Raw genomic sequence first — 47,756 nt, 5'->3', positions numbered from 1 at the left:
AAAGCCATAACAGGAATTGAGATGAAGCATAGTTACAAGCCCCCGGTTTCAACCGGGGGTAATTGACCGATGCTCCGTACACGACTTCGTGATTTTATCGTAACAAAAGACGACTGGATATTTGCAGTCGCAGATTACTGCCATGAAGACGGGATTCGCTCGATCCTGAGATATGTTCCTGACCCACAGGGCACAAGGGGAACCGGGAAAAAATATCGCAAAATGGATTTTGATGATGCATTCATATTCATGAGGAAAGCCCGCCCGGAATGGGTGAGCGATGTGCATATCGTGCCATGGGATTCGGTCAAAGAGATACTTGCACCTGATAAAAGACTGCCGCAGATAACAGAGAAGAACGAAAAAGTAAAGGCAATTGTAAAATCGCTTGAAAAACATGTGCCTCTTGAAAATATGGGTGTTACCGGGTCTCTTCTTCCCGGTCTTGAAATAGGATCATCGGACATTGATTTTATCGTTTATGGAAGCTCATGGTTCACTGCGCGTGATATTATCCGGCGGGAAAAACAAAAGAAAAACCCTATCACAGAAATCAGTGATGATATGTGGCAGGATATTTATAAGAAGCGCAGGCCTGATATCTCGTTTGATGAATTCCTGCTCCATGAGATCAGGAAAGGTAACAGGGGAATGGTGGGAGGAACGTATTTTGACCTGCTTTATGTTCGTGACTGGAAGGATATAGAGCCATGTTTACGCGGAACCGATGCTGGCAATAAGACCATTGAAGCGACAGTCACAAATGCTGACTTTGCATTCGACAGCCCTGCGATCTATAAAATTGACCATCCTGAAATTAGTTATGTGCTGTCATATACACATACCTATGCAGGGCAAGCGTTAGTGGGCGAGCGAATTGAAGCGCGCGGCATGGTTGAGATCGTGGGAAATGTGAAACGGCTTATCGTGGGGACAACGAGGGAACCTAAAGGGGAATGGATAAGGTCATTGACGCTGCTTGATGGAAAATGAAAATATTACGATAAAATAACTGCAAATATTACCTGAACTTCACCACAGGACATGACCATGTGCATTTCCCGCAACGGGTGCACTTCTCACTTATTCTTGCAGTCCCGTTGACGCTTACCGCCCGCACCGCACACTTGCCCACACATACGCCGCACCCGGTGCATAATACTGCCCGCCTTATTGATATTTGCGCAAGTTGTACTAATTCCCTGGCTTCATCCTCATTCCCGCCTCTTGCAACCACTGTCCCGCTTGCATATACATGGACATTATTCTCATTTTGCGAAACAAGTATCACGCCGTCAATTGAATTTGTTTCACCTATCAGGGTCATGAAACCTGATTCTTCAATAAGTGAAAGATTCAAAGGAGTCCCAAAACTTCCTTCTGCCGTGATGCCTCCTGCTTTGCATGGGCGGTATCCAGCAGTCAATGTGAATTGGGCGGGTTTCTTTTCATTTTTCGGTACAATGTTTATTCCCAGCTTTTGCGCGATCATACCTATTGATTTAGGGAGTGCCTGCCATCGCCAGAAGCCGTATTTTACCCATTCATCGGACAGTCCGTTACGGGAAGCATAACTTTTAAGGTATTTTTCAAGCTTTTCACTCAATTCAGGATGGATCTGGGACAATCTTGAAAAATCAGCCATGCTTGCCGAAGGGCAAAGCCAGCATCCGATCCTGTCAAATCCCTCTTCATACAACGGATTGTATTTTGCTTTTTTCCAGAAAAGGTACAGCCATACATGAAGCGCAGTCCAGTTCTGGATCGGGGTGGCACCGATCTGGTTTCCAACAGAGGGGTTTTTCCAGATATGCTCGCTGTTGGCCCTTATCTGGCTTTCATATTTTCGCTGACCGATAAATGTGAGGCAACCGTTCTCATAGTTTTGTTCTATGACCTGTGTGATCGCCCCGAGCTTGCAGACTTTGCAGCACCATCTTGCTTCCACAGTCGGAGGCCCGAAATTATCTATGGACTGCCAGAATGAATCACCTGATGAATGGATTTTCAATGGTAAAGAAAGCTCCTTTGCTGTTTGTTTGACATTTTCTACGGTTTCAGTGAACTCCAGACCCGTATCAGCAAACAGGATATCAAATTCCGTTGAGGTGTCACGCACAAGAAGCAGCGTGACAAGACTGTCTTTCCCGCCTGAATATGAAACAGTCACAGGTCTTTTCTGGGTTTCAACCACATTTTTTATAAAACTATGAGCTTTTTCTTCACGTGTTCGAAGAATATGGATATTTGCCTGCACTGCATCATCCCAGGTTTTTGCCTGTTCTGTGGGTTGCTGTTGTTCCAGAGCACGCGGTTTATCGTGCCATCGTGTTTTTACAGCCATGCCCTTTTCATGAGTGAGCATCCTTTGGGCGCTCATCCTTGCCCTGCCCGTAGCTATCACTTCATGTTCAGGCGTCAGGATAATTACCTCATCTTCCTCCACAATACCGGGATTGGCCTCGTTAACACCGGGCGCAAGCACAGATGCACCTTTCATAATAAAATTAACAGCGCCTTTATCGATAACTATGCATTTTGTCCCATTCACAAGACGCCTTGCTCCCTCAAGCCTTGGAATGAATACCCAGTCCATTTTTTCAAGTTCGAATCGGATAGAACCCATGATCGCGCCGTCAAAAATCACTTCATCCATCCTGTCTTCATAAGGGGCCTTGTTCAGGACTACAAGATGGCCTTCGGGGATGAGTTTGAGGCCGAATTGTTTCTCTGTTGTGCTGTTGATGAGATTTATATCGTATGGAAAAGCTGGCCTGATGTCACCCGGGGGTGTTACTTCAATTTTTTTTGTGGACAGGCCGCAAGCGCAGGTTTTTCCGAGTACCGGAAGATTGCAGGAAGGACACCAGTATAGCAGTAGTTCTCCAAGATAATGGGGCATGGTTCCTGACTTGGTGATGGTAGTATATATATGGTGACACAGGCAACAATTTTTATAAGTGGTCAACTATAAAATAAAAACTTTCACTGCTTTTCTCCCCGTATCGTTATCACTGTCTGTCTGATAGGCATGATCTTCCCTGACTTACCTACAGCTTCCTCAACAATTCGCTGGAGCCCGAAACAGCAGGGAACTTCCATATTAACAAGTGTAATACTTTTAATATTGTTTTTCTTGATAAGCTCTGTCAGCTTTTCTACATAATATTGTGCATCATCAAGCTTTGGACATCCGATTATTAACGATTTTCCTTTGAGGAAATCCGAATGAAAATTGGGATATGCGAAAGGTACGCAGTCAGCAGCTATGAGCAGGTCAGCGTCCTTAAAATACGATGCATCGGGTGAAACAAGCATAAGCTGCACAGGCCACTGTCTCAGTTCTGCATTTTGCCGTCCCCGGACTACAGGAGCCTTTTTCTCGCTTCTCAAATCCATTGCCATACTTCCCGGACAGCCGCATGGGATATTCTTTTCAGTTTTTTTCTCAAAGATTCCAGGTTCGGCCAGAAGGTGTTTTTTTACTGCTTCTTCATCAAATTCGGGTGCGTTCCTTTTTGTTATAGTGATCGCACCCTGCGGGCAGTGCCCCAGGCAAGCACCGAGACCATCGCAAAACCTGTCATCGACCAGTTTTGCTTTTCCATTGATCAGCTTTATTGCTCCTTCGGCACAATTGGGAATACACATACCACAGCCGTTACACTTTTCTTCATCTATAAATACAATATCTCTATTCATATATTATCATATAATAAACGATTTTATAACTTATAAGGATTTTGGTTATAAATAATAAGAATATAGAGGTATTTTATAGTAAATTATAGAAAACTATATAATATTCTATGTAAATATGAGAACTAATGAAAGAATTCCTTGACCTTGACAAAAGAGACCGGGAAATATTATCTCTTCTTGAAAAATATCCTGAAATGTCCCAGAGCGAAATGGCAGAAAAACTCAAGATATCCCAGCCCTCCGTTAGCGCAAGGATTCACAAATTAAAACAAAAGGGCGCTCTTTCACATATCGTAGGAATGAACCTGAAAGAAGTGAACCTGTATATGGCAAAGGTAGATGTAATAGCAAATAACACTTCGTCTGTTCTTGATATTTTTAAGGATTGCCCATATTTCTTAAACGGCCTTATCGTTTCAGGAAAACACAACTTATGTCTTTTCTTCGTTGGCGAGGATATCGCCACCCTGGAAGCGATAGTTGACGGCCACCTCAGGAGCAATCCTCTGGTCAGGGCTGCTGAGGTCAGTATCGTTATAGCAGCGATGAAAGACTTTGTAATGCCAATAAAAATGAATTTTGAGTTCAGCGATACACCTCCATGCGGTAACGGATGCAACTGCAAAGACTGTAATCATCATATATCGAACCGCTGCATGGGGTGCCCTGTGACAAATAGTTATAATGGAAAGATCTGGAAGTAAATGTTTTAGGAGGCGGGGCTGTTAACTTAGTTAACACCTTCCTCCTGCTTACCGGTAGTTTAATATATGATTGATTCAAGGTAGTTTAATATATGATTGATTCAAATTTTAATAAACACTGGTAGGTGAAACAATGGGTGGAAAAGATATTGGCATTTCTTCTGAAACATCTGAGGATATCAGGGAAGAAGGCCGGAATTTAGAGGATAATTTTGATAATATTCCTGAGAACAAAAGAGATGAGCTGCTGCTCAGGCTCTCTGAAAAGAATGAGGTTGCCGGGACTTTGGGGCGTATTCTCCTCATTAAATTCAACATGATTTCTAAAGATGTAAGAAATGATGTGTTGCTCAGGCTCTCGGAAAAAGAGGAAGCGGTTATTTTTGTGATTAATATTTTAGATGCATACTTCGACAAGTTGCCCGAAAATTTAAGAAATGAATTATTGCTAAAATTTTCTAAAAATGATAAGTTCGTATCCCGTATTGAACAGATTGTATCAACCTATTTCGATAAAATCCCTGAGGATATACAGAGTTTGATTTCAGAAAATATCCGAACTCTCTTTCCATTACAAGCTATGGCCAGAAAGCCCGCCTTAAAAAGAGCCAAACCGTCAGAGCGGGGAGTATATGTGGAACCACAATTAGACCTGCCAGAAGTGGAACCGCCAAAGTTAGAGCAGAAAAAACCCGGAGTACGTGCATCAGTAACCAGGCCAAGATTCAAGAAATCAATGGAAACAAAGTACGTAAAAGAGTGGGAATCCAAAAAGAGTGATCTTGGCATGGATCGGATAGATGTGCCTGTCGATAGAAAGATAGACATGCGCAAACCAATCAGCGAGGTTTCTCTCGTCGAACCTTCGCCGCGATACGCCGATTTTACCTTTATTTACGCTGAAGGAAGCAAACAGGGCCAGGAAGTACTGAAGGGGCACACGCTGCAAACAGGGCAGGAATATCAACTGAAAGTAGCGGTGCGGACCAAGATAAAAGGTATCCCTTTTAAAGGGGATAAAAGGGCTCCTATTCAGGAACCCGGACAGGAGCAAAATGTAACTCTCATGGTAACAGCAACAACGGAACACGAAGATTACATTACGATTAAAGATCCAACCCAGACACTGATTCTCCCGCCTCACGGTGACTCCATAGAGAATGCCATTTTCCATGTCACACCATTAAAGGAGTCTAACAGTAAGGACGACTTAACCCAGATCAGAATCCGCCTTTATTATGAATTCAATCTCATCGAGGTTGTTATGATATATGCCGAAGTCGTTGGCGGGTTTGATGATCCAATCCGGCCACGATTGGGGTTGGAAGAACCTTTTTGGCTTGAACAGGAAAGACGGGAGCTTGATTACCGGGACTTTGATAAGATCATGCCCAGGGATTTGCATATTGACATAAACAAAAAGGGAGAGAGCTTTTCATTCACCTTTGCCTTCTTCAAATCCCCGGATCAAAAAATGGTTTTAACAGCTACGGCTTACCTCCCGGCACCAGACCTGGAAGACCTCCTGTTAAACATCCGAAATATCTGGTACGACATTGCGATGAGTAATACTTTTACCTCGGGACTGAAAGGGGAAAAGGATGATTTCATTGCGAGCGTTCGCATGCTTGCCAGAGCAGGTCAAACGCTCTGGACAAAACTGTTCATGCTTGAAAAGGACACCTCAATATACAGGATAGGTGAGTGGTTAAAAAACCATACTGTCAGGCAGGGAGGGATCGTTCAAATTTCCCTTCATCAGAATGCTGCAAGCTTTGTGTTCCCATGGGCATTGCTCTATGACAGAGATATATCGCGTAAGGATTATGAACTCCCGGATCTTGAGGGATTCTGGGGACTCAGATATTGCATTGAACAGCAGTTGCCCAACAGAAATAAAGGGACAGATGAGCCTGTTAAGATTGCAGACAGGCTCAAGCTCGGGTTCATGTTGTGGGAAGCCTTCAGGAATGCAGACAAAGAAATATCGTTTTTGGAAAACTTAAAGGCAAGAAGCGCAGGTAGCCTTGAAGTCACTCCTCCCATCACAGACGCAGATGATTGTATAAAGCTATTGAGCAAATGCGATGCTCATATTCTCTACTTCTACACTCATGGCTATACCCGGCACCGCCGGGCTGACATCGGTGGCGGATTGAACCTTGATTTATTTATCAGGCGGTATGAGAGTCTGGATGAGAACTCACCCTTGCTTGAGACCTACAGACTATTGTATGAAAGCATAAAGAAAAAAAAATTCGAACCGGATAGTTCCTGGATCGAGCTATCCAATGGAAAGCTGTATCTTGAAGAGCTTTACAAGATTAAAGATCTCCATTTCCAGTCCCATCCTTTCGTTATATTGAACATGTGCGAATCCGCACAGGTAACTCCCTCTTTGTCGGACAGCTTTATTCATTTTTTCCTTACGAGCGGCGCTAGTGGCGTAATAGGGACGGAATGTCCTATGACTGTAGAATTTGCACATCCGTTTGCAGAAAAATTTCTGGGGGACTTTCTCGCCGGGGGACAGGCTGGCAGCGTTTTGCTGAACGCCCGGCGACATTTCATGGAACTCAATAACCCTCTCGGTCTGGCATATACGCTATTCGGCCCGGCGACCGTGCGCTTTGAGCCGCCAAGATTTTGACGTATGGAAAACTATAAATTGAGGGCAGTATTAGTTGTTTCTGGGGTAAATTATGGCAGATCTAACAAAACAAGCCGAGCCGGCAGTTCAGAAATTGTTGAAATCCGATGAGAAACAGCTATACGAAAAACTCGGGATGCGCGCAAAAGCCATAGCGCAGGACCCAACAAAGGGCAGTTCGTTCGAACCTCAGGTCACCTATGACAAGGCACAAATGGGGCTTAAGGAAGATGTGATGGAGTTCGGGCAGCGACTATTCAACCGCCTGGAATTGGAGGCATACAAGCTCATCTGTGACTCTGAGACAGAAGATACGAGAGACAGAAATGATCTGATAAAGGCTTTCAGTACCAACGATGAAGCGACTATAGCAGCAGCCCTATCTGCGCTTCTAGTGACAAATCTGGGATTGGCTCCTGCCATTGCCGCTGTGGTAGCTGTAATACTTGTCAAGCGATTTTTCCGCCCGGTATATGAAGAATTCTGCCAGACATGGAAAAAAAATCTTCCGGCAGTATGACATTGCCGGCGTTAGCAATATAATATATACGAAGCCAATTTGATGAAGGGATGGAGCCATTTATTATTGAATTATTTGGTATGTATTACTATCCATGTTTTCGATGACCATGCCCAGAATATAATGAAAATAACACACGTATACTCCTGAGAACTGCTATATATAGGCCCCGCCATTGTAAGGGATACACCATGGCTTCTACATACGATACATTTTTTATGCTCCCATAAAGGGTAGAATCCTGGACAACCTTTTGAAACCTGAAATTTAAGCGCCAAAAACCAATAAAAGCAAACTATATTGCTTATTGAATACATGTTTTATTTGGAGCCGTTGGTACGATTGCTACGAAAATCAGGATAACATTTGACAATCGTACTTGGGGTGAAGTGATACTATGGCAATAAACAGATTAACATGGAAAATAGGCGGAAAAGCAGGAGAAGGAATTATGGCTACAGGTATGATATTTTCACAATCATGCTCTCGCGGCGGTCTTCATGTGTATGATATCAGTGAATATCCTTCACTTATAAAGGGCGGACATAATAACTTGCAGGTGAGAGTCGAAGACCGGGAGATATTTTCCCAGGTAAAAGGAGTAAATATACTAATTGCCCTGAATAAAGAAACGATATTATTGCATAAAGGTGAGCTTGTAAACGGTGCGGGAATTATTTATGATAGCTCTGAAGTCATAGAACCGAAGGAAATAAATGATAATATCAGGCTTTATCCGATCCCGTTTAATAATATAATCAAGGAGATTGGGGTACAGGGGATAATGAAAAATAATGTTGCCCTGGGGGCATCTATAGCACTTATAGATTATGATTTTGGAATTGTTGGGGAAGTTATAAAGGATAACTTCAAAAGAAAAGGTGATAAGATAATCGATGAAAATACGAGAGCAGCAAAAGCGGGTTATGATTATATCAAGAATAATTTCAAGAACGATTTTGAATACAAGCTTGAAAAGACAGGAAAACCGGGGCGTATGGTCCTTACGGGCAATGATGCAATATGCATGGGCGCTATAAATGCAGGATGCAAGTTCTACGCTGCATATCCTATGACTCCTGCATCTTCTATTTTGCATTTCATGGCAGCCCAGGAGCGAAGGTTCAATATCGTTGTCAAGCACACAGAAGATGAGATATCTGCAATTAACATGGCAATAGGTGCTGGCTTTACGGGTGTAAGGGCAATGACCGGTACATCAGGCGGAGGTTTCTGTCTCATGACCGAAGGATACGGGCTTGCAGGAATGCTTGAAGTTCCAGTAGTAATAATCCTCTCAATGCGCCCTGGACCAAGCACTGGATTGCCCACATGGTCCGAGCAGGGCGATCTGAAATTCGCGCTGAATGCTTCTCAGGGTGATTTCCCGCGCCCCGTACTTGTTCCCGGGGATATCGAGGAAAGTTTCTATTTGACGCAAGTTGCATTCAACATAGCAGAAAAGTACCAGACCCCTGTAATTGTTTTAAGCGATAAGAACCTTGCAGAGAACCATAAGTCAACAGATAAGTTTGATCCAAAAAAAGTAACTATTGACCGCGGAAGTTATGCCGACCCGGCTGATCTGGCCGCATCTTTGGATACCACTTTTTTTAAGAGATATAAATATACGGAAAATGGTATCTCCCCGAGAACAATTCCCGGTATGAAAAAGGGAATATACACAGCTTCAAGTGATGAACATGACGAAGAAGGAAGCATCAGCGAAGACATTGATGTCAGGATAAAAATGATGCAAAAAAGAGCACGAAAAATGGATACTCTTGCAAAAGAACTAAAACAACCCGAATTGGTCGGATCACAGGATACAGACGCAAATGCAGATGCGGACATCACGATAATTGCAGCAGGTTCCACAAAAGGCCCGATAAAAGAGGCTATGATCCTGCTTGAAAAGGAAGGCATCAAAGTGAATTTTCTCCAGATAGTATATTTAAATCCGTTCCCGTCTGAAAAAGTTGCAGAGGTTTTAGGATCGGCAAAAAAGACAGCGGTAGTGGAAAACAATTTCTCAGGACAACTTGCTGATATTATCAAAGAGAAAACGGGTAAAGATGTGGATAAAAGGGTCCTGAAATATGACGGGCGGCCTTTTTATCCTGAAGAAATATTTACTGCAATAAAAGAGGTGGTAACACATGGTTAAAATGACTGACCTGAACGTTATTGACAGGCCCAACTGGTGTCCGGGATGCGGTAATTTTGGGATATTAATTGCGCTAAAAGGGGCTATTGTTGAACTCAACATAGAGCCGGAAAACGTAGCAATGATCTCTGGTATAGGCTGCTCGGGAAAAGTACCTCACTGGATACGAACATACGGTCTTCACGGGATACATGGAAGGGCATTGCCTGTGGCGACAGCAGTGAAGCTTTCAAACAATGGATTGACAGTGTTCACAGTGGGAGGAGACGGCGATGGATACGGGATTGGCATGTGTCATTTTATCCATACAATGCGAAGGAATATCGATATGACATATATCGTCCACAATAATATGATATATGGCCTTACCACAGGGCAGACCTCACCAACAAGTGAAAAGGGAGTGAGAACGAAATCTACACCTTCAGGCGTAATTGAAGTACCTGTTAACCCGATAGCTCTTGCTATTTCCGCCGGGGCGACTTTTGTTGCGCGAAGTTTTGGGGGCGATGTCAAACATCTCCAGAAAACCATCGTTGCTGCTGTCAAGCACAGGGGTCTGTCTTTCGTGGATGTATTCCAGCCCTGTGTGAGCTTCAACAATGTCAATACTTACGACTGGTACAAGCAGCGGGTCTATGATCTCCAGGCTGCCGGACATGATACGACAGATAAAATCAAGGCTTTTACGAAGTCACAGGAATGGGGCGAGCATATACCCATCGGGATATTTTATGAAGTTTTGTCTCCAACATACGAGGATGAGCTGCCGCAGATAAAGGATACACCGCTTGTGAAGCAGCTTATCGATAATATCGATATAAGCGGGCTTATGGATGATTTTACGTAAAGGTTTAAATCGTAAAATCGTTACTCAATAAAAAATAATCCGATCTATTTCACAAGCGGCGCCCCGAATGTGAAATCCTCAAGTTCAACCACTTTTTTCCATAACTCTTTGCAATCACAATCAAGATTCTTAAAAACCGCAGTATCCTGCGTCACCGAGAAAATCCTTATTGCTTCAGCCACATCATCATCGCATTTCCCGCAATTATGGGGGCCGCGCATTGAACCGGCGCCCACCGGGTCTGACATTATGACAGTTCCAGGAGCCAATTCCTTTCCCACCTTGAGCGCTTCAACAGCGCTCCATAACCACGGCGGCCTGTAATCACCGCGCTCGAACATTTCATCCACAAGTGTTCCTTTCTGGACATTGCACAGGTTCATGGATATTGTCCGGGCAAAGGGCGCCGCGTCATTAATGGAATTGATCATGTCATTCATGGCAATCCCTTCTGAAAGAAAGGGTGGTTTTTGCATAAGATACGCTTTTACGGTTACGTTATTCCTTCTTGCAACCTCGCTTGCCCCTGTAAAATCAGAAAATGAAAAACCTTTATTGATGCAGTCCTTTCTGATCATGTCATTACTGGTTTCAAGACCAATTGCCACTTCAAACCTCTTGCCAAGAGCTTCTCTTACTTCGGATAATTTCTCATCAGTCACGTATTCCGGTCTTGTCTCTGCGATCACTTTTTTTACCCGGTCATTTTCTCTTAACCGTGAAAGCATCTCGATACGCGTTGAGGGTCCGATCTCGCTATCGTCAAGAAAACTGCCAGAAGTGAATATCTTCAGGATGAATTCTTCGTCCTTGCAGCGCGCCATTGCATGCTCGAATTGCTTCATAAGATCTTCATGCGAGGGGGGCAAGCGCGCGCTGTCATAAACATACCCGCACATGGTGCAGTTGTTCCAGCGGCAGCCTGAAGTCTGGAAAATAATGGTTAATGCGGTTACAGGCTTTCCATCAAGCAGGTCTTTCCCTGTCCAGACAGCGGTAGGCCTGTCAGGGGGATTGAATTTGATCTTTTGCTTTGTGCGGATATTTCGTATAACTGTTGTAAGTGACATAATTTTATGGTTTTAACATCTCTGCTGGTGTTTTTACTGGAATATCAGTGCGACCTTTAAAGTGTTTAACATTCCACGTCACAAATTTAGAGCAATAATTCTCTTCTGCGACGCTAAGTATCAAGGCATCAGAAAAACTCATTTTCAGGGATATTTTTTCAAATACATTATGGAATAACTGCTCTATAAAGGCATCTGGAGATTCGTATGAAGTTTCAGGAAAGAGGATCTTTATATCGTAAACTTCAGAAAATCCTTTAAGCAATTTTTTCAATTCAGCTATATTCAGATTAAAAGATGCTATACCAAGAAGTTCAAATAAATTGAAAATTGAAGTGCATTTATCCGCTAAATCGTTGTTTAGAAACTCATTTGTGATTATATATCTTTCATCGTTTGGAAATAACCTTTCAATTACAAAGATATCCGTATCGATGAATATCATCGACTTCTCCTGAGTTCTTCCATGACGCTATCGGCATCCGTTCCAAAGCGCTCTTTCCAGTCCTTTCCGCGTCTTATTTTTTCCCAGATAGCATCGAATTCTTTTTTTGAATAATCACGCTTTATTTGTCTTCCATGCATTTCATCCCTGATGAATATCGCTATATCACTTTTTGGCTTTCCAAAACCCACAAAATGACGTACAGCATCGATAATTGCCTCGCTTTTGTTTTTATAAAATCCCTGCTTTACCAGTTCGTCTATACTTTTAAGTAGTACGGCTGGCATTCTTATTTGTACAGCATTTGTTGTCATACACATTTAGATACATCTAGATATACATAAACTTTGACTGATGATTCCAGGGATATTCGGCCCAGGCAAGAAGTGTTTGGTCATTATTGAATTTTACTCAAATTCAATCGTCGCAGGAGGCTTCGGTGTCAGGTCATAAAGAACCCTTGAAACATTGGGTATCTCGCTTGTAATTCTGGACTCGATCTTTCGAAGGACACTCCAGGGCAATTCCATAGACTCTGCCGTCATCCCGTCCCTTGAACTTACAGCGCGCACTGCGATTATCCATCCATGGACCCTCACATCTCCTTTAACGCCGGTCCCTTTTTCAATAAGCGCCGCAAATGTCTGCCAGGGTGCGAATTGCTCCACAAGTTCTTCTTCAACTATTGCATTTGCTTCCCTTACCACATCCAGCTTTTCCTCGGTTACTTCTCCTATTATCCTGACCGAAAGGCCAGGTCCGGGGAATGGCATCCTGTCTGAGATCTCTTTCGGAAGGCCAAGCGCTCTTGCAACCTCCCTCACTTCATCTTTGTATAGGTCTGCTATTGGTTCGACAATACCTTCAAAATCGATAACAGATGGCAGGCCGCCAACATTATGGTGACTCTTTATCCCGCCTTCGGACTCTATCCTGTCAGGATAAATTGTTCCCTGGATAAGATATCGTGCTCCGAGTTTCCTGGCATCCTTTTCAAATTCCCTGATAAACGCCTCACCCACTGCTTTTCTTTTTTTCTCAGGATCGGTTTGCCCTTTTAGCGCTGTTAGGAAATTTACTTTTGCATCCACGACCTTAAGGTTCATATCTGAAAATATTGTTTTGATTCTTTCAGTTTCACCCTTTCGCATAAGGCCCGTGTCAATATAAATGGGTGTTAGCATATCTCCTATTGCCCTGTGAGCCAGTACGGCACAGACAGAGCTGTCAACTCCCCCGGAAAGAGCGATTATTGCCCGGCCTTTAATATCTTTTCTAATTTTTTCAATGCTATCATGGATGAATTTATCGACTTTGACCATTAGTCTCTAGATTATTATTACTGCTTTAAATGGTTTTACTCTTTTTCTTAATTAGAAATATCACAAAGATTTACCATCTCAGGACATATCGATCAGGCGTATTCAACTGCTTCTACGTAATTCCACATCTTCTTATTTTGTGTATCATTAATTTCAATTAACTCGAAAAATACAGGCGTATTAACAAGTCTGAAATTATTTCCTTCAATATACAGTTCCTCTATTTGTTTTTGCGTAAAACCTGTTCTTAACAGTTTTACTCTTTCCTCAAGTGTCTCTAACATTTTTTTATCCTTCCACATACGTTTTTAGAATATTTATCTTATGTAAATATACATGATGATTATGATAATATAAATGCTTTGGTAACAAAGTTGATAACTAATTAGATCAAATATATTAAAGCATATAATTATAGTCATGTAAAATGATGATGAAACCGTTATGCCCTTATATCCAATTGTCCGCCTGGACAACGTATCGTTCATCAGGAATGGAATAGCGATCCTGCAAAATATATCATTGCGTATAGAGCCGGGACAGCACTGGGTGATAATCGGACAAAACGGTTCGGGTAAAACAAGCCTTATAAGTATAATCAATGGTTATCATCAGCCATCGGAAGGAAAAGCCCGGGTTCTGGGTAAAAAATTTGGTTCTGCTGATCTGCGTGAACTCCGCTTAAAGATAGGAGAATGCAGTTCCGAGATACGGGATATGATCCATAACTGGGAAACGGTAAGAGATATTGTACTTTCAGGTAGATTTGCAAGTATTGGCCTGTATGAAAAACCGGATTCAAAAGATCAGGAACATGCGGCTTATTTACTTGATTCACTGGGAATGTCTGATATGGCAGGCCGCAAATATAATACACTTTCGGACGGCGAGAAGCAAAAAACCCTTCTTGCAAGGGCACTGATGCCTGAACCGGAATTACTTGTCCTTGATGAGCCCTGTGCAGGACTTGACCTTAAGGCAAGGGAAGAGTTACTGGATGCCGTACAGGAAATGTGCACGACAGAAGGAGGACCGACTCTAATTTACATCACACATCATATAGAGGAGATCATTCCCTCAATTACCCATGCGCTGACTTTGCGAAATGGCAGGATGATAGCAAAAGGTAAAAGAGAAAATGTCCTTACAAATGCAGTCCTCAGTGAGACTTTTGAAGTGCCGATCGAATTGCATGACAGATCAGGTCGTTTGTGGCCGATGATAATGAAAATGAAAAGTTAAACATTCAGCCTTGCCGCTTTTATCAATTCTCTCGTAATCTCAGGCAGCCTCTCACCAAGCTTCTTGTGTTTTCTGGGTTTGCAGTTCTCAAGAGCATACGCAAAGATTATGGGGACACCCACAGTCGCATCAAGATAGGGGATCACATTTCCTTCTCCAGCCTTCGGTATTTTACCCCATGATTTGCCTTCATTTATGGTGGCTCCTGAAAGCCCGCCTGTGTCCGGGCGGTCAACAGTTACCTGGATGACATAATTCTCGCCAGGACATTCCATCCCGATGATCTGGGAGATCATTGGGCCTGTCTGCTGCAGGAAATTCTTTGGAACGCCGCCTCCCACTTCAAGGACCCCGCGGGGAATATTATGTATCATGCTGTCATGCACGATAGCAGCACTTTCAAGGACATCCATTGTGGGGCTCGGATCTACGAAATCCTTTGGATCCAGGTCAAATGAACCGGATTTTTCATTTGCAAGGATAGGTAAGTAGCTGGTTCCCATGCCTATAGATGAATCAGCGAAACCGGGAACGAAAACAGGAACTTTATTTTTTGAAGCAGACGCGATAAATGATCTCTCCGGGTTCTTTGCAGTCTCCAATACGCCTTCGCCAAGTGTTTTATAATAATATGCGGTTGAAAATTTTTCAGGGAACTTATTATCTTCAACAGCTTTACTTGTAAGCGTCTGGATGATCTTATCCTGGGCAATAAGAGTTCTTTGCATATCAATATAAACATCATAGATGCGCACAACATCATGCTCGGCAAGATCATTATCGTCAGCGCATTGATCTCCCTGGTGCACAGGAAGTTTATATGCAAAATGAAGATCATGATATGTGTTTGCGCCTGTTGTGACGATCCAGTCCACAAACCCCTTCTCAATCATTTTAATAATACCCCCGCCCATTCCAACCGGGGTCATTGCACCCGCAAGTGTTAAGCACACAGTTGAGTTCTCATCCAGCATGGACTTGAAAAGGTGGCACGCTTCTGCCAATCGCTTTGAATTATATCCCATGCCGTCGAATACGTCATCAACAAGCTGCGTTATCGTCATTTTTTCATCAAGAGCGATTGGCGAGATGGTTTTTCCTTCCCAGTAATTATGTTTATTCTGATCCATTTTCAGTCATTCCCTGTCGCGGCTATATATTAGCATTCCCTGTCGTGCTATATATTAGTATTAATTCAAATACATTGGTAGATATTTAAGAATTACTAATATTGCGATAGAATTATTTTGACATTGTCACATTTGAAATAATTTCAAATAAAATGAATTATTCAAGACGGCTGGGGCAAAAGTTGGGTAAAATCATATAAGCTTAGCAACCATGAAGAAAACTCGGTGGTATCGTGATGAATAAGCGGGTTGGGGTGTGGTGGGTATTTGATAAAAAGAAATTATCTTTAAGAAATTACCTTGATAGTCATCTGATAAACCCAAGTTATTTTATTAATCCATTGACATATCTTTATTATCAGAAACCGTCATTCTGGTTCCCATGCATGGCTGGACGGGAAAAAACGTAATAATCGATTTAACCGACGGGAAGATTATAGAAAATAACAGCGATTTGAATGAATTACGTTCTTATATCGGCGGAAGAGGTCTTGGTGTAAAGCTATATTATGACCTGGTGACAGCGGATATTGATCCGCTATCGCCTGAAAATATCCTTATTTTCACGACAGGCCCGCTCACAGGGACCCGGGCGCCTCTGTCGGGCAGGCATGTCATGGTTTCAAAATCACCTCTTACAGGCACTATATTTGATTCAAGCAGCGGCGGGTTTTTTGGTAAGGAATTGAAATTCGCCAGTGTCGATGCCCTCATTATAAAAGGCGCGGCTGATGAGCCGGTTTATATTTCCATACAGGACGATGACATCCGGATAAACAATGCAAATGATCTCTGGGGAAAAAATGTCCGGCAATGCACTGACCAGCTTTCAGGAAAAGGACACGTGGCATGCATAGGGCGCGCAGGTGAGAGGCTTGTTCCCATTGCAAATGTTATGAATGATTATTTCCACGCATGCGGGCGGGGCGGACTTGGTGCGGTCATGGGTTCAAAAAAACTGAAGGCGATCGTTGTAAAAGGAACACGAAAAACCGTAATTGCAGATGAGGAAAGATTTGAAAAAGGGTGCAAAGAGGCTTCAAATCTAATAAAAAAAGGATCCAGCGGTCTTTCGACTTATGGAACATCAGCACTCCTAAACCTTATGAATTACCAGAAAATCCTGCCAGCAGGGAATTTCAGGAAAAACGAATTCAACAATGCTTCCATGGTATCAGGTGAATTCATCAAAGAAAATTATGATATTAAAGGCCATGCCTGTTATAATTGCACCATTGCCTGCAAGCACATAATAAAAAGCGGGGCATTCGAAGGTTATGAGGTGCCTGAATATGAAACTTTATGGTCATTCGGGCCTGATAACAATAATTCGGATATAGGATCGATAATCAAGGTAAATCGCATGTGCAACGATTACGGGATCGATACCATATCAGCAGGCTCGACAATTGCTGCTTATGCTGAGATAATGGGTGAGGATGTAAAAGAATTCACTGAATTAGTGAAAAAAATAGGTGATAATGCCGGGGTGGGAAAGGAGCTTGGGAACGGTTCAAAAGCTCTCTCAAATTCCAGGGGAAAAGATGTTTCCATGCAATGCAAGGGCCTTGAGCTTCCGGGTTATGACCCGCGGGGTCTTATGGGCATGGCTCTTGCGTATGCAACTTCAAATCGCGGCGGATGTCACATGAGGGCTTATATGGCAGGACCGGAGGTTCTTGGCAAACCAAAAAAGGTTGATCGCTTAACATTTTCCGGAAAAGCACAGCTTGTGAAAATAGAGCAGGATGAAACTGCCTCTATTGATTCGCTTGTGCTGTGTAAATTCGCATCATTTTCAGTTCCGAAAGAGATATTCGCAGAACTATTAAGTGCAGCTACTGGTGTGGATTATTCAATTGAGGAGTACCTGAAATGCGGCGAAAGGGTATGGAATCTTGAAAGACTGTTCAATAATAAAGCTGGTTTTTCAAGAAAGGATGATACTTTGCCTGAAAGGTTTTTCGAGAATGGTGGGATCGATAGGAATGAGTTTGACAAAAGTCTTGATGAATATTGCCTGCAAAGGGGCTGGGATGAGTCCGGGGCGCCGACTGAAAGGAAGTTGAGGGAATTGGGGATAATATAAGTTAAGTTAATGCTCAATTGTCCCATCCCTGAAGTGTATAATCCTGTCTGTCATCCCGCCGATCTCAGGACTGTGCGTTACCATTACGATCGTCTGGCCTTGCTCCTGGTTCAATTTCCTGAAAAGTTCGATGATCTCTATAGAAGACGCTGTATCCAGGTTACCTGTGGGTTCATCAGCAAGGAGAATTTTCGGGTCATTGGCAAGACTTCTTGCAATTGTGACGCGCTGCTGCTGCCCGCCTGATAATTCAGATGGGAGGTGGTTCAATCTATCACCAAGACCCACAAGGTTGAGCAGCTCCTTTGCCCGTTCCTTATAATTTGACCGCTTATTCAGCATCATAGGGAACATTACATTTTCCATGACCGTAAGCTCATTAAAGAGATTGAAGAACTGAAAAACGAAACCCATATATTTCAGTCTGTACTCTGCCCTCATATTGCTATTCATATTTGTCACATCCTTACCCTCCAGGTATATTTCACCGGAAGTCGGGGTGTCAAGCATGCCAGTCAAATTGAGAAAAGTTGACTTGCCGCAGCCTGACGGGCCCATAATGGCAACAAATTCACCCTGTTCTATAGAAGTATCCACGCCATTAAGCGCTTTAACCTCGACATTGCCAAGCATATAGCTCTTTTTAAGATTACTAGTTTTAATTATTTCCATTTTATTCGCCCCATATTGCTTTTATGATGTTCGTTCTGCTTGCCATAAGTGCAGGAATTGCTGCTGCAAGGATTATAATAAGCATTGTTACAAGCGAGGCATCATAGATGAGAGATAAATGAAATCTTGGACCTAAAGAACCAAGTGTCGGGTCAGGAAAAGGATGTGCTTCCAGATATTTAGTACCTGCATATCCCAGTGCATCTCCGATCAGGATACCTATTATTCCGAGAAACACTGCCTGGAGAATATATACAAACAATACCTGCGAGTCCTTCATTCCAATTGCTTTCAATATACCTATCTGCCTTCTTCTATGTAATATATTTATATAAAGTACTATACCTACGGATACTGCTCCTGTAAATAATCCAATTGCATTCATAAAATTACTGATATCCCTGAATGTTTTAAATGAACTCAGTACGGATTCGATCTCTTGTTCCCATTCTTTGATTTTTTGGATGCCAAGTTCCCCGGATATTTTGTTTTTATATTGCCCTGAAAGAGTTCCATCCTGCAATTTGACAAGAATAATAGATGCTTTATTAAACAGGTTGAGCTGTTCTGATGCATCTTCAAAATTTATTATTATCGTGTTTGTATCCATTGCCAGGCCTGTATGTAGTATCCCTCTGATTTTGAAGACTCTGATTTTTCCGTTTTCGAATACTATGGTCGCTTCATCACCGATTTTTACCTTTAAATCATCTGCCAGCCGGTATGATATCAAAATTCCGTCCCGGTCATTAGCTGCAAGTGTTTTACCCGAATCAATCTTACTTAACAGGATCGTAACTTCGTTTTCTTTCGAGGGATCTAAGGCTAAAATTTTTATAGTTTTGAATTTTTCCTTATAATGTAAAGTTCCACCTGCCGTGATTCTTGGAGAATAAGCAACCACTCCATCCAGGCCATCAAGTTTTTTTTCCTTTATGCCCAGCCCTTCTATATATTTATCCTGCTCATTTGGATAGATATTAATATGTCCGGAAGAAGTGTCCATGGTTTTTTCTAAGAAACCATCAGTCAAGCCATCCATAAAACCATTTATGATAATAATATTTGCAGTAGAAATGGCAATTGCCATTATTACAAAAACGAACATTTTCCAATTTTTCTTTGCATCTTTTCGTGCATAGAAGAATACTGAGGACATCTTATGTACCCCATATGGCTTTAATAATTTCCACCCTGCTTGCTTTAATAGCTGGATATACTCCTGCCAGTATCGTTACTCCAAAAGAAAAAATTGTTGCAATATAGAACAGTTGAGGTTCGAACCTTGCACTTATCCAGGTCTGCGATATCGCATCTAAGAAAGGGTTTGCTTCAAAGTACTTGATCGCAAGATATCCGACAGAATCCCCGATAAAAACACCTATTACTCCAAAAATTGCAGCTTCCATTAAAAATACTGTGAAGATGAAGGCATTACTCGTTCCTATGGCTTTCATTATACCGATTTGTCTTTTTTTATGAATTATATTTATATATATTACAATTCCAACCGAAATCGCTGCGGCGATTAAACCCACTCCTGATATTATACTTGAAATACTCCGCCATGAATTAGCGAAATTTGACACGAATTCTGTCTCTTCTTCCCATGTTCTTATATTATTCACATCCAGATTCTGCATAATCATCGGCTTGTATATTTCTGACATGCTCTTATCTGAAAGCTTAACCAGGATAATAGAAGCCATATTATCAATAGCAAGCTGCCTGTAGGCTTCATCCATGGGCATAATAACGGTGGAGCTATCGAAATCCAGGTTACCGGTGCGAATAATTCCTTTAACATTATATACCTTAATTATTCCATTTTCAAATGCCAGCGTGGCTTCATCTCCGACATCCAATTTTAAATCCTCAGCAAGGCGGGAGGAGACGAGGATGGCATTCTTATCATTAGGATTTACAGCAGCACCCCTGACAAGTTTTTCAAGAAGTTTTGTTGTCTTTCGTTCCTTATCGGGATCCAGAGCCAGTATTGTACTGGATACTGACAGCTCCTTATTAGATAGAACACCGGTTGCCGAAATCCTTGGAGAATATGCTTCCACTTCCTTTAATGTAGCCAGTCTCTGTTCCTTTATCCCTATACCTTCTATAAATCTTTCATTATTATCAGGGTAAATATTTAAATGACCTACTGAAGATTCAACAGTGTTATCGACTAAATCTTCGATCATTCCATCAATAAGTCCATTGATAACAATGATATTCGCAGTCGCTAAAATAATCGATAAGGTAATAATTATGAAGATCTTTATGTTTTTGAAAATGTCTTTTCTTGAATAGAAAAAAGCAGAGCGCAGATCAACAGACACTCTTAGTTCCTCCTATTATTTATTAAAACAAGAGCGGCTATTGCAAGAATTGGCAAAATTATTGTAAAGCCCGGAACACTGTAATCACTGCTGCCTGATGAACCTGATTGATTTATCGTCTCAAGGGCTCTGGGAACCGCCTTATTGTCAACATTAAAGATCTTATCGTAGTTAACAGTAAGATCTCTTGCACTTAATATTACTGAAACCATATAAGTGCCCTCATCCAGATTATTAGTCCACAGGATGTTTACGGTTTTTTCCTTATCGTTTGACATAATAGGGGGAGCATCGATTTCCCTGGTTTCCACAATCGTGCTGCCTTTTTTTAGAGAAAAAACGATTTTAGCATCCAGAGGAACCATGGACTTGCTTTTAATAGTAGCACTTGCACCTATGCTGTCCCCATAAACTTCGGTTATTTCAGCATCATTCGAGGCTATAAAGTTCGAGCGTGCTGTCAGGTAATATTCAGGAACTCCTTCGCGGTACAGGTACACTTTTGCCAGCCCATCATAATTTTTGCCATCTTCCAGTGCCACATTTCCATGATGTTCGAGTACAATAACTCCTTCTACCCCGGAAGATAATGAAATCTGTTCAACCTTCTTAGAATAAACCTGTTTTCCGTCTTCAATCAAAATATATTCTATATCAGCAAGAAAAGGCTGATAGCTGGTTTCCATACGCCTCTCATACGTCCGTAAAATTAGCTTGAAACCATTGGAATTTACACCGAAGCCGTCTACATAGACTTTTGAAAAAATAGATGTCGAGTTGTCTTCAGTAGAAAATTTCACTTTTTCTACGGAACCTTCTGAGGCATTTGCTACTGACATAATTATCACAGAAATAGCAAGAATCATCATTATATATTTAACCATAAAACTCCACTGTTTTCGTACTCGATTGGATTGTTTCCCTGAATTGATTTTCCCCATATCTTCACTCATCATTTAGCCACACTGAATATTTGTTTTCTTATGTCGTCCTCATTAAATTTACCCAATGAGATAATTTTCCCGTCCATGACAACAACAGGAAATGAATCCATTATTACAGACAAACCGTTTTGTTCCACTTTTTGCCATACATCCGGTCGCTGTTCCTGCACTAATTTCATCAGAATATCCTGTACTGTCATCGGATCAACATCATTGAACGCAATACCGGCATCTTTGCATATCTTTTTTAATATCCTGGAGTAATTCCTGTTAGCAAGCCCTCTGGTCAGTGCACAGCAGCCCGGTATCTGAAATAGTATAATTGTATGTTCCACAATATCACCCATACAGAATTTTTCCAATTTTTCTCATATTTTCTATTCCCGTAATATCGGTTTCAAAGAGAGGCACTTCTTTTTTGTATAAATCTTTAAATCTTTTACCTATGATATCCAGGTATCTGTCCTGCGTTGATCTTCGTTTTTCTAAAAACCAATTTCCTTTTAGCACCTCGGTGGGGATTATTTCGTTTATTATTAAAGCCGGAACATTTATTTTTAACTGGCTCAAATTCTCGATCGCTCTTGCAGTTTCTTCAATGGGGAGGTTTTCAGCCAGCAATACTAATGTAAATAAAGTTGTTTTTGTATCTGCCAGTATTTTTATTGCATTTTCATATCTTTTTTGTTCTATGTTTAAATTATCCAGTGTATCTCCCCCCACTTTGATATTCAATAATTTGCCCAGCACCAATCTATTTTGAAGCTGCCTGGAAATATAATTCGCCCAATCAAAAGGCATTGACAGCTCCCTTAGTGTATGACCTGTTGGAGCGGTATCAAATACTATAATATCATGTTCGTCTGAATTCAGATAGCTTACAAATTGATCAAAAGCTGCCATCTCTTCTGCGCAGGGTGTGCTCATTACTTCCTTTCCAAACATGCCTGTGAGCTCGTCTACCATGTGATTCAACCTTGCCTGGAAAACACCGGATGCTTTCTTGGGATTTATATTGAGTCCACAGAGATTCTTGACCTCTTTTATCCTTGTTACTTCAGTTTCCCCGATCTGTTGTTCAAAGATCGCCGATAGACTCACTGTAGGGTCTGTAGCCACGACCAACGTATCGTAACCCTGATCCGCCAGCCAGACCGCGGTCGATGATGCCATTGTTGTCTTTCCTACGCCGCCTTTTCCACCAAAGAAAAGGAACTTCTTGTTATTGATCAAATCTTGCATTGTCATGATACTGCTATCAAGCAGCAAAGAAAGATAGGTTTTTACCCATACATGTAGGAGTATATATAAGACCGGTTGACAAACTAAGATTATGAGAAAAATGACCGTGAGTGTGTCCGGGAGTATATTCCAATGCTGTGTTCCTTTAACCAGCATGATCGATCGCCTTGAAGTTCTTTCGATCTTCAACTTTACGCCTACCACTCACACAGAGGTCTGTAATATTACGCTCAAAGATGGAATGAGTATAGAAAGTATAAAGAGCGATTATATCACCGATTTGATCATAATAGGGAATGAAGACAAAAAATATACATGCCTGACAAAAGGAAATTTCTCTGATGAGATCTCCAGGTTTTTAGGACAATTTGATCTTAAACTGGAATATCCGATTATTTTTGATGGGACTATATGTCAATTTGGGATTATAGGCTCATCTGAAGAATTGAATAATATACTTAAAATCGCCAAAGAATTTGGGTGGGGATTTGAAATATTATCGGTACAAAAATATGATCCGCTGGACTTAAATGCCTTCAGCAAACTTACTAAGAAGCAAAAAGAAATATTGCTGCACGCATACGATAACGGTTACTTTGATCATCCCAGGAAAATTAATGCGGACCAGCTTGCCAGAAAGATTGGAATTCATAAGACAACTCTTCTTGAACACCTGCATAAGGCTGAGAATCAGGTTATCCGGAATTTAATTGGAAAAAAAAGTTAAACAAATATAAGATATTTCAGTTATTCAATAATGTTCTCATCGTTTTTTGCCATTTTCTATTATGCAGTTCATTATATTTGCTTAATGCTTCTAACGAGAAAGCTGTAGTAAACTCTTCTGAACCATAATAAAATGTTAATGACTGGACGCCAATCTCCGGCCAGCTCCCATCACTTCTCTGGGTATCCAATATATGTGTTATAGCCCTATCTAATGCTTTACCTTTATATCCTGAATTCATTAGTGAAATAGCAGCCATACTTGTGTTTATTTCATCCCCCCAGCTTCCATCCGGTTTTTGAGTACTCAAAAGATAGTTTTTTATTACTGGCATTGAAGGTTTTAAGTCCTCTGCCTGCCCATCCGCATATGCCCTTGAGAACGTATAAAGCTGGATATATGGAATGTGGTAATACATTGTGGCTTCGGTGAAGGAATTATTTTGTATATAACTATTCAGATAGTCGCTTACTTCTGGCGCCTGCTCACCTGCAAGAGAGAGAGCATACAGCATATTTGCATTAACTACAGGATCTACATCATTGTTTTTATATAACAAATAAAAAGGGTCTGATTCATTCATCCATTTCTCTTCGTTCATCCATGTATAAAATAAACCTTCTTGATTTTTGTAGTTAAGTGCATACTCTAAGCCGCTTTCTTCAACAGGTATTCCGGTTTCTTTTAAGGAGGCAAAAACTACTGATGCATCATCCAGATCAGGCGGCATACTGGAATATTTTCCATAGAATCTCCAGACACCCGGTTCTTCTTTATTAGCCAGTATATATACTACCGTTTTATTTCTCATTTCATTGACTTCTGGATCGGATTCTACAAAGCTGAGCGAATGAAGAACAATTGCCGAGCTAAAAACCTGTGGTAAATATATTTTGTCAGCCATATCAGGGCTCAATGAAACGTATGTTGGAAACTCGCCTGATGGTAATTGACCTTCTTTTAAAAAGGATACAGCTTTCTCTATTGCTGTATCCACGTCTCCAGATAAACAATAGTTGCCGCTGTGCCATTTCTCTGCCTTCTCTGCCATCTTGTCGTGCAGCAATTGCATGCCCGATGACGCCTGCGAAGCAGGGGTTTCTGGCATCCCGGCAGCCATAGATGCAGAAAATCCCAGTAGAAGGATCAACATTGCCCAGCAGTTTACTGATTTTCTAAATACTGTTCGTTTATTATTTGTTATTTTCTCTTTTGGCATTTTAACCACCTGCAATTTTTTTTTCAGTTCGAATATACTCATAAATCACGACAGCGATTAGAGAACCTATGACCGGGGCTATCAAATATATCCATTGATTATCGAATATTCCACCAATTATCGCTGGTCCTAAAGATCTGGCCGGATTCATTGACGCACCGGAGATTGCACCCCCGAAAAGTGCATCAAGGGCTACGACTCCACCTATTGCAATACCTGATATTTCAGGTTTAACCCTAGAATCCGTAGCGACTGATATTATCACCAGCATCAGGAAAAAGGTCATTACAACTTCTAAAATAAACGACTGCATCCATGAACCTCTGGGCAGGGTAGCGCCAAGGTTCCCGATATTACCGAATATCATAAAAAGTAAAGCGCTTGCAAGAATTGCACCTCCAATTTGAGCAGCAATATAAGGAAGAACATGTTTTTTTTCAAATTTCCCGACTGAAGCAAACCCAATAGTCACAGCAGGATTAAAATGGGCTTTCGATATATGTCCCAGGGAATATATCATAACAGCTACTACTAATCCAAAAGACATGGCTATGCCAATTTGCCCGATTTTCCCGGTTAATGAATCGTCAATTATAGCTCCTGTTCCGGCAAACACAAGAGCAAATGTTCCGATAAATTCTGCCGCGATTTTCCTGAACATGGTCATCCCAGAATCCGATGATGTGGTTCGGGTTGCGGTGGACTGAAACTTTCTATTTTCAGTGTATTAAGTTCCGTATCATATTTTGAGGAAACTATTTCCAGCGAATCTAAAATAGATTGTTTCAGCTCTTTGTGACCTATTGCAACGCGAGCATTTATTGCCATTTCTCCTGATCCTGTTTTATCTGGAATTAAACCCGTGAAGCACACATCCTGACCAAATGAAACAAAGCTGGCTTTTGTAAAATTTTTCTTGTTTGAGAAATATATCTTAACATGACCTATATCCCCATTTTTTTGTTTTATATCTGTCGCTGCAGTTATCAGAATATCCCTGATGAATTCCTTGACTTTGAAATCCTGCTTGCTATCTACTTTCCATACCCCGTTTAACCATCCCATTTCTGCCTCAGCGCTGCCGTAAACTTTGTAGTCAACATGCGGATAATAATAACTTTTATACTCGTCATTCAATATTTTCCCGGCCAGCGCATCCATCCCTGTTCCGTTCGCAGCTGAGATTAACATTATTTCCGCTCTGCTGTTGAGTTTCTTTAATACTTCTTTTATCTGATCTATTTGATCAGGGGACACAAGATCTATTTTGTTGACTGCCAGAACCTCAGCTTCCTGTATCTGATGCGAGAATAGATATCCTGTGGATGTGTCGGGCGATACCAGATCCATCTCAGAAGACATATTTAGTATGCGCCGGGCATCCACAAGTACGATATGCGGCGCTATTTTAAAAGTATTTTTATAAAATTTTCTTATCGGCATATGCAGCGTTGCCGGGATATCCGTGCAGCTCCCGACTGGTTCTGCAAGAATTATGTCAGGATTGGTTTTTTTGAGAATATCCTCAGATGATGCCATAAAATCAGGGAACTTACAGCAGAAACATCCACCAAGAACTTCACCAACCTCAAAGCCGTAATCCTTGACTATTTTGGTATCCACCAGTTCTTCTCCCTGGTCATTCGTGATTATTGCTACACGCTTGCCGTAATCGGTTACCAGTTTTTTACCTATTTCTATTATAGTGCTGGTCTTACCTGCACCAAGGAAACCACCTACTATTCCAAGTTTTACTATTTTTTCCATTTTTATCTCTCCTTTTTATTTTTCTTATTTATTTTTATGTTTTATATTCTTAAAAGAGCGGGTGGCTCGGCAGCTTCCCCCGCTTTCTTAAATATTGCCGTTCGTACCATATTTTTCTTTTCAGTTTCTAAATATGATTGTAAATCTGCGATATTTGATGAAATCCTCGGTACCTGTAAAGCAGGAGATAACTGATAGTTATCTCTTTTTTTAATACCTGAAGCCGGCAGTACAACAACCGTGCTGTCAGCCGGGCTTATTTTGCCAGCCTCGCAAAGCCTGACCAGTCCGGCAACCGCCAATCCTCCGCTATAATCCGGTAATATTCCTTCTTTCTTTGCGATCAATTCCGCATATTCTATTCCTTCTTTATCCTCAACTGCAATACCATACCCACCGTATTTAATTGCCCTGAGGGCATAAAGACCATCGGCCGGATCACCAACCCGAAGATTTTCGCACAGGGTCACAGGATTCCTTAATGGGGTTGGTATTTCTTTTTTATGGATCAAAGCATCCACAATTGGAGCACAACCGCTGGATTGAACTATAAAAAATTCAGGTAAGTCTTCTATCAGTCCTGATTCGTACAGTTCCTTAAAACCTAAATACATATTATAAGTGAGAGAGCCGGAGCCTTCCGGTATCACAATGTTATCTGGTGATATCCATCCAAGTTGCTCTGCTATCTCATAGCTCAAAGTCTTATAACCGGAATTGAAATAACTGCGCAAATCCAGGTCAACAATCGGCAAACTTAATTCTGGTATTTCAGCGATCCTTGTTACCAGCGTACATGTAGCCGGATCATTCCCATGGCATTGGCAGTCTATATCTCCTTCTTGTTTATAAACTTTCAATACTTGCGCTCCATACGATAATAAAGGAGATATTATTTCAGGATGTGTATTATCCGGAACAAAGATATAAGATTTTAGTCCGGTTCTTGCTGCATGCGCTGCTACGGAATCCGCAATATAATGTGTCGAAGCGCATCCTATTGCAGTACTATTAAATTCAATCGCTTTATTTATGGAGATACTTACGGAACGGTCTTCATAAGATTGCGTTGGATTAGTACCTTCGAATTTTAAATGAAGATTTTTTATGCCTGTGACCTCTCCAAGTGTATTACTTCTGAGCAAAGGAGTCCATCCATCGTTTAGATCCATAGCTCTTTTATCATTGACCGGCAGGAACTCCAGATACCGCCACATGCTTGGATAACGGCTCTCTATCTTGCTTTTGATGCTCCTATCAATGTCTTCTATGCATGTATCAACAGGGCCATAACACTCACTACAGGATGTTATCATAGCCTCAGGATACAAAGTTCCACAATCCCTGCATTTTAATATTCCCATTTTTTAACCTCCCTGGAATGAAACCAAAAATAATATTTTGTCTCCATCCATTAACCTGGTCTTGTATTCTCTGATAAGTCGAATATCCATTCCATTCACATAACATCTGACATGCCTGTTGAGGACTGAATCTTCTGAAGACAATAGCCTCTTTTTTAAGTTATCATACTTATTACAAACTTCAACAATCAGTTCACCGATATTTTTTGCATCCGTGCTAATTTTAATTTCCTTATGACCTGTCTCAGAGGAAATTATTCCAAAAAATCTAACATATATTTCTCTAATTTTCATCACCTCTCTCTTGAAAGAAGAATCATGGTATAGATAGCATAATATGTATATTCAATATCCGGAGAGCCCATATTGCCAAATCCACCCCAGGGAGTCTTGAAATTGAGAATACTATCTGTAACTTTGTTTGCAGAAATTGTATTTAAAGATTCCAGCAGTGTGAGAGAATTAACCGCACAAAAAAATGACGCCAGGTCAGTTACTTTAGATCTTAAATGATTTTTGAAACCTGCGTTTGACTGGCAATTTAATACAAAATCTTTAACTTGTTTTTCATCAATACGATTTAAATAATCCAGTAAATATAATGTAAACAATGCCGATGCCGTCTCAACAAGATTTGGTTGCAAAGATTTATACGATGCTTTAAAACCTCCTTCCGGTGTTTTCAGGTTGATCAAAAATTCAGAGGTTTTATTGAGAAATTCTTTATCCAGTAAATCAGACTTATCTAGCAGGTTCAAAGAGAAAATCCCATAAAATGTCGAGTATGCAGTGGGTTGGCTTGATTTTCCATCTTTCAGGAAACCTCCCTCTGCGGATTGTAAAGACAGGATAAATTCACTGATTTTTTCTCTATCAAGTTCATCGAAGTTACCAGTTGCTATGGATGTTCCGATTCCGCAGAAAGTATGAATCATATCAGGATATGCGTCCTTTCTATATCCAAAACCACCATTTTTATTATAACATGAAAATAAAAAATCTTTAAGGCCACTATGATCTAACATTTTTTCTTTTTCAATCATTTTGAATGTTTCAATTGCAAAGAATGAATAATATAGGTCCGAAGTAGTTTCGCCCAACCTTCCTACAAATCCACCATCTTTTTGCTGGAGTTTGCTAAATAAGTTTCCTGTGCCATCCAATTCCTCCTGAAGCTCCGGTGATAGTTCTTTAACCGTAGCTATGCATAAGCTATTCATGATATCACCTTATTCAGTCTGATCCGCTTGATTACGGTATCTATCTCAATATCCGTATTTTTACATCCTCCTTTTAGCAGAGGTAAACCTCCGCTTGGTATTTTCAAAGAATCTACAATTGGAATGGCTTTCATCAACGAATCCAGGCATGCAACAGCGAAAAATGCATTGGCTTTTCGTTCTTTGAGCATTCTTAACACTACGGTTGCTCCCTCTGAGATATAGATGGTATAACCCAACTCCCTGGCAACCTTAATAATAGGATTAATCTTACAATTCTCACTTCCGCAATCCTCGCAGATAAGCTGTAAACCGGTTTCCAGTGGTTCATAGTGATTCCGGCATTTTTCAGAGTCGCGAAGGCAATGAGGTACTATTAAAACTCTTTTATTATAAGGAATTTTACTGAAGTCTTCACTCAAAATCTGGGTCTTTAACTCCGCTATAGTGAAATCAAGATACTTTGAAGGCAGGCCCAGGTGGTTTAGTATTTTTGCTCCGGTTGCATCTATGCAATCAATGCTCTCTTTATTGGTGTAAATAAGTTCACGTATTTTTTGCCTGTCATCCAGATCAGGTATGTTTGATACTTTCCTGGCTCTGCCAGGATATTCAAAATCCTTTACTGTAAATACTGCTGCTTCTGAAGAACCCTCTCCTTCTCCACCAGAAACCCATTTTTCCGTAGATTTTGCAAAGATTATAGCTTCTTCCGGGCAATCTCTTGCACATGCAGGACAGTTATCTTTGCAATTATATGGGTTTGCAACTTTTACTCCACCCTGATCCTCCTGGATATCAAAAACACCAAAAATGCAGAAGTCAAAGCAGCTGCCGCATCCAGTACATCTGTCATAATCAATTACTGGAAACCATTCATGAATTTCTTCGGTATTTTCCCCATTTTTTGAAGGCAATATATTTTTCATCTCAGTAATAACTTCACTCAGACCCAGATCCCTCATGTTAACATGGACCAGCTCTCCCTCACATGACTTAAAAAGCCATTTTTGCGATCTCTGGTAACAAGCGAGTGTTACAATCTTGTCATTTTTTAGTAAAGAATTCAAAAAAGGTAAGCCAAGTGTTGGGCTGCATAGATAAGGATGCTCACTTATGTATTTGACATCATGATTCTCCCTTATATATGTACTGAGCTTACCAAAGTCTGCCTGATTGAAAAACCCTCTTCCCCGACACTGACACATTACAATTCCTACCATAACTATCTATCCTTCCTACCTCGATATCATTTTCATTACGCCAAGCAGGCCCAGTTTGCGAATCAAGAGCCCTTTTTTCGACATCAGAGGATTATAAATCTGGCCGTACTCAACGCTGGAAAACATACTTTCCATTATTTTTTTTATCTCACCATTTTCCTCGGTCAATTCCAGCATGGCATCCATGATGCGGTCGTGAAATTGCGGTTTGTGACCAAACATCATTTTTGCCATTTTGGCAGAATATTTCAGGTCATTATCTATCAATTCAGAATAACAAAGTTCTGTATAGCGCCCCAGGCTTTTCTCGGAATATTCCCCTTCACTAATGATAGATGCTGCTAACTCTGCTGACTTCAATGCATAGTAAATACCTTCTCCTGTCAGGGAATTAATCAGGCCACCTGCTTCTCCTACGAGCACAAAATGATCCCCATGAAACCTATCCAGATAATTCTCTGCAATCCGGTGTCCAAACAAAGATCTACCATTTATCTTCATTTCTTCTGATCCTTTTAATTTTTGAGATATTATTGGATGATTTTGAATTATTTTAATGAATTTTTCTTTAATTCCTTTCGCTTTTGTTGTTTGTTCCATATAACCAATATTAACCCCTTCTTTTCTTGGAAAAATCCAGAAATAGCCATTGGTAGTAATATTCCCATCCCAGAAAATCTCAGGTTCATTAAATCTCTCTTCAACCAGACCTGGTGGCAGTTTTAACTCCTGAGAAATAGATGTATAATATTTTGGTGGAGCAACATTAATAAACTTATGAAGATAAGAAGAAGCTCCCCAGGCACCGACAAGAAGATTAGATTCAAATTCCTTTCCTCCCTCTAACTTTACTGTCACTTTGCCATTTATTTTAATAGAATCTACTTTGCTCTTTTCTAAGATCTCAACACCTTTTGCTTCTGCCCTGTCAATTAACCACGAATCAAATTTATTCCGATATACTACTATACCTTTTTTCCCAATTGATTCAGAACACGAAACTGAAAAGCTCTTGTTCTTTGTATAAAGTGTTTCTTTTGTAACCTTTCTCTCAGTAACTTCGTCGGGTGGCTCTCCGACCAATTTCAGGCATCGTGTGCACATTCCACCTCCGCAGGGTTTATACCTGTCCCTGCTCTGCTTATCGATAAGCAGAACATTAAGACCCTGTTCTGCCAATTTCAAAGCTGTAAAACTTCCCGCAGGACCAGCCCCTACCACAATTGTATCATATTTCATTTTTTTATCACCTCTAATATTTTTGCTCAACCATATAATCTGCAAAACCGATAAGTATCTTTTTCGCTTCAGAATCCGGCAGTATTTTCAATGCGGATTTACCAGCATCTATAAAACTGGAAGCCACGTTCAGGGCATGATCAATTGAGCCTGTTTCCTTCAATATTTTGATATCATCATATATCTGGAAACCAACACCTGCGAGACAGCCAAAGTCCCATAATGCCTGCGCTTCTTCCCTGCTTGCATTTGATAATACAGCACCTATTTTTAATCCAGCCGCAAAAAGAACAGCGGTTTTTTTCTCCGCCATCTGTAAATATTCACTCTCTGTCACATCATTTCTTTTTTGAAAATCGATATCCATCCATTGCCCCTCACACAGATCCATATAGGTCCTGGATAGTATTTGCATACTTTCGATGATCTGTGATGGTCCGCTTTTTGCATATGAAAGAATTTCAAAAGCTTTTGAATACAGGGCATCCCCTGCGAGAATCCCATCAGATGCACCCCAAATTTTATTAACAGTGAGATATCCCTTCCGCATGTCGGCATTGTCCATGATGTCATTATGGATCAGACAGACATTATGAATCAATTCTATAGCCAGAGCAGCAGGGATTACATCTTCAGGTTCCCCCCCTACGGCTTCTGCTGCCACTAACAATGTTGAGGGACAGAACCTTTTTCTATCGGCATCCATAAGATGGTGCATAGCAAGATACATTTCATCCGGAGGAGTTATGGAAAGAAATCTTGGTATCGATTCATTCACCATTTTAACTCTCCGGTATAGAGCTTTTATTATTAAATCATCTTTTTTAAAATGTAAGTCAGAGATGCCTGGACACTGGTTTATGAGGGCTTCAATCATAAAATTACCTCATTTTGTCCATAACATCCTGCTCGTACTGCTAAAGTTAACACTGTTATCTGGATATCTAATAATAGCGTCTTTTCAATTTGCTCCACAACCAATCCAACTCCTTTTTTGTTTTTACTTGTAAAATGTGCTCCATTTACATGCACATAATTATGCAAGTAATACTCATCATTTTAGTTGAAGTATATATTAGTAATCTTATATTATATTATATCAATTCTATAACAATAGTTCATTCGTATAATGTTGCAAGACCGAACTAATATTTAACATATTATAATTATGATTGTGGTGGCATTAAGTGCAACAATCAATTTACTAACAGCTTCTCTAGTAGTAGCGATTTCAGGGGGTTTAAGGGTATATGTGGCTTTCCTGCTTTCAGGAAAAAATGTAAATATTTCCATACCCCTTGTTATGATTTTAATAGTCTATTCAACCTATACGCTGGATAGAACCATCAATTGCGCAGAGGATGAAATCAACCGCACCGAAGAGAGCAATGCAAACAAGTTTTTTCCTTATTTTTTATTATGTATCTGTCTTCTGTGCGCTATTTTGATTCTGATACAAAATCGGATTTTTCCGCTGATAGCTTTGTTCCCTATTATTATGGGATTCATGTATACTAAAGGATTTAAGATAGGGGATTTTTCAATTAAACTAAAAAAAGGCAGGGGAATTAAAAATTTTTTTGTTGCATTTACATGGGCTCTCACAATTATTTTCCTGATCTACCCTGCTGATAATTTGAGTTTGTTTTTGATATTTATTTTATTTTTCATAAAAAGTTTTATAAATACTGTAATATTCGATTTCAAAGATATAAAAGGAGATTCCCGGGCAGGTTTGAAAACAATTCCTGTATATTTTGGAGAATTAAAGGCAAAACTGTTACTCCATTTAATCCAGTCATCTTTTCATATAGTTTTGATCGTTCTTGCTATTTTTGGCCTGATCAAATTCGAACTGTTTATTCTATTTTATAGCTGGATCGGTGGAATAATATATATATTATTATATGCCAACTCCAAAAAAACAATCTTCAGAGGCATAGTAGTTCATGGAGAATGGGCACATATGCTTATATTCAGAAGTCTTGTAATTTAATTTTCCTTGAACGCTTTTCATAGTATCTGAAGAGGTCCATTCCCCATTCCAGAGCGGATTTTTCAGTACTTATGATATTCTTATAAAAGTCATACGTATTGTCCTTTAAGAAAAGTCTCATAGATAAAAAATTATCGGTTACTGTGAAGGCAATTTCAACATTATCATCACATATCTGTAACTGCATTATTTCATATTTTAGACTATTTTCCAGCTCCGGCATATGATTTTCTTTAAGCTTCTCCAGAACGTCTCTGGTTATTATAATTGAAATAGGTATGCCTTTATCTTTAAGCATTTTGATATGTTTGGGATAATCCGGGTGTAGTACAGGAGAGACTCCAAACATAAATTTTGAATTTAACAGATTTTTAACATACTCTTCATGTGGTTTGAACATTTCAGTCTGGGTACTCTTGAAAATCTTGAATTCTCCAAGTTCACATAATCGTATGCGGAACTCCCATGGGATTCCTTTGATGTTATGTGAATTCCAGAATTCCATGTCCTTTTCAAATGTATCCAGAGTTTTGACCAGTTGATCAAGCGAGTTATTCACTATTTCTCCAACGTCGGTCAGGACGTATTTCCTATCTTTCTGACAAATCAGATAATTCTTTTCCAGTTTTTTTATTTGAGGAATTATTTCAGGGGAAGTTACTTCAAAATGGTCTTTGATTTCATGTAATGTTTTTGGCTTTTTTTGTACAAATGAAAGAATTTCCCTCCTTTTTTCAGAAAATGCTATAAGGCTCAATAATCCGTTTGCTTTCATTTTTCCTCACCATTTTTCCACCTACTCAATTTTCTCTCAAGTTTATTGATACCAATAATAATCATGAAACTGCAATATTGAGATGATGAAGTTATTACTATATAATGGTTTTTTAGGGCTCAAAAATTCAGGACTTTATCATTAAAAAGTTCGTCTGCTATCTTTATTTTTCTTTGCATCCGGTAATGTTTCATCTTCTTTCTTCCAGGCAGGATCTACTATGCACAGGAAAATCAAATCATTTTTACCGATATTTTGAATGAATTGCAGGGAATTTGGCGGGATATAGATCGCATGACCCTGATGGACTCTTTGTTTTTTCCCATTGATGTGCATCAAACCTTCCCCCTCAAGAATGTAATATACTTCGGTAGTCTTTAATTTATGAGGTAAAGATGTCTGGCCTGGCTTTATGATAGCATGGGCAAGACTATAATTGATTGCGATTTCTGCCTTGTCAGGATGTAAAAGTTCGCGAAGGATTGAATTATCCCCGGCCCTGAATTCTTCACACTCGTTTAAATCCCTGATAAACATAACACGAATAACAATTTTTGATGAAATAAAGCTTTGCGGTTTTATTTTTACTCAATCATTTTCTGCGCATACCCGATAAGACCGCCCGCATCAACTATGCCGCGCACGAAATCAGGAAGCGGTGTTGCCTGGTATGTTTCATTTTTAGTCACATTGGTGATCAACCCTGATCCGAAATCAACCTCAATGTGGTCGCTCTCTTCGATCTTATCAGTGTCAGGGCACTCAAGAAGCGGTAACCCGATATTGATCGCATTCCTGAAAAATATTCGTGCAAATGATTTTGCGATAATACATTTGACCCTGGCGCCTTTTAGTGCAAGCGGCGCATGTTCCCGCGATGAGCCGCATCCGAAATTGAAACCTGCAACAATGATATCCCCGGCTTTAACACCCCGCGCAAATTCGGGACGCACGCCTTCAAAAGCATGTCTGGCAAGTTCATCCGGCTTATTGATAGTGAGGTATTTGCCTGGAATAACTGCATCTGTGTCAATATCGTCCCCGAATCTCCAGACATTTCCGGGAAGTTTCAGGTCTTTCTCAAGGTCAACTGTGAGTTTTTGCTTCATGAGGGGTTGAATTGGCCGGATTGGTAATAAGATTTATTCAGATTTTAACCATTTTAATCATATTGCCTTAATTATACTCCCGCCACGTCTTCCCGCATTTTGTGCATCTGAAGAACCTGACCTCGCTTTCATCAGCCGAACGGAGCTGTCTTAGCCACCAGTATGCAGTATCATTCCCGCAATCCTCGCACTTTGCCCGTATTGTGGGCATTCCCATTTCCCTTCCTTCAAGAACAGTAACTTCCCGTTCCTTTCTTTCTGTCGTTGAAACAAAACTTTCCTTGATATCCTTTTCAAACCCGCATTTCCTGCACTTAAAAACATTCTTGGCGGGCATCATCATACTTTTACACCTGGGACAAAATTCCATCAATATCACTCTTCGCGTTTTCTATTATCTTATTATGATCAAATGCCAGTTTGGGTATTTCATTAAATCCAAAGAGCCTTATATCTTTAGCATCCGAACCAGCTTTAAGCTTTCCGAAACCTCTTGCAAGATAACACACAGTTACAGTATGCCCCCTCGGATCGCGCGAAGGGTCAGAATATACACCAAGAAGCCTGACAAGTTCTATATCAAGTCCGGTTTCTTCTTTTGCTTCACGAACAGTTGCTGCTTCCACAGTTTCCCCGATCTCGACAAATCCACCCGGAAGTGCAAACTGATTCTCAAACGGCGGGTTCATGCGCTTAATGAGGACAAGTTTTCCTTCGTATATTATCAGCGCATCCGCAGTCAGAAATGGTGTTTTAGGAACAAATCTATTATTATCCGTATTCATTGCGGTTAAGTCCTTTTCAAGTGTCTGCTTCACCTTCTCATAACAAGCGTCAGGATATCATTGTCATCCATGATATGGTCAAGCCCTGCTCGCTGTCCTTCATGCTTTGCTGATGTACCCCATATCTGTGCATACCTGAATCGTTTCCTGAAATCACGGTGAAGCTTATCGCATACATCGCCGATCGTGGCGCCATATCTTATGATCATGGCTTCCTCCATATCAGCAGCCTTGCCCTGCGGCTTCATAAAGATCCTTATAAATCCGAGGTTTTCAAAAAGCTTGTCCTTAAGTTCCTCGATATGGACCTTCTTATCAGCTGAAACAAGAATTGCATCCGGGAATTTTTCTTTACATGCGCGCAGGGCATATTCGTCTGCAAGATCGATCTTATTTATGACTACTATCCCTGGCAGGTATTTCCTGTTGTCAAGTACAGCATCTATAAGCTGGTCGATAGTGATATTTTCGCGTATCAGAATATTTGCATTATGGATCCTGTATTCTCCGAGTATTGTTTTTATGGTATCTTCATCAAGGTCAAGATCAACTGTGGAACTGATATTCACGCCACCTCTTGCTTTTTTCTTTATTGTTATATCAGGAGGTCTTGAATTAACGCGTATCCCTGCTTCATACAATTCCTGTAAAAGAACATCATAATGCACAAGCTGGAAAACATCAAGCAATATCACTGCAAGGTCAGCGTTCCTTATTACGGCGATGACTTCCTTACCGCGCCCGCGTCCCGATGCTGCACCTCTTACAAGTCCGGGGACATCAAGTACCTGGATCGTTGCACCTTTATGTTCCATTGCCCCGGGCACTACGTCAAGAGTGGTAAATTCATAAGCTGCAACCGCAGATTCCGTTCCTGTAAGACTGTTAAGGAGCGTGCTTTTTCCTACTGAAGGGAATCCCACAAGCACAACTGATGCATCGCCTGATTTCTTGACTGAAAAACCCTCCCCGCCGGATTTTGAAGAAGCCCTTTTTTGCACTTCATCCCGCAGGCGTGCAACCTTGGATTTAAGACGGCCTATATGACCTTCGGTAGCTTTATTATATTTTGTTTTTGATATTTCTTCTTCGATCGCCCTTATTTCTTCTTCAATTGCCATCGGGTCTTATAGCTATAAACAAGGCAAAAAGGATTTGGGTAATAAAAACCTTTTCGATGCAAATGGCGACATTACCTGACTATCTTGAATCCGGAACAGAGGGGACCATAAAAACACTCGATGAACTTGTGCGCTTCAAGACCCATGTTCCGCCTGGTGAAAACTATGAAAAGGCCGTGGATTATGCATCACAAAAACTTAAGGAACTTGATTTTGAGGTTGAGAAGATATTCATGTCGCGCGAGTTATTCGAGAAGAAGAATCCAAGACTTACTCACCTTACAGGGGACAGGGTCAACCTTTGCGCAATAAAGAACGTGGGTGCAAAAAAGACCCTGCTGATAAACACTCATCTTGATGTAGTCCCGGCAAGTGAGAACTGGACTGTACCGCCATTTGAATGCACGGTAAAGGAGGGGCGTATCTTCGGGCGCGGCGTGGCAGATTCAAAAGGTGGGCCTGCTGCTCTTTTTACAGTACTTCGCGCAATGGAAGAACTTGATATTTCGCCAGAATATAATCTTAACATCGCCCTGACAACAGATGAAGAGATGGGGCCGTATTCCGGCCTGTGCTATCTTGCCGATCTTGGAAAGCTCAAAGCGGATTATTTCCTGAGTATGGACGGGGATAGCGATGATATTACAATAGCATCAAATGGGAATGTGGACTGGCAGATAGATGTATTCGGGAGATCATACCACAGCGGCAGCAGTTTCATGGGCATTAACGCAATAGAAAAGTCAGTACCTGTAATGAATGAATTAATGCTCCTTAAAGAGAAAGTGGAAAAGCGGCGTTCAAAAGTTCCGGGAAGTTTAGCGATATCAGAAAAAACAGGGATAAAAACTCTCATGCCTGTCCTGAATATCACTTTAATGAACGCTGGAGTGAAGCAGAACATTGTTCCTGATAAAAGCACTATGAAGGGTGACAGGCGCTTTATTCCTGAAGAAAAATTTGATGATGTATGCAAAGAATTCGATAGTGCCATGTCAAATGTTTTGCTAAAACATCCTGAAATAGACCTCAAATACAGCTGCGATGAGATATATGCGCCAATGCTCACTGATATGAACCATCCCTGGGTAAAGGAAGTCCAGGATATTGCGAGTGTTACCGCAGGAAGGCCGGTCAGTCTTGCAGGGGCGCAGGGAAGTCTTGATGTTGCATATGCTGTCAAAGTTACAGGATTGCCTGCCTGCTGTTTCGGGATTGGAAGAAGGATAGAGAGCAATGCACATGCGGATGATGAGAATATCAGGGTGGATGATCTTGTGATGTACACGAAGTTTTTGGGGAAATTGATCTGTGGATACGAATGAGAAGATAAGTTGCTAATTCAGGTCAGGTTTTTGATATTTTTCATAATACCAGCAATATTTTCAGCATCGTTGAGTTCTTCAAACAGCTTTAATGACTTCTGAAAGTATTCCAGCGCTTTCCCAGGTTTGCCCCAGTCCCGATACACAATCCCGATATTGTTAAGCCTGGTTGCTTTTCCTCTGATGTCCTTGAGTTCCTCATCTATCTCCAGCGCTTTTTGAAAGTATTCCAGCGCCTGCTCAGGCTTGCCCCAGTCCTGGTACACACCTGCGATGTTGTTAAGCCTTGTTGCTTTTCCTCTGATATCTTTCAGCTCCTGCGCTATCTCCAGTGCTTTTTGAAAGTATTCCAGTGCTCTTTCAAGCTTCTCCCATTGCTGGTACACAATTCCGATGTTGTTAAACCTTATTGCTTTTCCTCTGATATCCTTCAATTCCTCATCTATCTCCAGTGCTTTATGAAAGTATTCCAGCGCCTGCTCAGGCATGCCCCATTGCTGGTATACAATTCCAATGTTGTTAAGCCTGGTTGCTTTTCCTCTGATATCCTTGAGTTCCTCATCTATCTCCAGCGCTTTATGAAAGTATTCCAGTGCTTTCTCAGGCTTGTCCGAGTCCTGATACACACTTCCGATATTGATGAAATCTATCATTTTTCTTCTGATGTCCTTTCGTTCCTCGTCTATCTGTAGCGCTTTATAAAAGTATTCCAGTGCTTTCTCAGGCTTACCCCATTGCTGGTACACAATTCCGATGTTGTTAAGCCTGGTTGCTTTTCCTTTGATATCCTTCAGTTCCTCATTTATCTCCAGGGCTTTTTGAAAGTATTCGAGAGCCTGTTCAGGCATGTCCCAATCCTGGTACACACCTGCGATGTTGTTGAGCCTGGTTGCTTTTCCTCTGATGTCCTTCAATTTCTCATCTATCTCCAGGGCTTTTTGAAAGTATTCCAGTGCCTGCTGGAGCTTGCCCCATTGCTGGTATACACCACCGATGTTGTTGAGCCTTGCTGCTTTTCCTTTGATGTCTTTCAATTTCTCATCTATCTCCAGGGCTTTTTGAAAGTATTCCAGTGCAAGCTCATACTTCCCCCATTGCCGATACACCCCTGCGACGTTGTTAAATCCGGTTGCTTTTCCTCTAATATCTTTCAGTCCTTAACTATATAATTTAGTAGAATCTATCAAGAATTGAATTTCCATTATTTAAATTAATATATCGTTTAAGAGCAATAAAACTAATCTAAAATCTGCTAACTATCCGTTTTTTGATAAAAATCAAAATAATGGAAAATAAAGGAAACCCCTGTGTATTTTTATTCCTGATTTTCCATTTCTGCGCTTTGAAAGGCAATTTCATGTATTCCACTGAACTGGCTTCTCCTTTCAACCCTTGTATATTCAGATGCACGCCTTGCCAGGCCGCTCCAGAACAAATCCATATTATTCACCTCGGTCGGAAGATGGGCAGATCAATATATATTCACGACCCAAGAGCAGAGTGAAAGTATTCGATAATATCAGTATCTGATGGTTTTATCAACAAGCAGATAATAAATGATATTGTAAATGTTCAGAGAGAAGATTATAAAAGTCTCTTCAGGGAGGAATCATGAAAGATGAAAGCAAGACAAAAGAAAATATATTTACTGAAAAAATAATTAAACCGGAAGTGTTGTTCAAGAGTATATTCAATTTTTCTCCTGATGCCATTATCATCGTTAACAATGAAGGGATAATTTTACAGGCAAATGCGCAGGCAGAGAAAATATTCGGATATGCTGAAAATGAGCTCATCAATAGATCGGTTGATATCCTGATTCCGGAGCGCTTCAGGAAGCGTCATGATGAACACCTGAAAAATTTTATAGCAAAACCCCGTAGACGACTTATGGGAGTTGAACTTGGACTCTATGGTTTGAGGAAGGATGGAACAGAGTTCCCGGTTGACATAGCGCTCGGATATCTTGAAACAGAAAGCGGGATTATTGTTTTGAGTACAGTCCGCGATATAACAGAACACAAAAGAATGGAAGAAGCTCTTCGGGTAAGTGAGGCAAAATACAGGGGAATTTTTGAGAATGCTGCTGAAGGAATATTCCAGACAACAATTGATGGACGCATACTTTCAGCAAACAAGGCATGCGTGCGTATTCTGGGCTATGATTCTGCAGAAGAACTTATTGCAAGTGTCCCGGATGTCCGAAAGCTCTATGCAGAACCGGGAAGGCGCCTGCACCTTGTAAGGTCGATCCGGATGAATGGTGCGGTTTCTGACTTTGAAGCTATAATCAACCGCAAGGATGGACGCAAAATATGGGTTTCAATAAATGCACACGCACTGGAGGATTCAACTGGCAAGGTCACAGGTATTGAAGGGATGGTATTTGATATTACCAATCGCAAAAGGGCACAGAAGAATTTCCAGGTGCTTATAGATGGGGCTCCTGATGCCATCATCGCAGTTGACCGCAATTTCAACATACTTCTCATTAATACCCATACTGAGAAATTATTTGGCTATTCGCGTTTGGAATTGATCGGAAATTCCTATGAAATGCTATTGCCTGATCGTTTCAAGTATAAACATGCAAAATATTGTTCGGAGTATTTTGATAATCCTTCAACAAGAATAATGGCACTTCATATGAGTGCTTTTGCAAAGCGAAGGACGGGAAGTGAATTCCCTGTTGAGATCAACATGAGTCCGGTTGAAACTGATGAAGGTATAGTTATAGTAATTGATGTCCGTGATATCACTGAAAAGAAAAAATGATAGGTCCGGTGAATTGATATATCAAAAGTGTTTCTAAGGTTCTAAGGCACAGTTTGAACCGGCATCTCTGCTTCCGGAAACAACTTTTTGGTTTTCATAAATTCCCTTGCATTCTTGACAGCAGTTGCATATACGAACATCCATCCCTCATTGATAAAGATCGTTCCATCCCGGACCGTTTCTTTACTCAGTGTTTCAACACCGAATTCCATTAATAACTGGATGGTTGCAACGCACGCAGCGGAATATTCATCCATATCCTTTGATTCAGTCGTTATATCGTGGAGCAGCATTTTAAAAAGGCTCCTGAACTTATTAGAGGGTATATACTGTTTTTCGCCAACTTTGAAAAGGACATTAATTTCGATAAGCTCTGAAGTGAGTTTATTGACTTTTTCTTCATCCCATTGTTCTGTTGGAAAATCCGTATGTTCATATTCAGCCCAGATGTTCTTGAGATGTTCATCTATTATTTCCTTTTTTTCAACTCTCTTTAAAGCATATTCCGATGATTTTAATTCAGGTATGGTTGAAACATAAAGCCTGAAAAGATTCCTGAGTTTCTCCCCGTCTTCCCCTTCGACTACTCTCATTTTCTTGAGTATCTCATATTCAAGGTCATTCAGGGTCACTATCAAATCTTTTGGCATTTATTCCTCTAAATATAATCTACATTCATTCGATCAGCTCCGCAATAAAAATACACTCGGTGTCACCCTTAATGATACATTCTTCACCTTTTTTACAATAATACCTTGTATCGATGTGTTTTCTTGACAATCCTCCGAAGAATCCTCTTAAAATATCGCAATACCTGCATTTATTTCCCATAACAGGCAAACCTTTTACATGAAATATGACTTTTTTTTCCGATCGCTGGATCGAAATAGTAATACCTTCTTTTTCGAATTCCCTGCTAATGTCCTCTATTTTCAATGTTTTTATATTAAATGCCGCCTGCTCCCCAGCTTCGAACATCAGTACCGAATTAGCTGCTTCAGTCACAATATTATTGCATACTTCGACATATGATTCCAGAAATCTCCTGAACAAGTATTCACACCCTTTATTTCTATATTTACAGTCGAATTCCATTCATATTAAGCCTTTCTCTTGGGTTAAGAATAACTTTTAATATCCGTATCCCCATTTTAGCCTTTGATGCTCAAACGAGAAGATATCCTCATAGAAGCCCTCCCCTATATCCGCGAGTTCCACGACTCAATCATGCTAATTAAGATGGGTGGGCATGCTATTGTTGATCCTGTAATAATGGAAAAGATAATTCAGGATATTGTCCTCCTGAAATATGTAGGGATACACCCTGTAATAGTGCATGGCGGCGGACCTGAGATCACTGAAAAGATGGAACGCATGGGGAAAAAACCTGAATTTGTGGCCGGTTTAAGGGTAACAGATGATGAAACCCTGGAAATTGCAAGGATGGTACTTGTGGGAAATGTGAACAGCAAAATTGTCTCACTTATCAGCAGGCATGGAGGAAAAGGTGTGGGGCTCTCAGGCAGTGACGGAAGGCTTATGGTTGCAAAGAAGCTCGCTCTTCAGCGTGTGACCGTGGGCGGGGTGGAGAGGGATGTAGACCTGGGATGGGTTGGTGAAACAGAGGTCGTTAATCCTGAACTGGTTATGATACTTGCAGGAAAAGGATATATTCCTGTCATTTCACCTATTGCCATGGATGAAAAAGGAAATGACCTTAACGTGAATGCAGATACCGTTGCAGGAGATATTGCATCAGCAATTGGTGCGAAAAAACTTATTTCCCTCACGGATGTCCCGGGAATCCTGCGCGACCAGAAAGATCCGGGAACACGTATTTCAAGAATAGCATTTGACGATATTGAAACACTTATTGCTGATAACATCATAAGCGGTGGAATGATACCAAAGGTAAAGTCAAGCGCTGCTGCATTAAAAGGCGGAGTAAGGCAGGTACATATTATTGATGGTGCAAGTCCGCATTCCCTGCTCATTGAATTGTTCACAAATGAAGGGATTGGGACCATGATATACAGGAAAGAGTGAATTATTGTGACCGAAACAGAGAAAAAAGAGAAAAAAGCGAAAATAGAGCCAGCAGCCGGGATCATAGCCCCGGGTGAAGGAAAGCGATTATTGATAGAAGGAATTAAAAAGACAGTTGCACCAGCGTTCATAAGTGTGATTTTTGCAGTAATATTTTTATATCAATTTGGAAATGCATCTGGAATCCCATGGTTTTCCGTATTCTTACTTGTATTGCTTCTTTCTTATTACATCCAGAGATTGGGATATCCTTTAATCGGTGTCAGGGTGAAGGAATTTGAAACAAAAGACTGGCTGTATGTGGAATTATTCACGATAATATATTTCTGGGTTTTCTGGACATTATTATTGAATAATTGAGCTGGTGTTTTATGAGACTTGCTGTTTTAGACCGTGACAGGTGCCAGCCAAAGATGTGCGGGCTCCAGTGTATTAAGTTCTGCCCTGGAGTAAGGACGGGCGATGAGACAATAATTATTGGCGAGGATGAAAAACCCGTCATCTCGGAAGAGTTATGTTCAGGATGCGGGATATGTGTTAACCGATGCCCATTCGGTTCAATTATAATTATCGGGCTTCCGGAAAAACTGGAAGAAGCCACTCACAGGTATGGCAAGAACGGGTTTGCATTATACGGCCTGCCAGGACCGACGATCGGGAAAGTAACAGGCATCCTTGGACCTAACGGTATAGGAAAAAGTACTGCAATAAACATCCTTTCAGGGACCTTGAAGCCGAACCTGGGACGGGGAAAGATCAGCTGGGAAGAAATCCTGGAATATTATGCTGGTTCTGCACTTCACGATTATCTTGAAGGCGTTTCACAGGGAAAGGTCAAGACGTCACAAAAACCGCAGTATGTGGACATGATCCCCAGGAAATTCAAGGGAAAAGTATCCCAATTATTATCAAAAACAGATGAAAGAGGAGTTCTCAAGGAACTTATATCCAAACTTGATATTTCCGATATTGTAGACCGAAAGATCGATGAATTAAGCGGCGGTGAACTCCAGAGAGTTGCGCTTGCCGCCTGCGTGGCAAGAGAAGCGGATTTTTATTTCATTGATGAGATAAGCCCTTACCTTGATATTTACCAGAGGATAAAAGCAGCACAGATCATAAGGGAACTTGCAGCAAATAAAGCAGTAATGGTCGTGGAACATGACCTTGCTATCCTTGATCTGCTTGCCGATGTTGTCCATGTAGCATACGGGACACCAGGCGCTTTTGGTGTGATAACACATCCGAAGGGAGTGCGCATAGGGATAAATGAATATCTGAAAGGGTTCCTGCGTGAAGAAAATGTACGTATCAGGACCGAAGCAATAAAGTTCGATGTGCATGCGCCCCAGGCAACTAAAGAAGTAACATCCCTTATGAAATTCGAACAATTCACCAATAAATATGAAGGAGGATTTGAACTTACAGCAAGGGGCGGTGAGATAAGAAAAGGTGAAGTAACAGGGATCGTAGGGCCTAATGGAATAGGCAAATCCACATTCGTCAAGATCCTTGCAGGTGAGATCCAGCCAACAAGCGGGAAGTTGGATATGAATATTACCGTATCTTACAAACCCCAGTATATCAAAGCCGAAGACCCTATCCAGGTATCGGATTACCTGCACTCCCTCAGCAAACAGGTGGATTCAAGTTATTACCAGACCGAGATCGCAAGACCGCTTCAGCTTGAGCGGCTCATGAAACAGAAACTTGATGATCTAAGCGGGGGTGAACTCCAGAGAGTGGCAATAGCAGCATGCCTTTCCCGAAAGGCAGACCTGTATCTTCTTGATGAACCTTCGGCGCATCTTGATGTTGAGCAAAGGGTGCAGGCAACAAAAGTGATCAGGCGGTTTGCCGAGAATAATAAGGTTACTGCAATGGTTGTTGACCATGATATTTATATGATCGATATGTTAAGCGACAGGCTTCTTGTTTTTGAGGGTGAACCCATGAAAAGGGGTGAGGTTCACGGGCCTTTCGATATGCGAGAAGGCATGAACAGGTTCTTAAAAGGCATCGGGATCACTTTCAGGCGAGATGAAGAAACAAAGAGGCCGAGGGTGAATAAGTTGGATTCCCAGCTTGACAGGACGCAGAAGGCAGAAGGGGAGTATTATTATAGTGTGGAGAAATAGTTTAATACTCCCTAAAAAGAGGATAAGAAAAAAGATCAATAGAATTGATTTGGATCTTTTTTATCTGTTTGAATTACTTTATTTTCTGGTCTGGTTTTCTCATCCAAATTTACATCCAAAAGTCCAGAATCCCACTTATGTCCACAATAACAGCACCCATAAAATTCTTGTTTTGTAATCCAATTTTCAGTTCGAGTTTTTTCTTTTCCAATAGGTTTCTTTTTCCAGACATTTCCATTTGAATAAAGTGTTATCTCCATTGGCTGATATTTCCTCTCTCTTTTAAATTTTCTAATAATTTTATCATCGATCTTTTTTTTAGCTCTGATAAATTTTTTACAAGAAGGGCATTGTTCATTATAAATATATATTATCAAATACCCCAATACAATCAAAACTAACGTCAAAAATACGGTTAGATCTGAATTTTTCCAGAAACTTAAATTTAATATTAAATTAGAAATTATAATTAATTCAAAAAATATAGCGATACTTAGAGGATCATACTTTACTATAGGTTTTTCATCTTTGTCTTTTTTTATTAATTTAGGTAAAAATATAGCAGCTATAAATGATAATATCAAAACTATTATTTCTGCAATTATATTTTCAAGAATATTATCTAAAGTTATCATATTTTACTATTTATGTTTATTATTACATAAATATTTCGGCAGTGTACTAATCTATCTCCCGATACTGACAGTCAATTATTTTATCTGAGCTAAGACTGGAGAGCCCGCTTATCGCAGTTCGCCGCGTACAGATTCCAGCCGCATCCCTAATCAGACGGCGCGTGGCTGCTGAAAAAGTATATACTTAAGCTATGTAATATATCATAAACAACCAACACTGATTATATTACAGAGGTTTCAAATGCCTACACTAACAGCATATATCGAAAAAGACCCGGAAACTGGCTTGTATGTGGCTATTGCTCCGGGAATTCCTGGCGCCCATACTCAGGCAGAGACTCTGGATGAGCTTCAAGAGAACCTTAAAGAAGTACTGGAATTGTGCCTGGAAGAAATGGAGCCTGAGAACAAACAATATCTGCCTCATCATTTTTATCTTTTTATTTGGATAAAAAAAATCGATTCCTAAATTGACCTTTCGGTTAGTCATCTTCACCATAGGCTCTGATGACTTGTAATTCGAAGAAAAATCCTGGCGAAATAATTTCAGGACTCTACACACACCCACATTTAGCCGAGCCCATCCAATAAATCATAATTATAAACCCCATCCTCTTATGTTGAAAAAGTAACAGATTCTTTGATACAAGAAATAGTCAGAGAAGAAAGATACTCGCCAAGGAGTGAGAAAAAGCAGCCATGGTCAATAAAAACAAGAAGGCCATTCAGGGGTAAAATCGATAAGGTCCGGATAACTTTCAGAAAAAGCATAGAGTTGGCAGAAAAGGTGGCCAGTGAGTTAGGTTCACCTATTGAGATATCAAACAGAGGCAGACCGCCAGTATATGATAGGGTGAAACTGGCTGCGGCGTTACTGGTTAAAGGAATGAGATCATTCGCCGATCTTCCCACAGATTTAGAGAATATACAATATGATATGACAGTCTGTGGCAGCAAGGAATATCCATGTTCGTCGGAATTCCAAATTTAATGAACCATTGGATATTTTTGTAATAGATGGTTCAGCATTAACTGGAGAAATTTTGGTGGAACGTGAAGTGTTAACTAAAGTAAGACTTATGAGAGATTATTTTGAGTATCAGGCTACTATTAGAATTTTTACAAATACAATAAGATGTGTAAACTACCATTGAAATAAAATAGTTGATATCATTCCTTTTCTACCTGAAGGTTCAATACTACTTGC

51 protein-coding genes are annotated in these 47,756 nt (G+C 40.6%); 17 read left to right on the top strand and 34 right to left on the bottom strand.

Annotation, left to right across the window (positions count from 1 at the left end; genetic code table 11):
* Nucleotides 1–69 precede the first annotated feature (69 nt).
* Nucleotides 70–993 (top strand): nucleotidyltransferase domain-containing protein, encoded by a 924-nt coding sequence (locus tag CL181_RS04700; protein ID WP_097298088.1) that lies wholly within the window; start codon nt 70–72, stop codon nt 991–993.
* A 28-nt stretch (nt 994–1,021) separates the two neighbouring features.
* Here CL181_RS04700 and CL181_RS04695 read toward each other — a convergent pair whose 3' ends face one another.
* Together CL181_RS04695 and CL181_RS04690 are read right to left on the bottom strand one after the other, a co-directional pair.
* Nucleotides 1,022–2,902: a phosphoadenosine phosphosulfate reductase family protein gene (locus CL181_RS04695; protein WP_097298087.1), complete on the bottom strand. Its 1,881-nt coding sequence runs from the start codon at nt 2,900–2,902 to the stop codon at nt 1,022–1,024.
* A gap of 83 nt (nt 2,903–2,985) precedes the next feature.
* Nucleotides 2,986–3,702 (bottom strand): ATP-binding protein, encoded by a 717-nt coding sequence (locus CL181_RS04690; protein ID WP_097298086.1) that lies wholly within the window; start codon nt 3,700–3,702, stop codon nt 2,986–2,988.
* A 125-nt stretch (nt 3,703–3,827) separates the two neighbouring features.
* Between CL181_RS04690 and CL181_RS04685 the strand changes: the two genes are divergently transcribed.
* The 5 genes from CL181_RS04685 to CL181_RS04665 all read left to right on the top strand — a co-directional run bounded on the left by CL181_RS04685 (nt 3,828) and on the right by CL181_RS04665 (nt 10,593).
* Nucleotides 3,828–4,406, top strand: coding sequence for an Lrp/AsnC family transcriptional regulator (locus tag CL181_RS04685; RefSeq protein ID WP_097298085.1), 579 nt, complete (start codon nt 3,828–3,830; stop codon nt 4,404–4,406).
* Between the two features lie 133 nt (nt 4,407–4,539).
* Entirely contained in the window at nt 4,540–7,056 is a 2,517-nt protein-coding gene (locus CL181_RS04680; RefSeq protein ID WP_097298084.1) for a CHAT domain-containing protein, read from the top strand.
* A gap of 52 nt (nt 7,057–7,108) precedes the next feature.
* Nucleotides 7,109–7,576: a hypothetical protein gene (locus tag CL181_RS04675; protein ID WP_097298083.1), complete on the top strand. Its 468-nt coding sequence runs from the start codon at nt 7,109–7,111 to the stop codon at nt 7,574–7,576.
* A gap of 397 nt (nt 7,577–7,973) precedes the next feature.
* Nucleotides 7,974–9,743 (top strand): 2-oxoacid:acceptor oxidoreductase subunit alpha, encoded by a 1,770-nt coding sequence (locus tag CL181_RS04670; protein ID WP_097298082.1) that lies wholly within the window; start codon nt 7,974–7,976, stop codon nt 9,741–9,743.
* Nucleotides 9,736–10,593 carry a thiamine pyrophosphate-dependent enzyme gene (locus CL181_RS04665; RefSeq protein ID WP_097298081.1) on the top strand — a complete coding sequence of 286 codons (858 nt, stop codon included), beginning with the start codon at nt 9,736–9,738 and terminating at the stop codon, nt 10,591–10,593. Before CL181_RS04670 ends, CL181_RS04665 begins: the two co-directional genes overlap by 8 nt.
* Before the next feature lie 44 nt (nt 10,594–10,637).
* Here the strand turns inward: CL181_RS04665 and CL181_RS04660 are convergent, their stop codons facing one another.
* The 5 genes from CL181_RS04660 to CL181_RS04640 form a co-directional block, all read right to left on the bottom strand.
* Nucleotides 10,638–11,663, bottom strand: coding sequence for an archaeosine biosynthesis radical SAM protein RaSEA (locus CL181_RS04660; RefSeq protein ID WP_097298080.1), 1,026 nt, complete (start codon nt 11,661–11,663; stop codon nt 10,638–10,640).
* Between the two features lie 4 nt (nt 11,664–11,667).
* Nucleotides 11,668–12,108, bottom strand: a complete 441-nt coding sequence (locus tag CL181_RS04655; protein WP_097298079.1) for a hypothetical protein — start codon at nt 12,106–12,108, stop codon at nt 11,668–11,670.
* Nucleotides 12,105–12,422, bottom strand: coding sequence for a ribbon-helix-helix domain-containing protein (locus CL181_RS04650; protein ID WP_097298078.1), 318 nt, complete (start codon nt 12,420–12,422; stop codon nt 12,105–12,107). Before CL181_RS04650 ends, CL181_RS04655 begins: the two co-directional genes overlap by 4 nt.
* 93 nt (nt 12,423–12,515) lie before the next feature.
* A complete protein-coding gene (gene guaA, locus CL181_RS04645) occupies nt 12,516–13,430 on the bottom strand; it encodes a glutamine-hydrolyzing GMP synthase (RefSeq protein WP_097298077.1) in 915 nt (304 codons plus the stop codon).
* A 92-nt stretch (nt 13,431–13,522) separates the two neighbouring features.
* A complete protein-coding gene (locus CL181_RS04640) occupies nt 13,523–13,714 on the bottom strand; it encodes a hypothetical protein (protein WP_141398793.1) in 192 nt (63 codons plus the stop codon).
* A 160-nt stretch (nt 13,715–13,874) separates the two neighbouring features.
* Between CL181_RS04640 and CL181_RS04635 the strand changes: the two genes are divergently transcribed.
* Complete coding sequence (locus CL181_RS04635; RefSeq protein ID WP_097298075.1) at nt 13,875–14,672, top strand: ABC transporter ATP-binding protein; 798 nt, start codon at nt 13,875–13,877, stop codon at nt 14,670–14,672.
* Here the strand turns inward: CL181_RS04635 and CL181_RS04630 are convergent.
* Nucleotides 14,669–15,802, bottom strand: a complete 1,134-nt coding sequence (locus CL181_RS04630; RefSeq protein ID WP_097298074.1) for a deoxyhypusine synthase family protein — start codon at nt 15,800–15,802, stop codon at nt 14,669–14,671. The genes CL181_RS04635 and CL181_RS04630 overlap by 4 nt on opposite strands.
* A 382-nt stretch (nt 15,803–16,184) precedes the next feature.
* Here CL181_RS04630 and CL181_RS04625 point away from each other — a divergent pair, with 382 nt between their 5' ends.
* A complete protein-coding gene (locus tag CL181_RS04625) occupies nt 16,185–17,891 on the top strand; it encodes an aldehyde ferredoxin oxidoreductase family protein (protein ID WP_097298073.1) in 1,707 nt (568 codons plus the stop codon).
* Between the two features lie 6 nt (nt 17,892–17,897).
* On the opposite strand, the gene CL181_RS04620 is transcribed toward CL181_RS04625, so the two are convergent.
* From CL181_RS04620 to CL181_RS04595, 6 genes are read right to left on the bottom strand one after another with little or no spacing between them, the layout of a single operon-like run.
* The gene (locus CL181_RS04620) at nt 17,898–18,563 is read right to left on the bottom strand and encodes an ABC transporter ATP-binding protein (RefSeq protein WP_097298072.1); all 666 of its coding nucleotides are present in this window, start codon (nt 18,561–18,563) and stop codon (nt 17,898–17,900) included.
* Between the two features lies 1 nt (nt 18,564).
* Entirely contained in the window at nt 18,565–19,722 is a 1,158-nt protein-coding gene (locus CL181_RS04615; protein ID WP_097298071.1) for an FtsX-like permease family protein, read from the bottom strand.
* Between the two features lies 1 nt (nt 19,723).
* The gene (locus CL181_RS04610) at nt 19,724–20,899 is read right to left on the bottom strand and encodes an FtsX-like permease family protein (RefSeq protein ID WP_097298070.1); all 1,176 of its coding nucleotides are present in this window, start codon (nt 20,897–20,899) and stop codon (nt 19,724–19,726) included.
* A gap of 2 nt (nt 20,900–20,901) precedes the next feature.
* Complete coding sequence (locus CL181_RS04605) at nt 20,902–21,855, bottom strand: hypothetical protein (protein ID WP_097298069.1); 954 nt, start codon at nt 21,853–21,855, stop codon at nt 20,902–20,904.
* Nucleotides 21,852–22,178 (bottom strand): hypothetical protein, encoded by a 327-nt coding sequence (locus tag CL181_RS04600; RefSeq protein ID WP_141398791.1) that lies wholly within the window; start codon nt 22,176–22,178, stop codon nt 21,852–21,854. Before CL181_RS04600 ends, CL181_RS04605 begins: the two co-directional genes overlap by 4 nt.
* Before the next feature lie 4 nt (nt 22,179–22,182).
* On the bottom strand, nt 22,183–23,091 hold the full coding sequence (locus CL181_RS04595; RefSeq protein WP_176505060.1) for a TRC40/GET3/ArsA family transport-energizing ATPase: 909 nt from the start codon (nt 23,089–23,091) through the stop codon (nt 22,183–22,185).
* 85 nt (nt 23,092–23,176) lie between these two features.
* On the opposite strand from CL181_RS04595, the gene CL181_RS04590 reads away from it, so the two are divergent.
* Nucleotides 23,177–23,812 (top strand): helix-turn-helix domain-containing protein, encoded by a 636-nt coding sequence (locus CL181_RS04590; protein ID WP_097298066.1) that lies wholly within the window; start codon nt 23,177–23,179, stop codon nt 23,810–23,812.
* Nucleotides 23,813–23,828: 16 nt separating this feature from the next.
* Here CL181_RS04590 and CL181_RS04585 read toward each other — a convergent pair whose 3' ends face one another.
* Genes CL181_RS04585 through CL181_RS04545 form a run of 9 tightly spaced genes read right to left on the bottom strand, consistent with a single transcriptional unit; the run spans nt 23,829 to nt 32,721 of the window.
* The gene (locus tag CL181_RS04585; RefSeq protein WP_097298065.1) at nt 23,829–25,031 is read right to left on the bottom strand and encodes a prenyltransferase/squalene oxidase repeat-containing protein; all 1,203 of its coding nucleotides are present in this window, start codon (nt 25,029–25,031) and stop codon (nt 23,829–23,831) included.
* Nucleotide 25,032: 1 nt separating this feature from the next.
* On the bottom strand, nt 25,033–25,692 hold the full coding sequence (locus CL181_RS04580) for an MIP/aquaporin family protein (protein WP_217993085.1): 660 nt from the start codon (nt 25,690–25,692) through the stop codon (nt 25,033–25,035).
* A gap of 2 nt (nt 25,693–25,694) precedes the next feature.
* On the bottom strand, nt 25,695–26,798 hold the full coding sequence (locus CL181_RS04575; protein WP_097298063.1) for a GTP-binding protein: 1,104 nt from the start codon (nt 26,796–26,798) through the stop codon (nt 25,695–25,697).
* A 41-nt stretch (nt 26,799–26,839) separates the two neighbouring features.
* Nucleotides 26,840–28,162 carry a threonine synthase gene (locus CL181_RS04570; protein ID WP_097298062.1) on the bottom strand — a complete coding sequence of 441 codons (1,323 nt, stop codon included), beginning with the start codon at nt 28,160–28,162 and terminating at the stop codon, nt 26,840–26,842.
* A gap of 3 nt (nt 28,163–28,165) precedes the next feature.
* Nucleotides 28,166–28,456: a MoaD/ThiS family protein gene (locus tag CL181_RS04565; RefSeq protein WP_097298061.1), complete on the bottom strand. Its 291-nt coding sequence runs from the start codon at nt 28,454–28,456 to the stop codon at nt 28,166–28,168.
* Nucleotides 28,456–29,382 (bottom strand): prenyltransferase/squalene oxidase repeat-containing protein, encoded by a 927-nt coding sequence (locus CL181_RS04560; RefSeq protein ID WP_097298060.1) that lies wholly within the window; start codon nt 29,380–29,382, stop codon nt 28,456–28,458. The genes CL181_RS04565 and CL181_RS04560 overlap by 1 nt, the downstream gene beginning before the upstream one ends.
* Nucleotides 29,379–30,605, bottom strand: coding sequence for a DUF116 domain-containing protein (locus CL181_RS04555; protein WP_097298059.1), 1,227 nt, complete (start codon nt 30,603–30,605; stop codon nt 29,379–29,381). The genes CL181_RS04560 and CL181_RS04555 overlap by 4 nt, the downstream gene beginning before the upstream one ends.
* A gap of 15 nt (nt 30,606–30,620) precedes the next feature.
* The gene (locus tag CL181_RS04550) at nt 30,621–31,844 is read right to left on the bottom strand and encodes an NAD(P)/FAD-dependent oxidoreductase (RefSeq protein ID WP_141398789.1); all 1,224 of its coding nucleotides are present in this window, start codon (nt 31,842–31,844) and stop codon (nt 30,621–30,623) included.
* Nucleotides 31,845–31,857: 13 nt separating this feature from the next.
* Nucleotides 31,858–32,721, bottom strand: a complete 864-nt coding sequence (locus CL181_RS04545; RefSeq protein ID WP_255251417.1) for a polyprenyl synthetase family protein — start codon at nt 32,719–32,721, stop codon at nt 31,858–31,860.
* A gap of 300 nt (nt 32,722–33,021) precedes the next feature.
* Between CL181_RS04545 and CL181_RS04540 the strand changes: the two genes are divergently transcribed.
* The gene (locus CL181_RS04540; protein ID WP_176505059.1) at nt 33,022–33,840 is read left to right on the top strand and encodes a UbiA family prenyltransferase; all 819 of its coding nucleotides are present in this window, start codon (nt 33,022–33,024) and stop codon (nt 33,838–33,840) included.
* Here the strand turns inward: CL181_RS04540 and CL181_RS04535 are convergent.
* The 6 genes from CL181_RS04535 to CL181_RS04510 form a co-directional block, all read right to left on the bottom strand.
* Complete coding sequence (locus CL181_RS04535; protein WP_097298056.1) at nt 33,821–34,615, bottom strand: winged helix-turn-helix domain-containing protein; 795 nt, start codon at nt 34,613–34,615, stop codon at nt 33,821–33,823. The two genes, CL181_RS04540 and CL181_RS04535, sit on opposite strands and share 20 nt — an antisense overlap.
* A 141-nt stretch (nt 34,616–34,756) precedes the next feature.
* Nucleotides 34,757–35,152 (bottom strand): cupin domain-containing protein, encoded by a 396-nt coding sequence (locus CL181_RS04530; protein WP_097298055.1) that lies wholly within the window; start codon nt 35,150–35,152, stop codon nt 34,757–34,759.
* 47 nt (nt 35,153–35,199) lie between these two features.
* Nucleotides 35,200–35,724 carry a 3-isopropylmalate dehydratase small subunit gene (locus tag CL181_RS04525; protein WP_097298054.1) on the bottom strand — a complete coding sequence of 175 codons (525 nt, stop codon included), beginning with the start codon at nt 35,722–35,724 and terminating at the stop codon, nt 35,200–35,202.
* Nucleotides 35,725–35,791: 67 nt separating this feature from the next.
* Nucleotides 35,792–36,094: a transcription factor S gene (locus tag CL181_RS04520; protein WP_097298053.1), complete on the bottom strand. Its 303-nt coding sequence runs from the start codon at nt 36,092–36,094 to the stop codon at nt 35,792–35,794.
* Complete coding sequence (locus tag CL181_RS04515) at nt 36,072–36,509, bottom strand: NUDIX hydrolase (RefSeq protein ID WP_097298089.1); 438 nt, start codon at nt 36,507–36,509, stop codon at nt 36,072–36,074. The genes CL181_RS04520 and CL181_RS04515 overlap by 23 nt, the downstream gene beginning before the upstream one ends.
* A gap of 29 nt (nt 36,510–36,538) precedes the next feature.
* Nucleotides 36,539–37,630 carry a GTP-binding protein gene (locus CL181_RS04510; RefSeq protein WP_097298052.1) on the bottom strand — a complete coding sequence of 364 codons (1,092 nt, stop codon included), beginning with the start codon at nt 37,628–37,630 and terminating at the stop codon, nt 36,539–36,541.
* 62 nt (nt 37,631–37,692) lie between these two features.
* Between CL181_RS04510 and CL181_RS04505 the strand changes: the two genes are divergently transcribed.
* Nucleotides 37,693–38,955 (top strand): M20 family metallopeptidase, encoded by a 1,263-nt coding sequence (locus CL181_RS04505; RefSeq protein ID WP_176505058.1) that lies wholly within the window; start codon nt 37,693–37,695, stop codon nt 38,953–38,955.
* Nucleotides 38,956–38,972: 17 nt separating this feature from the next.
* On the opposite strand, the gene CL181_RS04500 is transcribed toward CL181_RS04505, so the two are convergent.
* The gene (locus CL181_RS04500) at nt 38,973–40,100 is read right to left on the bottom strand and encodes a tetratricopeptide repeat protein (RefSeq protein WP_255251419.1); all 1,128 of its coding nucleotides are present in this window, start codon (nt 40,098–40,100) and stop codon (nt 38,973–38,975) included.
* A 170-nt stretch (nt 40,101–40,270) separates the two neighbouring features.
* The gene (locus tag CL181_RS21050) at nt 40,271–40,396 is read right to left on the bottom strand and encodes a hypothetical protein (protein WP_255251416.1); all 126 of its coding nucleotides are present in this window, start codon (nt 40,394–40,396) and stop codon (nt 40,271–40,273) included.
* A 170-nt stretch (nt 40,397–40,566) separates the two neighbouring features.
* Between CL181_RS21050 and CL181_RS04495 the strand changes: the two genes are divergently transcribed.
* Complete coding sequence (locus CL181_RS04495; protein WP_097298049.1) at nt 40,567–41,730, top strand: PAS domain S-box protein; 1,164 nt, start codon at nt 40,567–40,569, stop codon at nt 41,728–41,730.
* A gap of 41 nt (nt 41,731–41,771) precedes the next feature.
* Here CL181_RS04495 and CL181_RS04490 read toward each other — a convergent pair whose 3' ends face one another.
* Both CL181_RS04490 and CL181_RS04485 read right to left on the bottom strand, forming a co-directional pair.
* Nucleotides 41,772–42,380, bottom strand: coding sequence for a hypothetical protein (locus tag CL181_RS04490; RefSeq protein WP_097298048.1), 609 nt, complete (start codon nt 42,378–42,380; stop codon nt 41,772–41,774).
* 25 nt (nt 42,381–42,405) lie between these two features.
* Complete coding sequence (locus CL181_RS04485) at nt 42,406–42,825, bottom strand: hypothetical protein (RefSeq protein ID WP_097298047.1); 420 nt, start codon at nt 42,823–42,825, stop codon at nt 42,406–42,408.
* A 63-nt stretch (nt 42,826–42,888) separates the two neighbouring features.
* Between CL181_RS04485 and argB the strand changes: the two genes are divergently transcribed.
* From argB to CL181_RS04470, 3 genes are read left to right on the top strand one after another with little or no spacing between them, the layout of a single operon-like run.
* Nucleotides 42,889–43,776, top strand: coding sequence for an acetylglutamate kinase (gene argB / locus CL181_RS04480; RefSeq protein ID WP_097298046.1), 888 nt, complete (start codon nt 42,889–42,891; stop codon nt 43,774–43,776).
* 6 nt (nt 43,777–43,782) lie between these two features.
* Nucleotides 43,783–44,136 carry a hypothetical protein gene (locus CL181_RS04475; RefSeq protein WP_097298045.1) on the top strand — a complete coding sequence of 118 codons (354 nt, stop codon included), beginning with the start codon at nt 43,783–43,785 and terminating at the stop codon, nt 44,134–44,136.
* 11 nt (nt 44,137–44,147) lie between these two features.
* On the top strand, nt 44,148–45,914 hold the full coding sequence (locus CL181_RS04470) for a ribosome biogenesis/translation initiation ATPase RLI (protein WP_097298044.1): 1,767 nt from the start codon (nt 44,148–44,150) through the stop codon (nt 45,912–45,914).
* 35 nt (nt 45,915–45,949) lie between these two features.
* Here CL181_RS04470 and CL181_RS04465 read toward each other — a convergent pair whose 3' ends face one another.
* Nucleotides 45,950–46,549, bottom strand: coding sequence for a hypothetical protein (locus tag CL181_RS04465; protein ID WP_097298043.1), 600 nt, complete (start codon nt 46,547–46,549; stop codon nt 45,950–45,952).
* 241 nt (nt 46,550–46,790) lie between these two features.
* On the opposite strand from CL181_RS04465, the gene CL181_RS04460 reads away from it, so the two are divergent.
* The gene (locus tag CL181_RS04460; protein ID WP_097298042.1) at nt 46,791–47,018 is read left to right on the top strand and encodes a type II toxin-antitoxin system HicB family antitoxin; all 228 of its coding nucleotides are present in this window, start codon (nt 46,791–46,793) and stop codon (nt 47,016–47,018) included.
* Between the two features lie 171 nt (nt 47,019–47,189).
* Nucleotides 47,190–47,540 carry a hypothetical protein gene (locus CL181_RS04455; RefSeq protein WP_097298041.1) on the top strand — a complete coding sequence of 117 codons (351 nt, stop codon included), beginning with the start codon at nt 47,190–47,192 and terminating at the stop codon, nt 47,538–47,540.
* Nucleotides 47,541–47,756: the final 216 nt, after the last annotated feature.

This window comes from Candidatus Methanoperedens sp. BLZ2 (assembly GCF_002487355.1).
Taxonomy (GTDB): Archaea; Halobacteriota; Methanosarcinia; order Methanosarcinales; family Methanoperedenaceae; genus Methanoperedens.
Note: the sequence above shows the minus strand (reverse complement) of the source record. Positions and strands in the feature narration are given on the sequence as shown.

Coding starts and splice junctions, on each gene's coding strand:
- CL181_RS04550 (WP_141398789.1), bottom strand. CDS start 31,844: ATGAAATATGATACAATTGTGGTAGGGGCTGGTCCTGCGGGAAGTTTT.
- CL181_RS04665 (WP_097298081.1), top strand. CDS start 9,736: ATGGTTAAAATGACTGACCTGAACGTTATTGACAGGCCCAACTGGTGT.
- CL181_RS04670 (WP_097298082.1), top strand. CDS start 7,974: ATGGCAATAAACAGATTAACATGGAAAATAGGCGGAAAAGCAGGAGAA.
- CL181_RS04515 (WP_097298089.1), bottom strand. CDS start 36,509: ATGAATACGGATAATAATAGATTTGTTCCTAAAACACCATTTCTGACT.
- CL181_RS04590 (WP_097298066.1), top strand. CDS start 23,177: ATGAGAAAAATGACCGTGAGTGTGTCCGGGAGTATATTCCAATGCTGT.
- CL181_RS04625 (WP_097298073.1), top strand. CDS start 16,185: ATGCATGGCTGGACGGGAAAAAACGTAATAATCGATTTAACCGACGGG.
- CL181_RS04545 (WP_255251417.1), bottom strand. CDS start 32,721: ATGATTGAAGCCCTCATAAACCAGTGTCCAGGCATCTCTGACTTACAT.
- CL181_RS04495 (WP_097298049.1), top strand. CDS start 40,567: ATGAAAGATGAAAGCAAGACAAAAGAAAATATATTTACTGAAAAAATA.
- CL181_RS04690 (WP_097298086.1), bottom strand. CDS start 3,702: ATGAATAGAGATATTGTATTTATAGATGAAGAAAAGTGTAACGGCTGT.
- CL181_RS04585 (WP_097298065.1), bottom strand. CDS start 25,031: ATGCCAAAAGAGAAAATAACAAATAATAAACGAACAGTATTTAGAAAA.
- CL181_RS04470 (WP_097298044.1), top strand. CDS start 44,148: ATGAGACTTGCTGTTTTAGACCGTGACAGGTGCCAGCCAAAGATGTGC.
- CL181_RS04640 (WP_141398793.1), bottom strand. CDS start 13,714: ATGTTAGAGACACTTGAGGAAAGAGTAAAACTGTTAAGAACAGGTTTT.
- guaA (WP_097298077.1), bottom strand. CDS start 13,430: ATGGTCAAAGTCGATAAATTCATCCATGATAGCATTGAAAAAATTAGA.
- CL181_RS04555 (WP_097298059.1), bottom strand. CDS start 30,605: ATGGTAGGAATTGTAATGTGTCAGTGTCGGGGAAGAGGGTTTTTCAAT.
- CL181_RS04630 (WP_097298074.1), bottom strand. CDS start 15,802: ATGGATCAGAATAAACATAATTACTGGGAAGGAAAAACCATCTCGCCA.
- CL181_RS04460 (WP_097298042.1), top strand. CDS start 46,791: ATGCCTACACTAACAGCATATATCGAAAAAGACCCGGAAACTGGCTTG.
- CL181_RS04675 (WP_097298083.1), top strand. CDS start 7,109: ATGGCAGATCTAACAAAACAAGCCGAGCCGGCAGTTCAGAAATTGTTG.
- CL181_RS04685 (WP_097298085.1), top strand. CDS start 3,828: ATGAAAGAATTCCTTGACCTTGACAAAAGAGACCGGGAAATATTATCT.
- CL181_RS04465 (WP_097298043.1), bottom strand. CDS start 46,549: ATGATAACTTTAGATAATATTCTTGAAAATATAATTGCAGAAATAATA.
- CL181_RS04605 (WP_097298069.1), bottom strand. CDS start 21,855: ATGATGAGTGAAGATATGGGGAAAATCAATTCAGGGAAACAATCCAAT.
- CL181_RS04505 (WP_176505058.1), top strand. CDS start 37,693: ATGGCGACATTACCTGACTATCTTGAATCCGGAACAGAGGGGACCATA.
- CL181_RS04485 (WP_097298047.1), bottom strand. CDS start 42,825: ATGGAATTCGACTGTAAATATAGAAATAAAGGGTGTGAATACTTGTTC.
- CL181_RS04510 (WP_097298052.1), bottom strand. CDS start 37,630: ATGGCAATTGAAGAAGAAATAAGGGCGATCGAAGAAGAAATATCAAAA.
- CL181_RS04700 (WP_097298088.1), top strand. CDS start 70: ATGCTCCGTACACGACTTCGTGATTTTATCGTAACAAAAGACGACTGG.
- CL181_RS04560 (WP_097298060.1), bottom strand. CDS start 29,382: ATGAATAGCTTATGCATAGCTACGGTTAAAGAACTATCACCGGAGCTT.
- CL181_RS04695 (WP_097298087.1), bottom strand. CDS start 2,902: ATGCCCCATTATCTTGGAGAACTACTGCTATACTGGTGTCCTTCCTGC.
- CL181_RS04525 (WP_097298054.1), bottom strand. CDS start 35,724: ATGAAGCAAAAACTCACAGTTGACCTTGAGAAAGACCTGAAACTTCCC.
- CL181_RS04595 (WP_176505060.1), bottom strand. CDS start 23,091: ATGACAATGCAAGATTTGATCAATAACAAGAAGTTCCTTTTCTTTGGT.
- CL181_RS04615 (WP_097298071.1), bottom strand. CDS start 19,722: ATGTCCTCAGTATTCTTCTATGCACGAAAAGATGCAAAGAAAAATTGG.
- CL181_RS04575 (WP_097298063.1), bottom strand. CDS start 26,798: ATGGAAAAAATAGTAAAACTTGGAATAGTAGGTGGTTTCCTTGGTGCA.
- CL181_RS04680 (WP_097298084.1), top strand. CDS start 4,540: ATGGGTGGAAAAGATATTGGCATTTCTTCTGAAACATCTGAGGATATC.
- CL181_RS04570 (WP_097298062.1), bottom strand. CDS start 28,162: ATGGGAATATTAAAATGCAGGGATTGTGGAACTTTGTATCCTGAGGCT.
- CL181_RS04660 (WP_097298080.1), bottom strand. CDS start 11,663: ATGTCACTTACAACAGTTATACGAAATATCCGCACAAAGCAAAAGATC.
- CL181_RS04520 (WP_097298053.1), bottom strand. CDS start 36,094: ATGGAATTTTGTCCCAGGTGTAAAAGTATGATGATGCCCGCCAAGAAT.
- CL181_RS04530 (WP_097298055.1), bottom strand. CDS start 35,152: ATGTTTATCAGGGATTTAAACGAGTGTGAAGAATTCAGGGCCGGGGAT.
- CL181_RS04535 (WP_097298056.1), bottom strand. CDS start 34,615: ATGAAAGCAAACGGATTATTGAGCCTTATAGCATTTTCTGAAAAAAGG.
- CL181_RS04650 (WP_097298078.1), bottom strand. CDS start 12,422: ATGACAACAAATGCTGTACAAATAAGAATGCCAGCCGTACTACTTAAA.
- CL181_RS04565 (WP_097298061.1), bottom strand. CDS start 28,456: ATGAAAATTAGAGAAATATATGTTAGATTTTTTGGAATAATTTCCTCT.
- CL181_RS04620 (WP_097298072.1), bottom strand. CDS start 18,563: ATGGAAATAATTAAAACTAGTAATCTTAAAAAGAGCTATATGCTTGGC.
- CL181_RS04580 (WP_217993085.1), bottom strand. CDS start 25,692: ATGTTCAGGAAAATCGCGGCAGAATTTATCGGAACATTTGCTCTTGTG.
- CL181_RS04490 (WP_097298048.1), bottom strand. CDS start 42,380: ATGCCAAAAGATTTGATAGTGACCCTGAATGACCTTGAATATGAGATA.
- CL181_RS21050 (WP_255251416.1), bottom strand. CDS start 40,396: ATGGATTTGTTCTGGAGCGGCCTGGCAAGGCGTGCATCTGAATATACA.
- CL181_RS04655 (WP_097298079.1), bottom strand. CDS start 12,108: ATGATATTCATCGATACGGATATCTTTGTAATTGAAAGGTTATTTCCA.
- CL181_RS04635 (WP_097298075.1), top strand. CDS start 13,875: ATGCCCTTATATCCAATTGTCCGCCTGGACAACGTATCGTTCATCAGG.